General features: G+C 65.0%; 47 protein-coding genes, 1 tRNA gene, 1 other RNA gene and 1 pseudogene (1 of these 50 only partly in view). 19 read left to right on the top strand and 31 right to left on the bottom strand.

Annotation, left to right across the window (positions count from 1 at the left end; all coding sequences use genetic code 11):
• Nucleotides 1-18: 18 nt before the first annotated feature.
• The 8 genes and pseudogenes from ABMA46_RS17365 to ABMA46_RS17330 form a co-directional block, all read right to left on the bottom strand.
• Nucleotides 19-788 (bottom strand): annotated as a pseudogene (locus ABMA46_RS17365) (IS5 family transposase).
• A gap of 181 nt (nucleotides 789-969) precedes the next feature.
• Nucleotides 970-1,518 carry a DUF1254 domain-containing protein gene (locus ABMA46_RS17360; protein ID WP_349001218.1) on the bottom strand — a complete coding sequence of 183 codons (549 nt, stop codon included), beginning with the start codon at nucleotides 1,516-1,518 and terminating at the stop codon, nucleotides 970-972.
• A complete protein-coding gene (locus ABMA46_RS17355) occupies nucleotides 1,511-2,095 on the bottom strand; it encodes a DUF1214 domain-containing protein (RefSeq protein ID WP_349001217.1) in 585 nt (194 codons plus the stop codon). Before ABMA46_RS17355 ends, ABMA46_RS17360 begins: the two co-directional genes overlap by 8 nt.
• A gap of 92 nt (nucleotides 2,096-2,187) precedes the next feature.
• Nucleotides 2,188-4,338: a transglycosylase domain-containing protein gene (locus ABMA46_RS17350; protein ID WP_349001215.1), complete on the bottom strand. Its 2,151-nt coding sequence runs from the start codon at nucleotides 4,336-4,338 to the stop codon at nucleotides 2,188-2,190.
• Nucleotides 4,339-4,548: 210 nt separating this feature from the next.
• Entirely contained in the window at nucleotides 4,549-5,733 is a 1,185-nt protein-coding gene (locus tag ABMA46_RS17345; RefSeq protein WP_349001214.1) for an arabinose transporter, read from the bottom strand.
• Between the two features lie 209 nt (nucleotides 5,734-5,942).
• Nucleotides 5,943-6,524: a DUF308 domain-containing protein gene (locus tag ABMA46_RS17340; RefSeq protein ID WP_349001212.1), complete on the bottom strand. Its 582-nt coding sequence runs from the start codon at nucleotides 6,522-6,524 to the stop codon at nucleotides 5,943-5,945.
• A gap of 89 nt (nucleotides 6,525-6,613) precedes the next feature.
• Entirely contained in the window at nucleotides 6,614-7,198 is a 585-nt protein-coding gene (locus tag ABMA46_RS17335; RefSeq protein ID WP_349001211.1) for a TetR/AcrR family transcriptional regulator, read from the bottom strand.
• Nucleotides 7,199-7,431: 233 nt separating this feature from the next.
• The gene (locus ABMA46_RS17330) at nucleotides 7,432-10,326 is read right to left on the bottom strand and encodes an ATP-dependent helicase (protein ID WP_349001209.1); all 2,895 of its coding nucleotides are present in this window, start codon (nucleotides 10,324-10,326) and stop codon (nucleotides 7,432-7,434) included.
• A gap of 164 nt (nucleotides 10,327-10,490) precedes the next feature.
• Between ABMA46_RS17330 and ABMA46_RS17325 the strand changes: the two genes are divergently transcribed.
• Nucleotides 10,491-11,003, top strand: coding sequence for a hypothetical protein (locus ABMA46_RS17325; RefSeq protein ID WP_349001207.1), 513 nt, complete (start codon nucleotides 10,491-10,493; stop codon nucleotides 11,001-11,003).
• A 143-nt stretch (nucleotides 11,004-11,146) separates the two neighbouring features.
• Entirely contained in the window at nucleotides 11,147-11,785 is a 639-nt protein-coding gene (locus ABMA46_RS17320; RefSeq protein ID WP_349001205.1) for a glutathione S-transferase family protein, read from the top strand.
• 95 nt (nucleotides 11,786-11,880) lie between these two features.
• Here the strand turns inward: ABMA46_RS17320 and ABMA46_RS17315 are convergent, their stop codons facing one another.
• Complete coding sequence (locus ABMA46_RS17315) at nucleotides 11,881-12,540, bottom strand: DsbA family protein (protein WP_349001203.1); 660 nt, start codon at nucleotides 12,538-12,540, stop codon at nucleotides 11,881-11,883.
• Nucleotides 12,541-12,622: 82 nt separating this feature from the next.
• The gene (locus ABMA46_RS17310; protein WP_349001201.1) at nucleotides 12,623-12,973 is read right to left on the bottom strand and encodes a hypothetical protein; all 351 of its coding nucleotides are present in this window, start codon (nucleotides 12,971-12,973) and stop codon (nucleotides 12,623-12,625) included.
• A gap of 309 nt (nucleotides 12,974-13,282) precedes the next feature.
• Between ABMA46_RS17310 and ABMA46_RS17305 the strand changes: the two genes are divergently transcribed.
• Nucleotides 13,283-15,595, top strand: coding sequence for a glucose/quinate/shikimate family membrane-bound PQQ-dependent dehydrogenase (locus tag ABMA46_RS17305; RefSeq protein WP_349001199.1), 2,313 nt, complete (start codon nucleotides 13,283-13,285; stop codon nucleotides 15,593-15,595).
• 204 nt (nucleotides 15,596-15,799) lie between these two features.
• Here the strand turns inward: ABMA46_RS17305 and ABMA46_RS17300 are convergent, their stop codons facing one another.
• The 5 genes from ABMA46_RS17300 to ABMA46_RS17280 all read right to left on the bottom strand — a co-directional run bounded on the left by ABMA46_RS17300 (nucleotide 15,800) and on the right by ABMA46_RS17280 (nucleotide 18,625).
• Nucleotides 15,800-16,555 carry an SDR family oxidoreductase gene (locus ABMA46_RS17300; protein ID WP_349001197.1) on the bottom strand — a complete coding sequence of 252 codons (756 nt, stop codon included), beginning with the start codon at nucleotides 16,553-16,555 and terminating at the stop codon, nucleotides 15,800-15,802.
• Between the two features lie 367 nt (nucleotides 16,556-16,922).
• Complete coding sequence (locus tag ABMA46_RS17295; protein WP_349001195.1) at nucleotides 16,923-17,300, bottom strand: hypothetical protein; 378 nt, start codon at nucleotides 17,298-17,300, stop codon at nucleotides 16,923-16,925.
• Nucleotides 17,293-17,565: a hypothetical protein gene (locus ABMA46_RS17290; RefSeq protein ID WP_349001193.1), complete on the bottom strand. Its 273-nt coding sequence runs from the start codon at nucleotides 17,563-17,565 to the stop codon at nucleotides 17,293-17,295. The genes ABMA46_RS17295 and ABMA46_RS17290 overlap by 8 nt, the downstream gene beginning before the upstream one ends.
• A gap of 127 nt (nucleotides 17,566-17,692) precedes the next feature.
• Nucleotides 17,693-17,902, bottom strand: a complete 210-nt coding sequence (locus tag ABMA46_RS17285) for a cold-shock protein (RefSeq protein ID WP_349001192.1) — start codon at nucleotides 17,900-17,902, stop codon at nucleotides 17,693-17,695.
• A gap of 288 nt (nucleotides 17,903-18,190) precedes the next feature.
• Entirely contained in the window at nucleotides 18,191-18,625 is a 435-nt protein-coding gene (locus ABMA46_RS17280; RefSeq protein WP_349001190.1) for a hypothetical protein, read from the bottom strand.
• 162 nt (nucleotides 18,626-18,787) lie between these two features.
• On the opposite strand from ABMA46_RS17280, the gene ABMA46_RS17275 reads away from it, so the two are divergent.
• Together ABMA46_RS17275 and ABMA46_RS17270 are read left to right on the top strand one after the other, a co-directional pair.
• Nucleotides 18,788-19,666, top strand: coding sequence for a dienelactone hydrolase family protein (locus tag ABMA46_RS17275; RefSeq protein ID WP_349001189.1), 879 nt, complete (start codon nucleotides 18,788-18,790; stop codon nucleotides 19,664-19,666).
• Between the two features lie 227 nt (nucleotides 19,667-19,893).
• Nucleotides 19,894-20,142: a hypothetical protein gene (locus tag ABMA46_RS17270; RefSeq protein WP_349001187.1), complete on the top strand. Its 249-nt coding sequence runs from the start codon at nucleotides 19,894-19,896 to the stop codon at nucleotides 20,140-20,142.
• Nucleotides 20,143-20,287: 145 nt separating this feature from the next.
• On the opposite strand, the gene ABMA46_RS17265 is transcribed toward ABMA46_RS17270, so the two are convergent.
• Nucleotides 20,288-20,608: a hypothetical protein gene (locus ABMA46_RS17265; protein WP_349001186.1), complete on the bottom strand. Its 321-nt coding sequence runs from the start codon at nucleotides 20,606-20,608 to the stop codon at nucleotides 20,288-20,290.
• A gap of 64 nt (nucleotides 20,609-20,672) precedes the next feature.
• Nucleotides 20,673-21,161 (bottom strand): thioesterase family protein, encoded by a 489-nt coding sequence (locus ABMA46_RS17260; RefSeq protein ID WP_349001184.1) that lies wholly within the window; start codon nucleotides 21,159-21,161, stop codon nucleotides 20,673-20,675.
• A gap of 105 nt (nucleotides 21,162-21,266) precedes the next feature.
• Here ABMA46_RS17260 and ABMA46_RS17255 point away from each other — a divergent pair, with 105 nt between their 5' ends.
• Together ABMA46_RS17255 and ABMA46_RS17250 are read left to right on the top strand one after the other, a co-directional pair.
• The gene (locus ABMA46_RS17255) at nucleotides 21,267-22,682 is read left to right on the top strand and encodes an FAD-binding oxidoreductase (protein ID WP_349001183.1); all 1,416 of its coding nucleotides are present in this window, start codon (nucleotides 21,267-21,269) and stop codon (nucleotides 22,680-22,682) included.
• Nucleotides 22,683-22,979: 297 nt separating this feature from the next.
• Complete coding sequence (locus ABMA46_RS17250; RefSeq protein ID WP_349001182.1) at nucleotides 22,980-26,798, top strand: AsmA family protein; 3,819 nt, start codon at nucleotides 22,980-22,982, stop codon at nucleotides 26,796-26,798.
• Between the two features lie 7 nt (nucleotides 26,799-26,805).
• On the opposite strand, the gene ABMA46_RS17245 is transcribed toward ABMA46_RS17250, so the two are convergent.
• The 4 genes from ABMA46_RS17245 to ABMA46_RS17230 all read right to left on the bottom strand — a co-directional run bounded on the left by ABMA46_RS17245 (nucleotide 26,806) and on the right by ABMA46_RS17230 (nucleotide 28,599).
• The gene (locus ABMA46_RS17245) at nucleotides 26,806-27,039 is read right to left on the bottom strand and encodes a ribbon-helix-helix domain-containing protein (protein ID WP_349001181.1); all 234 of its coding nucleotides are present in this window, start codon (nucleotides 27,037-27,039) and stop codon (nucleotides 26,806-26,808) included.
• The gene (locus tag ABMA46_RS17240) at nucleotides 27,036-27,227 is read right to left on the bottom strand and encodes a DUF4169 family protein (RefSeq protein WP_349001180.1); all 192 of its coding nucleotides are present in this window, start codon (nucleotides 27,225-27,227) and stop codon (nucleotides 27,036-27,038) included. Before ABMA46_RS17240 ends, ABMA46_RS17245 begins: the two co-directional genes overlap by 4 nt.
• A gap of 10 nt (nucleotides 27,228-27,237) precedes the next feature.
• A complete protein-coding gene (locus tag ABMA46_RS17235; protein WP_349001179.1) occupies nucleotides 27,238-27,789 on the bottom strand; it encodes an SspB family protein in 552 nt (183 codons plus the stop codon).
• Nucleotides 27,790-27,918: 129 nt separating this feature from the next.
• Nucleotides 27,919-28,599 carry a TetR/AcrR family transcriptional regulator gene (locus tag ABMA46_RS17230; RefSeq protein WP_349001177.1) on the bottom strand — a complete coding sequence of 227 codons (681 nt, stop codon included), beginning with the start codon at nucleotides 28,597-28,599 and terminating at the stop codon, nucleotides 27,919-27,921.
• Between the two features lie 175 nt (nucleotides 28,600-28,774).
• Here ABMA46_RS17230 and ABMA46_RS17225 point away from each other — a divergent pair, with 175 nt between their 5' ends.
• Entirely contained in the window at nucleotides 28,775-29,980 is a 1,206-nt protein-coding gene (locus tag ABMA46_RS17225; RefSeq protein WP_349001176.1) for a multidrug effflux MFS transporter, read from the top strand.
• Nucleotides 29,981-30,030: 50 nt separating this feature from the next.
• On the opposite strand, the gene ABMA46_RS17220 is transcribed toward ABMA46_RS17225, so the two are convergent.
• A complete protein-coding gene (locus ABMA46_RS17220; RefSeq protein ID WP_349001175.1) occupies nucleotides 30,031-30,591 on the bottom strand; it encodes an AAA family ATPase in 561 nt (186 codons plus the stop codon).
• Between the two features lie 105 nt (nucleotides 30,592-30,696).
• Nucleotides 30,697-31,069: a transfer-messenger RNA gene (gene ssrA / locus ABMA46_RS17215) on the bottom strand.
• Between the two features lie 71 nt (nucleotides 31,070-31,140).
• Between ssrA and ABMA46_RS17210 the strand changes: the two genes are divergently transcribed.
• Nucleotides 31,141-31,464 carry a hypothetical protein gene (locus ABMA46_RS17210; RefSeq protein ID WP_349001174.1) on the top strand — a complete coding sequence of 108 codons (324 nt, stop codon included), beginning with the start codon at nucleotides 31,141-31,143 and terminating at the stop codon, nucleotides 31,462-31,464.
• A gap of 15 nt (nucleotides 31,465-31,479) precedes the next feature.
• Here the strand turns inward: ABMA46_RS17210 and ABMA46_RS17205 are convergent, their stop codons facing one another.
• Nucleotides 31,480-31,689, bottom strand: coding sequence for a hypothetical protein (locus ABMA46_RS17205; RefSeq protein ID WP_349001173.1), 210 nt, complete (start codon nucleotides 31,687-31,689; stop codon nucleotides 31,480-31,482).
• Nucleotides 31,690-31,840: 151 nt separating this feature from the next.
• Here ABMA46_RS17205 and ABMA46_RS17200 point away from each other — a divergent pair, with 151 nt between their 5' ends.
• The gene (locus ABMA46_RS17200; protein WP_349001172.1) at nucleotides 31,841-32,041 is read left to right on the top strand and encodes a KGG domain-containing protein; all 201 of its coding nucleotides are present in this window, start codon (nucleotides 31,841-31,843) and stop codon (nucleotides 32,039-32,041) included.
• 82 nt (nucleotides 32,042-32,123) lie between these two features.
• On the opposite strand, the gene ABMA46_RS17195 is transcribed toward ABMA46_RS17200, so the two are convergent.
• The 5 genes from ABMA46_RS17195 to ABMA46_RS17175 all read right to left on the bottom strand — a co-directional run bounded on the left by ABMA46_RS17195 (nucleotide 32,124) and on the right by ABMA46_RS17175 (nucleotide 37,414).
• The gene (locus ABMA46_RS17195) at nucleotides 32,124-32,822 is read right to left on the bottom strand and encodes an ABC transporter ATP-binding protein (protein ID WP_349001171.1); all 699 of its coding nucleotides are present in this window, start codon (nucleotides 32,820-32,822) and stop codon (nucleotides 32,124-32,126) included.
• On the bottom strand, nucleotides 32,819-34,657 hold the full coding sequence (locus ABMA46_RS17190) for a branched-chain amino acid ABC transporter ATP-binding protein/permease (protein WP_349001169.1): 1,839 nt from the start codon (nucleotides 34,655-34,657) through the stop codon (nucleotides 32,819-32,821). The genes ABMA46_RS17195 and ABMA46_RS17190 overlap by 4 nt, the downstream gene beginning before the upstream one ends.
• Before the next feature lie 12 nt (nucleotides 34,658-34,669).
• A complete protein-coding gene (locus ABMA46_RS17185; protein WP_349001229.1) occupies nucleotides 34,670-35,545 on the bottom strand; it encodes a branched-chain amino acid ABC transporter permease in 876 nt (291 codons plus the stop codon).
• A 170-nt stretch (nucleotides 35,546-35,715) separates the two neighbouring features.
• Nucleotides 35,716-37,071 (bottom strand): substrate-binding protein, encoded by a 1,356-nt coding sequence (locus ABMA46_RS17180; protein WP_349001168.1) that lies wholly within the window; start codon nucleotides 37,069-37,071, stop codon nucleotides 35,716-35,718.
• 268 nt (nucleotides 37,072-37,339) lie between these two features.
• Nucleotides 37,340-37,414, bottom strand: a tRNA-Asn gene (locus tag ABMA46_RS17175).
• A 302-nt stretch (nucleotides 37,415-37,716) separates the two neighbouring features.
• On the opposite strand from ABMA46_RS17175, the gene ABMA46_RS17170 reads away from it, so the two are divergent.
• Complete coding sequence (locus ABMA46_RS17170) at nucleotides 37,717-37,989, top strand: PGPGW domain-containing protein (RefSeq protein ID WP_349001227.1); 273 nt, start codon at nucleotides 37,717-37,719, stop codon at nucleotides 37,987-37,989.
• Between the two features lie 11 nt (nucleotides 37,990-38,000).
• Here ABMA46_RS17170 and ABMA46_RS17165 read toward each other — a convergent pair whose 3' ends face one another.
• Nucleotides 38,001-38,819 carry an SDR family NAD(P)-dependent oxidoreductase gene (locus tag ABMA46_RS17165; RefSeq protein ID WP_349001166.1) on the bottom strand — a complete coding sequence of 273 codons (819 nt, stop codon included), beginning with the start codon at nucleotides 38,817-38,819 and terminating at the stop codon, nucleotides 38,001-38,003.
• A gap of 225 nt (nucleotides 38,820-39,044) precedes the next feature.
• On the opposite strand from ABMA46_RS17165, the gene ABMA46_RS17160 reads away from it, so the two are divergent.
• The 6 genes from ABMA46_RS17160 (at nucleotide 39,045) to ABMA46_RS17135 (ending at nucleotide 43,800) form a co-directional block, all read left to right on the top strand.
• On the top strand, nucleotides 39,045-40,079 hold the full coding sequence (locus ABMA46_RS17160) for a cysteine synthase A (RefSeq protein ID WP_349001164.1): 1,035 nt from the start codon (nucleotides 39,045-39,047) through the stop codon (nucleotides 40,077-40,079).
• On the top strand, nucleotides 40,079-40,822 hold the full coding sequence (locus ABMA46_RS17155; RefSeq protein WP_349001162.1) for an alanyl-tRNA editing protein: 744 nt from the start codon (nucleotides 40,079-40,081) through the stop codon (nucleotides 40,820-40,822). The genes ABMA46_RS17160 and ABMA46_RS17155 overlap by 1 nt, the downstream gene beginning before the upstream one ends.
• A gap of 24 nt (nucleotides 40,823-40,846) precedes the next feature.
• Nucleotides 40,847-41,710, top strand: coding sequence for a 3-mercaptopyruvate sulfurtransferase (sseA, locus tag ABMA46_RS17150; RefSeq protein ID WP_349001161.1), 864 nt, complete (start codon nucleotides 40,847-40,849; stop codon nucleotides 41,708-41,710).
• A gap of 5 nt (nucleotides 41,711-41,715) precedes the next feature.
• Complete coding sequence (locus ABMA46_RS17145) at nucleotides 41,716-42,276, top strand: GNAT family N-acetyltransferase (RefSeq protein WP_349001159.1); 561 nt, start codon at nucleotides 41,716-41,718, stop codon at nucleotides 42,274-42,276.
• Between the two features lie 143 nt (nucleotides 42,277-42,419).
• Entirely contained in the window at nucleotides 42,420-42,728 is a 309-nt protein-coding gene (locus ABMA46_RS17140; RefSeq protein WP_349001157.1) for a DUF2853 family protein, read from the top strand.
• A gap of 277 nt (nucleotides 42,729-43,005) precedes the next feature.
• Nucleotides 43,006-43,800: a thymidylate synthase gene (locus ABMA46_RS17135; protein WP_349001225.1), complete on the top strand. Its 795-nt coding sequence runs from the start codon at nucleotides 43,006-43,008 to the stop codon at nucleotides 43,798-43,800.
• Between the two features lie 36 nt (nucleotides 43,801-43,836).
• Here the strand turns inward: ABMA46_RS17135 and ABMA46_RS17130 are convergent, their stop codons facing one another.
• On the bottom strand, nucleotides 43,837-44,043 hold the full coding sequence (locus ABMA46_RS17130) for a TOBE domain-containing protein (protein ID WP_349001155.1): 207 nt from the start codon (nucleotides 44,041-44,043) through the stop codon (nucleotides 43,837-43,839).
• A gap of 199 nt (nucleotides 44,044-44,242) precedes the next feature.
• Here ABMA46_RS17130 and modA point away from each other — a divergent pair, with 199 nt between their 5' ends.
• Both modA and modB read left to right on the top strand, forming a co-directional pair.
• Nucleotides 44,243-45,046, top strand: a complete 804-nt coding sequence (modA, locus tag ABMA46_RS17125; protein ID WP_349001153.1) for a molybdate ABC transporter substrate-binding protein — start codon at nucleotides 44,243-44,245, stop codon at nucleotides 45,044-45,046.
• A 35-nt stretch (nucleotides 45,047-45,081) separates the two neighbouring features.
• Nucleotides 45,082-45,084 carry the 5' portion of a molybdate ABC transporter permease subunit gene (gene modB, locus ABMA46_RS17120; protein ID WP_349001152.1) on the top strand. 702 nt of this gene lie beyond the right edge of the window, so the window shows 3 of its 705 coding nt (coding positions 1-3); it begins with the start codon at nucleotides 45,082-45,084; the stop codon falls past the right edge of the window.

The raw sequence follows: 45,084 nt of genomic DNA, 5'->3' as shown, positions 1-45,084 counted from the left end.
TCTAGGCAGAATCGACATTCATCGCATCCACAGCATTGCGGCGGCGAGTTGCAGGAAGCTTAGGAAGTAGGCCGCGCGGCGGTCGAAGCGTGTGGCGATGCGTCTGAAGTGCTTGAGCTTGTTGAAACAGCGCTCGATCGTGTTACGGACCTTGTAGGCCTCGAAGTCGTAAGGGATCGGCGTCTTTCGGGTCGGGTTGCAGGGGATGACCGCTTCGGCTCCCATGTGGGTGATGAGGTCACGCAGGGCATTGGAATCATAGGCCTTGTCGGCCAGCACGCGACGTGGCGAGAGACCTTCGAGCAAGGCCGGAGCCAGAGGCGCGTCGCCGCGCTGGCCGGGTGTGAGGATCAGCTTCAGTGGCCGGCCGAGCGCATCCACGGCCATGTGAATCTTGGTCGTCAGGCCTCCTCGGGAACGCCCCAGAGCCTGATCCCCCCTTTTTGGCCGCCGCCCTTTCCGGTGGCTGCCTGTTGATGGGCGCGCACAAGGCTCGAGTCGAGACTGACATAATCGTTCTTGGGATCGTCGATGAGGTCGGCGAAGACGCGCTCCCACACACCGGCCTTCGCCCATCGCGTGAAGCGCTTGTGGGCGGTCTTCCACTTGCCATAGCGCTCGGGAAGATCATGCCAATGCGCGCCCGAGCGCAGCACCCAAAGCACGCCGTTGACGAAAGCAAGGTTATCACCCCCAGAACGGCCCGGATCGCTGGGCTTGCCGGGCAGCAAATCCCCGATCCGCCGCCATTGCTCAGGTGTCAGTTCGTACCGCTTGGGCTTCGACATCATGGGCCTCCAGATCAATCAACCTGGAAACCCATGAATCACATTCCTCAACAGAACTGAATCCTGAATGTCGATTGAACCTAGGCCCGTTTCCCGGCCGGCTTGCGCATGAATTCGGCAAACAAACGAAAGGCTGAGTCTTTTCGGAAAATAATCGCCGGGCTTGCCGCCGAGTGACGTCTCAAGGAACATCCGGCTCGCATGAGGCCTGGCTGAAGAAGGTCTTGACCGCCGGTCGCCAGCTTTCGTCGGGAACGAAGGCGCGCACCACCGCAATGCCTTCGTCGGTGGCCGTTTCGACGAAGACCGAACCGGCGAGGTTCTCCGGCAGGTCCTTGCGCACGGCAGCCATCTGGGCGGGCGTCAACACCACCGCGTCGAGCGAGGGTTTCCCCGCATTGCGGTCGTTGAAGGAATAGATGTTGTGCCCGTTTCGATCATAGACGGACACCGACCAGAAAGGCACACGTCCCTGCGCCTTGATGCGCACCATGCCGTCGCCGAGATCGAACCGGCAGGCCACGGCTTCGAACAGGGGATCGACCGATTTCACCACCGGCGGTCCGCCCTTTTCCGCGGCGAGCGGCGTCATGACATAGAGGTCGGTCGCCATCGCCAGCCGCGACCAGGCGTCGCGCGCCGAAAATTCGGGAATGAGCAGCAGCACGACGATGTGGACGATGCCGGCGCCGATCAGCCCGAGCAGCAGCGCCTGTGCGAGCCTACGCATGGCAGCCCACCTTGCGGATCGCCGGCATCTCGATGTCCGACAGGCCGGTGCTGGTGGCGATAGGCGTGTCGTAGAAAGTGAGCACGAAGTAGAGCGGCCCCTTGCCGGTCACGGCCAGCCAGTTGCCGGGCAGGGGATGGCTTCCGGTCGAGATCACCGCCGTGTCGTCCGGCCGGCGCAGGATCTGCATCGACTGGAGCGCGGCGCGACGCCGCTTGCCGGTGTCGATCGCGTCCAGCGAGCCGTCCGCTGCGTAGAGCGTGAAGAAGCGCGCGATCGGAAAGCCGCCTTCCAGCCTGTAGACGCATTCGCGCCTGAGCGGCGCGCCGCCGGAATCGCTCCCGGCCACGAAAGCCAGCCCCTCGGCGCGCCCCAGCGTCAGCACGCCCTCGCGCGCGGTGCGGGCCTGTGTGTAGGGATCGGCGGCCGCCGTGCCGATATCCGGGAACGCCGTCCACGGCCCGGCGCGGATGGCGCCGACGCCGGCCTGTGCGTCGAGTGCGTACCAGACGCTGCCGCCGCCCAGGCCGATGGCGACGGCGACGGCGAGAAACGTGAGCAGGGCGGTCTTGAGCATCGCAGGCCGTTACCGGGGTCGGATGACCCGCATATCGCGGGGCGGGCCGGCAAGGCAAGCACGCGCCGTCCCGGCAATGTGACGGTCGGGCCTCAAAGCGACGACAGCGTTTCTGTGGACGGCGGCGTCAGGGCAGGTGCGGCCCGCAACGCCTGCGAAAGCTCGCGCAGCAACTGCGTGGTGTGTGCCGACAGGACCGGCGGGCGCTCGGCGGCCGCCTTCTCGGCGTCGGCCTCGGCCTGCTTCTTCTGCGCGTCGGCCGCCGCGGCAGCCACCTTGTGGTCGACGAAGGGATGCTCGATGCCGGGGATGGGCTTCAGGTCGATGCCCTGGTGAGCGTAGACCATCAGCCGCTGCCATACCATCGCCGGCAGCGAGCCGCCGGTCATCTTGTTGGTCGGCGTGAAGTCGTCGTTGCCGAGCCACACCGCGGCGGTGAAATTGCCGGTGAAGCCGCAGAACCAGGCGTCGCGGTAGGACTGCGTGGTGCCCGTCTTGCCGGCGACGACGATGCCGGGCAGGGCGGCGCGGCGCCCGGTGCCGATGACGGGCACCTGCGACAGCATCGTGTTCATGTAGCCCAGCGCCTTCTCGGAGAGCACGCGATGCGGCGGCGGCTGGTCCTTGGCGAAATCCCACACCACCTTGCCGGTGTGGGTGACCAGCTGGGTGATGCCGTGCCGGCTGCCGGCGAAGCCGTTCTGCGCGAACACGCTGAAGCCGGTCGCCTGGTCCATCACCGTCTCGCCCGAGGTGCCCAGCACCGAGGTCTTGAAGCGCTCGATCGGCGATTCCACCCCCATCGCCTTGGCCATGTCGACGACGGCGTCGATGCCGAGATAGTCCTTGGTGATGCGCACCGGCACCGTGTTGATCGACTTCGTCAGCGCGGTCATGATCGTCACGTTGCCGGCGAAGCCGCCGCCGTAGTTGTGCGGCTGCCAGCCCCCCCAGTTGACCGGGCCGCCCGAGATCACCGTGCTCGGCGTCAGGCCGTGCTCCATGGCGGTGGCGTAGACATAGGGCTTGAAAGACGATCCGGTCTGGCGCAGCGCCCTGGTGGCGCGGTTGAACTGGCTGGTGCCGTAGTCGCGCCCGCCGACGATGGCGCGCACCGCCCCGTTGGTCTCGATGACGACGATGGCGCCTTCGCTGACGCGGTACTGCTTGCCGTATTGGCGCAGGTGGAATTCTAGCGATTCTTCTGCTGCTTTCTGAATGCCGGCGTCGAAGGTGGTGTGCGCCACCAGCGAATGCGCCCCCTTGGGCGCCAGCCGCTTGACCTCGTCGAAGGCCCAGTCGAGGAAATAGTCAGGACTCTTCTGCTCGCCCCGGTCGACCACGTCGGCGGGATGGAGCCGTGCCTGCAGTACCTGGCCCTCGCTCATGAAACCGGCGTCGACCAGATTGTCCAGCACCACGTTGGCGCGCGCCCGCGCCGCCGGCAGGTTGATGTGCGGCGCATATTTCGTCGGCGCCTTGAACAGGCCGGCCAGCATCGCCGACTCGGCCAGCGTCAGGTCCTTCACGCTCTTGCCGAAGTAGAAATCCGCCGCCGCCTCGATGCCGAACGTGCCGCCGCCCATGTAGGACCGGTCGAGATAGAGCTGCAGGATCTGCTTCTTGGAGAGGTTCGCCTCCAGCCACAGCGCCAGGAAAGCCTCCTTGATCTTGCGCTGCAGCGTCCGTTCGTTGGTCAGGAACAGGTTCTTCGCGAGCTGCTGGGTGATGGAGGAACCCCCCTGCACGACCGAGTTCGCCCGCATGTTTTCGCTCAGCGCCCTGAGCAGGCCGAAGACGTCGATGCCGTAATGTTCGAAGAAGCGGCGGTCCTCGGTGGCCAGCACCGCCTTGATGAGATGGTCGGGCATCTCGTCTACCGGCACGGAATCGCGCTGGATGATGCCGCGCTGGCCGATCTCGTTGCCGTAGCGGTCGAGGAAGGTGACGGCGAAATCGCCCTGCGCGCGCCAGTCGCCGGTCGTCTCCTGGAAGGCGGGCATGGCCAGCGCCAGCATCACCACCGCGCCACCGGCGCCCAGGGTAAAGGCCTCCGACAGCACCTCGATCAAACCTCGCCGCCAGCCGCGCAGCCGGAAACGCCGGGAGACGATGGTGGCCGCCTCCCAGAACCGGCCGAGCCCGAAGCTAAGCGCGTAGGCCGAGGAATCGATCCAGGCGTCGAGCGCCAGGAAGAAGGCGGCGATGCGTCCTCTTTTCCTGACTTTTCCGGGTTCGACCATGGTTACGGACCGATTGACACAACACAAGCGGATGCCGGTGCGCTGTGTCCGGCGGCGCGACTATGTGCCGTTTTCGGACAGTTTAACAAGGACATGGAAGCCACAACCGCCGAAAGCTTGCGCACAGGGTAAAGAACCAGCGGCTTCTTCTTCGCGCGAGAGACGAGCATGACAAATGATATGGGCGCCGTTGGTTCGGTCGGGGCGCCTTCATTGCCGCGCCAGCATCCTCTGCCGAAGGGCAAGGGCTATGCCGAAACCGGATGCGGCGGCGACGCCGCCGACAAGGAAGACATTGCCGTAGCCGGTGCGGTCTGCGAGCAGGCCCGCAAGCGGGCCGGTCATGCCGTATGCCAGGTCCTGGAAAGCGGAAAAGCCGCCGAGTGCCGTCGCGCGCAAATGCGGCGGCACGAGATGGACGACCTCCCTGCCCATGGCAGGGAAGATCATCGAACACCCGAGTCCCGTCAAGAAGGCGCCGGCAAGGGCAAGCGCCGGATCATTCGCGCTCCAGATCAGCAATTGACCAACGGTCTCTATCGCCAACGAGACAATTGCCACAGGCAACCCGCCGAAACGATCCGGGAAGTTTCCGAAGCAAAGGCGCATCAGCACAAAGCCGCCGCCGAATGCCGTGAAACCCAGCCCGGCCAGCGGCCAGTTCTCGTGCAGGAAATAAAGGACAAAAAATGCGCCGATCGCGGCAAAACCAATGCCTTGAAGGCACACGATCAGCCCATACCACCATATTGTCCCGATGACGCTCCAGTAGGATGGGCGTTCCGCCTCCGGATGCGGCTCGATACCGGTCAGCATGCCGATCGCAAGCAGTCCGATGCAAGGCAGCAAGGCGCTGACCGCCATTGTCCACGCAAAGCCGACTTGCTGATAGAGCACCAGGCCGACAGGTCCACCGATTGCCAGCGCGCCATATATCGACGCGCCGACCCAGGCGAGGACCTTTCCTGAACGCGACGGTCCGACCAGCCCGATGCCCCATCCTATGACGCTGACGCCGACAAGGCTTTCCCCGACGCCAACAAGCAGCCTCCCCACAAGCAGGACGACGAATGCCGCCAGAGGGGAAAGGATCGAGAAGCCCGCCGCGAGACAGAGGAAGGCACCGCCCGCATAGAGGGAGAGGCCACACATGGCGGCTCCCTTGGCGCCCCTCCTGTCGGTCAGTCTGCCGGCCCACCCGCGCGATACGATCGTCGAGAGAAATGCCGCGCCGACGGCAAGTCCTGCCCATGCGTTCGCGAAGCCAAGCCGCTGCGTCACATGGACGGGCACGACCGCCAGCGGGATAGCTACGCAGAGATAGGAAATGAACAGGATGGCAATCAGCAGCAGAAAGCGTGGCTGTGCCGCATCGCGTGTGAAGGGGGAAGTCAAGGTGTTTCTCCTGGGTCTTCCCTGCCGATCGCGCAACAAAAAACGCACTCCGCCCGACAGGATCGTTGAGTGCGTTGATTGACGTTTAACGCTTACGGCTGCATTTGCGCGATGGCCGGATAGTCCCTGTCGGGCGGAAAGTCAACGCCAAGGAAGGGCCGGCGACGCGTCGGAGAACCGGCAGGGGCCATGTCCAGATTTGCGCATTTTCAGGGCATTTGCGTGGACGCCCAGCGGCGGCTGACGGAGAGCCATAGCGCCGAGACGAAGAAATAGAGAGCGCCGAACAGGGCGTAGCCGGCCACGGTGGAAACGGTCGGCGGCATCTGCATTCTCGCCTGGGCGATGAAGAAGCTTCCGGCCAGGGCCGATTGGGCGCCGCTCAGGATCATGGCCCACTGCGCGCCGAAGCTTTTCCATCGCTTTATCGCCGTGCCGAGTTGCAGCAATCCGGAGAATATGGCCCAGGCGCCGAAGACGCCGAGCACCCAGTTCATTCCCATCCTCAAGGCCAGGACGACTGCAACGGCAGTCGCCAGGCTGACCGCCACGTTGATCGCCTGCGTGCGGTTTGCGGCCAGCCCGCCGCTGCGCGCCGCGTCGACATAGTTGGCCAGCGCATCCCAGAGGGGATAGACGACAAGCAGGATCGACGCCGCGGCAGGGGAATGCCGGCCGGCGGAAAAGGCGGCGCCTACCCAGAGCACGGAAAACGCCGTGCGCGTATAATAATAGAGCTGCAGCCAACGCTCCTGGCGGATGCGGTCGGTCATGGTGGGCGTGTCGGTCATCAGGTTATCTTTCTACTAGTTGGTAGGTAAAAATCCGAGCCAAACCTCGGCGGGATTGCTTCTGATAGCGGGTCGATTGACGTGGGCGGTCAGTGCCTGGCGGCATACCGCTCGATCAAGGGTGTGGCGATCGTCGCGAACATTCTGGGATCGCCATAGGCGCGCGCGGATAACATCGCGCCGTGCACGGTTGCCATGAAGGTCTCGGCCTCCACGCGCGCAGGAGCGTTCAGGTGGATGCGGCCCTGTGCCACGCCGCGTTCGAGCACGGAGGTGAGCCAACCGGCCAGCGATCGGAAATGGGCCCTGACCTGCATGGAAACCTGATCCGGCAGAAGAGGAAGCTCGCCGGCCAGAAGAGCACATATGCAGAAGGGCGCGCTCGCATCCATGATGCATTTTTCCCAGTAGCCGATGTAGCTGCGAAGCTGTTCAACTGGGTCGGAAATCTCGCGCTCAAGTGCGACGATCCCTGCTTCCGCTTCCTCGCGATAGCGGGAAACAAGCGTACGGACCAGGTCCACCTTACTCGGGAAATGATGATGTATGCTGGCCTTGCGAATGCCGACCACGTCGGCGATGTCCGCGTAGCTGAAGCCGTTGTAACCCCCGGCGACAATGAGGGTCTGCGCGCAGTCGAGGATGTTATCGGCAGTTGAGGAGGGGTTTGACATGCGTCTCTATCTATCTACCGATAGGTAGGTAGTCAACGTTTAAAACGAGGTTTCGCCTTTCGTTATCCTGATCAAACGAGCTTGCGAACGCAGAGCCGGGATCCAGTCCGCCACCTTGCCGGAGTTCCGGACTGGATCCCGGATAGCCGTTTCTTCGCTGCGCTCGGCAAGGCTTCCAGGATGACGAAGGATAAGGTCAACGACCAATCGAAAGAGAGGAAGTAGTCGTTTTCTCACACCGCGCTCACGAACCCGTCCAGCACCTTCTTCTGTCCGGCGCGGTCGAAGTCGATGGTCAGCTTGTTCCCCTCGATGCTGGCAATATTCCCGTTGCCGAATTTCTGGTGGAAGACGCGGTCGCCGACGGCGAAGGCAGAGGGAGAGTCGGCTACCGATTTCGCCACCAGCTCGCCCTCGATGGTGCGGCCCTTGACCGAGCCGCGGCCGGCGCCGTAGCCGGAATCCACCTCGCCGTAGCCGATCCGCTCCACCGCGTGGCCGCTGCGCGTGCCCCAGTTGCGGCTCGTGGCCTCGGTGCGGTTGGCCTGCGCGCGCTGCCAGCCGGGCGTGGCGTAGGTGTTGGAGAACGCGCCGCCGCCGGATTGGTCGCCGCTCTGATCGCCTCTGGCTGCGCGGCCGCCGGACGGAGCGCCAACGCTATCGAAGCGCGAGGCGCCGTAGGGGTTCTGGCGGCCGGCGGAGAAACCGCCGCGCCCGCCCGCGAAATTGCCGCCGCCATAGGGGTTGCCGTAGCCGCCGTAGCTGTTGCCGCCCTCGGCCACCTCGACATGCGCCTCCGGCAGTTCGTCGAGGAAGCGCGACGGGATGGTGGATTGCCACAGGCCGTGGATGCGGCGGTTGGAGACGAACCAGAGATGCAGGTTCCTCTTGGCGCGGGTGAGGCCGACATAGGCCAGCCGCCGCTCCTCCTCCAGTCCCGAGCGACCGCCTTCGTCGAGCGCGCGCTGGTGGGGAAACAGGCCTTCCTCCCAGCCGGGCAGGAACACTGTCTCGAATTCGAGGCCCTTGGCCGAATGCAGCGTCATGATCGAGACGGCGTCCATGCCCTCGTTCTGCTCGGCGTCCATCACCAGCGCAACATGTTCCAGGAAGGCGCGCAGGCTCTCGTATTCCTCCATGGAGCGGATCAGTTCCTTGAGGTTCTCCAGCCGCCCGGGCGCCTCGGCGCTGCGGTCGTTCTTCCACATGTCGGTGTAGCCGGACTCCTCCAGGATGGTCTCTGCGAGTTCGGTATGCGGGGTGGTGTCGATCAGGCTTTGCCAGCGGGCGAAGTTGGCGGCGACCTCACGCAGCGCCGCGCGCGGCTTCGGCTTCAACTCGTCGCTTTCCGCGAGGTTGGCGGACGCTTCCAGCATCGGTGCGCCGAGCGCCCGCGCCGTGGCGTGGATCTGGCTGATGGTGGCTTCGCCGAGCCCACGCTTCGGCACGTTGACGATGCGCTCGAAGGCGAGGTCGTCGCCCGCATTGGCGACGACGCGCAGATAGGCCAGCGCGTCGCGGATTTCCTGCCGCTCGTAGAAGCGCGGGCCGCCGATGACGCGGTAGTTCAGGCCGATCTCGATGAAGCGATCCTCGAAGGAGCGCATCTGGAAGGACGCGCGCACCAGGATCGCCATGTCGTTGAGCAGATGGCCCTTGCGCTGGAGGCTCTCGATCTCCTCGCCGACGGCGCGCGCCTCCTCGTCGGAATCCCAGGCGGCGTGGACGTTGACCTTGGCGTCGTCGGGATCGGGCCGGTCGGTGAACAGCGTCTTGCCCAGCCGCCCCTCGTTGTGGGCGATAAGGTGGGAGGCGGCGCCGAGGATATGCGCGGTGGAGCGATAGTTGCGTTCAAGCCGGATGACGGTTGCGCCCGGAAAATCCTTCTCGAAGCGCAGGATGTTGTCCACTTCCGCCCCACGCCAGCCATAGATCGACTGGTCGTCGTCGCCGACGCAGCAGATGTTGACCTTGTTTTCGCTCACGCGCTGTTCCGCGCCTGCCGGCGCGGGCGCTCCGCGGGGGCCTCGCAACGGCTCGGGCGGCCCGTCGGCCGCTCGGCCTTCGGCCGTTGAGCGCCAGTCCCCCTCCCCCTTGAGGGGAGGGTGGCCGGACGAAGTCCGGTCGGGAGGGGTTGCCGCGGCAGTCCTCGACAGTCTGGAGGTGCCTTCTGCGGCAACCCCCTCCGCCCGCGGAGCCTGTCCTCGGGCCGGCCGGAGGCCGGACCCGGGGGCGGGCACCTCCCCCTCAAGGGGGGAGGATCTAGGCCTTTGCGCCAAGAGCCGCAGCCACATGTACTGCGCCGTATTCGTGTCCTGGTACTCGTCCACCAGTATGTATTTGAATTTCTTGTGATACTCGGCCAACACGTCGTGATGCTGGCGGAAGATGCGGATGGGGTGCAGCAGGAGGTCGCCGAAGTCGCAGGCGTTGAGCGTCTTCAGCCGCTCCTGATAGGCGGCGTAGAGTTCGCGGCCCTTGCCGTTGGCGAAGGCGCGCGCGTCGCCCTCCGGGATCTGGTCCGGCCCGAGCCCCTTGTTCTTCCAGCCGTCGATCATCTGCGCGAACTGTTTCGGCGGCCAGCGCTTGTCGTCGATGCCATCGGCCTGGATGAGCTGGCGGATCAGGCGCACGACGTCGTCGGTGTCGAGGATGGTGAAATCGGATTTCAGACCGGCCAGTTCGGCATGCCGGCGCAGCAGCTTCACGCCGATCGAGTGGAAGGTGCCGAGCCACGGCATGCCCTCCACCGCCTCGCCGACCAGATGGCCGATGCGCTGCTTCATCTCGCGCGCGGCCTTGTTGGTGAAGGTCACGGCGAGGATCTGGCTCGGCCACGCCCGGCCGGTGGCAAGGATGTGGGCGATGCGGGTGGTGAGCACGCGCGTCTTGCCGGTGCCGGCGCCGGCCAGCACCAGCACCGGCCCTTCGGTCGTCTCCACCGCCAGCCGCTGCTCGGGATTCAGGCCCTTGAGATAATCGGGCGGCCCGCTCTGGCCCTGCCTCGCGGCCATCGCGCGGGCGGCGATGCCGGACCCGCCGCCGGCATGCGCGGCCGGTCGCGCGCCAGCGCCGCGCGGCGCGTCGTCCTCGTCAAAGAAGGGCATATCGTCTGGAAAGCCGGACATCGCCTGCGAATGTAGTGATTCGGCGACGAAAGGCCAGCGTTGTCGCCGTTTTGTTCCACTGCTGCCGAAGCCTGTCAGGAGCGATCGGCGTGTCCGGTTCACACGAGATCGGTCGAAACCATATCTTGCCGGACTGCAAGACCATTCAACTGCAAGGACTATGAATGATGACGATTTCCCCGTTTCTCACCGCACTCGGGTCCGACGGGCCGCCAGCCGATCAAGCAAAGGATATGGCGCTCTACGGACAGTTCATCGGAAGCTGGGAGATGGACACGGTCCATCATCTCGATGACGGCACGATCGAGACAGCGACCGGGGAAATCCATTTCGGCTGGGTGCTGGAGGGGCGCGCCGTTCAGGACATCTGGATCCGGCCGAAGCGGCCGGCGCCGTCCACCATGTACGGCACGACCTTGCGCGTCTTCGATCCGGCGATCGACGGCTGGCACATCATCTGGAGCGATCCGCTCAACCAGGACTATTCGCGCCAGATCGGCAGGGCCGAGGGCAGGGACATCGTCCAGGTCGGTGAGGATTCGCGCGGCCTGAAAGCACGCTGGCGCTTCACCGAAATCACCACCGACAGTTTCCACTGGATCGGCGAGGAGCGGGTGGCCGACAGCGAACCCTGGCGGATCACCTATGAACATTTCGCCCGCCGGGCGGGTTCCTGACCATCGCCGGTCGTCACCGGCTATTTGACGCCGGCGTCGATCGTCGGCGCTGAAAATAATCCTCGCCATTGTCGGGTTCCCTGCCGGCTCGTTCGTCATCATCTTGAGAAGCCCAGACAGTATCCAGGAAGGGACCCGATCCGATGACGATCACCATCACGGCATTCGAGCGATCGCCTGACGGCGGCAAGGGCTTGGCGCGCGACACGCGCGTTCGCTGGGCGCTGGAGGAGGTGGGGCAACCCTACGAGGTCCGCCTTGTCTCCTTCGCGGATTTGAAGGCGCCCGCCCATCTGGCGATCAATCCCTTCGGCCAGATTCCCACTTATGAGGAAGGGCCGCTCTCGCTGTTCGAGACCGGTTCGATCGTCTTCCATCTTGCCGAAACGCATGACGGCCTGCTGCCGCAGGATCACGACGCCCGCGCCCGCGCCATCACCTGGATGTTCGCCGCGCTCAACACCGTCGAGCCGCCGATCCTCGAACTGGCGGCGGCAAGGATCCAGGAAGGCGACAGGCCCTGGACCGAGCAGCGCCTGCCATTGGTGAAGGACCGCATCCGCGCCCGGCTGGATCGGCTTTCGGCCTGCCTCGGCGCCGCCGTCTGGCTCGACGGCGCCTTCAGCGCGGGCGATCTGATGATGGTTTCGGTGCTGCTGCGACTGAGGATGTCGGGCATTCTGGACGAATACGAGAACTTGTCCGCCTATGTGGCGCGCGGAGAAGCCCGGCCCGCTTATATCCGGGCGTTCGCCGCGCAACTGGCGGTCAATGCGAGGTAATCGATCCGTCCGGCATCCGTCAGGCATGACGACGCAAGCCGATTGTCGTCGCGGGCTCGAGCGAGGCTTCCCGGCGGCAGCTTCGCTTCGCGTCATCACTTGCCCTTGGCGGCGTCTTTCTTGCGGCGGCGCGCTTCCGCCACCGCTTCCTTCATGTCGTTGTAGGTAAGGCCGCCGAACACGACGAAGGATTCGACCAGCCAGGAGGGCGTGCCCTGGAAGCCGATCGTCTCGGCCTGCTGGCCGTTGCGGGCGATCAGCCGGTCGATGTCGGCCTTGTGGACTGTCGCGTCCCTGTCGAGGCGCGCCATGTCGATGCCCGCCTTTGTCAGAACGGCCCTGACCTCCTCGTTGCGCTGGTAGCGCTTGGGCGCCGACATCAGCGCGTCATGCGCCGCCGCGTATCTGTCCTGGTATTTCGCTGCGATGGCCATCCTGGCCGCATATTCGGACACGGGGCCGAACACCGGCCAATCCTTGTAGACGACGCGGACCTTGCCGTCGCTCTTCAGGAGTTTCAGCAGCTCCGGATGGCTCTTGCGGCAGTACGGGCAGTTGTAGTCCATGAACTCGGCGATGGTGATGTCGGGGCTCTTCGCGCCGACCGCGGGCGCATCCGGGTCGTTCAGGACCTGTTCGGGCGTCAGGCCCTCCTCCGCGCCGGAGGGCGCAACACCCAACAGGGCGACGGTTGCCGCCAGCGTGGCCGCGCCGAGCAGGAACCGCCTGCGCTCGCTCGATTGTACGTTTTGCATCTCATGATCTCCAGGGCGGCGTCGGCCGCCTGCTGCCTGTGGGAAACGGGCGCACGGATGGAAATGTCCGCGCGCAATGACGTTACCGGTCGGCAAAAGGCCTGGGCGGCCTGAGTTCCGCCTCCGGCACAGTCGAGGTCATCGCCTGCGCTTCATTGGCCGATGCGCAATGCCGCAACACACGGAGCGGGGTGCCGACATGGCCGTCCGGCAGGCCAAGCTGCGGAAAGCACGACGCGGCGGCCGTTCTCACCGTCGAATAGCAGGGCCGGAAGGCCGAGGATCCGAGCGTCGGTGAAGCCTGCTCCGCGAGAACCGGCTCCTTTTTGTCCCAGGTCGCAGACGCCGAGGCCAGCGCCCATGACGGCCACATGCCGGCGGCGATCGCCACCAGCAGGAACGTCAAAGCAATAACGGATGAAGCAAGCCGCATGGCGGCCAGTCTAGAGCATTTTGCAGCCAGACGGAATCGTCTGGCGCCCGCAAAAATGCGGCTAGGAAAAACGAGCTGGAGCAGCGGAACCGCGTTCGTCAGAACGCCCGCTGCTACGGCGGGTGCCGGCGTCCGGTCAAAGACGGTGACGGCATTTTGATCCCGCCGTTTGGATGGGCAATGGGGTCCGCCGTCCTTGACAGTGCCCTCCCGCCGCGAAAAGCTGGTCGAGCAGGAACGGAATCGCCGACCGGGGCATTGAAAGCCATTGCCCGCTCACGCAGCATCCGCAGCCACAGGAGGTTCGCCTTGGCCATCCTCGTCACCGCCGTCGTCCTCGTCCTCATCGGCCTTTATCTCGGCATAGGCGGCGGCTGGCTGATCGCGCTCGGCGGAAGCTGGTATTACCTGATCGCCGGGTTGGCCTTCCTGGCGACGGCGTGGCTGATATGGCGCCGCCGCACCGCCGCGCTGTGGCTCTATGCGGCCGTCGTCATCGCCACGCTGATCTGGGCGGTGTGGGAGGCGGGCTTCGACTGGTGGTCGCTCGGCCCGCGCGGCGGCGTCATCGTTCTTGTCGCGCTGTGGCTTTTGACACCCTGGGTGCGCAGGAAGCTGGTGGGCCGCGACGGCCGCGCGCCGTTGATCTTCGCCGTGCTCGCGTCGCTGGCTGTGGCCGGCTATTCGATGTCGGCCGATCCCTATGACATCGCCGGCGCGTTGCCGACCGAAAAGGTCGCCGCGACGCCCGATCTCGGCGGCGATTTCCCGGCCGGCGAATGGCATTTCTACGGCCGCACGCAGTTCGGCCAGCGTTATTCGCCGCTCGACCAGATCACGGTCGACAACGTCGCCAAGCTCAAGCCTGCCTGGACCTACCGCACCGGTGACATCCGCGGCCCGAACGACGTGACCGAGACCACCTATCAGGTGACTCCGCTGAAGGTGGGCGACACGCTTTACCTGTGCACCCCGCACAATTGGGCAATCGCCGTGGACGCCGCTACCGGCAAGGAGAAATGGCGCTTCGACCCGAAGGTCGGCGAGCAAAACCAGCGCCAGCACCAGACCTGCCGCGGCGTCGCCTATTACCATGACGCCACGGCTGCCGCCGGAAGCGCCTGCGCCGAGCGCGTCTACCTGCCGACCTCGGATGCACGCCTCATAGCGCTGGACGCCGCGACCGGGCAGGTGTGCCCTGGCTTCGCCGGAAACGGCACGTTGAACCTGATGGCGAACATGCCTTATCCGAAGGCCGGCTACTACTATTCCACCTCGGCGCCGCTGATCGCCGGCGGCAAAATCATCGTCGGCGGCGCGGTCAACGACAATTATTCGACCGAGGAGCCGTCCGGCGTCATCCGCGCCTTCGACGTGAACAGCGGCCAACTGGTCTGGAACTGGGATTCGGGCAATCCCGACGAGACCGCGCCGTTGCCCGCCGGCCAGGAATACACGCACAACTCGCCCAACATGTGGTCGACCGCCAGCGCCGACGAGAAGCTCGGCCTCGTCTACATTCCGCTCGGCAACAAGACGCCCGACCAGCTCGGCATGGGCCGCAGCGCGAACGTGGAGAAATTCTCGTCGTCCATCGTCGCCCTGGACCTGGCCACGGGCAAGCTACGCTGGGTGCGCCAGACCGTTCATCACGACCTCTGGGACATGGACGTGCCGGCGCAGCCCTCGCTTGTCGATATCACCACCGAGATCGGCGTCGTACCGGCGCTGGTCGGCCCGACCAAGCAGGGCGACATTTATGTGCTCAATCGCGAGACCGGCAAGCCGATCGTCCCGGTGAAGGAAGTGCCGGCGCCGGGCGGAACGATTCCCGAGGACAAGGCCGCGCCAACGCAGCCGGAATCGGCGCTTTCCTTCAATCCGAAGCCGCTGACGGGCAAGAGCATGTGGGGCATCACCATGTTCGACCAACTCGCCTGTCGCATCGAGTTCCACGGCCTGCGCTACGAGGGTCGCTATACGCCGCCGTCGCTGCAGGGCACACTGGTCTATCCCGGCAATTTCGGCACCTTCAACTGGGGCGGCGTGGCGGTCGATCCGGTCCGCCAGGTGCTGTTCGCCATGCCGACCTATCTCGCCTTCAAGTCGCAGCTGATCCCGCGCGACCAGGTGCCGCCGCCGGACAACGGGCGTGGCTCGGAGCAGGGGCTGAATCGCAACGAGGGCGCCCCCTACGCCGTTGTCATGGGGCCGTTCCTGTCGCCGCTCGGCATTCCCTGCCAAACGCCACCCTGGGGCTATGTCGCGGGTGCGGACCTCAGGACCGGCAAGATCGCCTACAAGCACCGCAACGGCACGGTGATGGACATGACGCCGCTGCCGCTGCCCTTCAAGGTCGGCGTGCCCGGCATCGGCGGGCCGATGATCACCGCCGGCGGCGTCGCGTTCCTGGGCGCGGCCGTGGACGACTACCTGCGCGCCTACGACCTCACCAGCGGAAAACAGCTCTGGCGCGCGCGACTGCCCGCCGGCGGCCAGTCGACGCCGATGACCTACACGACCTCGGACGGCAAGCAGTTCGTCCTCATCGTCGCCGGCGGCCACGGCTCCATCGGCACCAAGGCCGGCGACTACGTCATGGCGTGGACGCTGGGGAAGTGAGCCGCTTCGATAGCAGGATCACAACTGCCCGTCGTTCCGGGTTCCGCTCTGCGGCCCCGGAATGACGAGGATGACCATGGATCAGCTCGACCTATGTGAACTCGGCTGCCACAGGAGTGAAGCGGCCGTAGCCGGCCAGATTCCGTACTCATATTTGTTTTGGTTCAGCCATGTCTTGCCGGCCGCCTTGCCGCACCAAGACCGTCAGCCGGGATTCAACATTGCGAATACGGCCTCGTAGGTGCCGTCGCGCTCTGCCCAGCGGCGGGCGTTGTCGCGCTCCAGCAGCAGTTCGCCGCGGGGATGGTCTTTAGCCTCCAGCATCCGCATCACCTCTGCGACATAGGTGTCGAGCGGCATGGCGCGCGGATCGGCCAATTGACCCGCGCCTGTCAGCTTCGTCTGCACATAGGGCGGCGAGAGTTCGAGCACCTCGACGGGAATGCTGCGAAGCTGATGACGCAACGACTGCAGCCATGAATGCAGAAACGCCTTGCTGGCGCAATAAGCCGGGAAGTCGGCGCGCGGCACGAAGGCGAGGGCGGAGCTGGTCGCCATGATCGTTGCGTCCGCCTGCCGCTTGAGGAGCGGCAGCAGCGCGGCCGTGAGGCGCAGGACGCCGAGGATATTCGTCTGGACGACCGCCTCGGCATCCGAGGCGTCCCAGCCGTCGGACGTCATGTCTTCCGTGCGGGAGATACCGGCGTTGGCGATCAGCACGTTGAGATCGGGAAAGCGGCTGCGCGCCTCTTCCACCAGCCGCGTTACCGAGGCGGGATCGTCGACATCGAGCAAAATCCCGCCCATGCTGGGAAATTCCGCCGTGACGGTATCGATGAGCGCCTGTTGTCGCCCGGTGATGACCACGCGGTTGCCGCGTGCATGAAAGGCTTCGGCGAGCGCACGGCCGATGCCGCTGGTGCCGCCGGTGATGAGGATGGTGTTGCCGGTTGTTTTCATGGCTCATGCCTTTCCGTTCGGTTGAGTTGGGAAAGGCCACGGCAGCCGCGCGAGGCACGACCGGAGATATGTGAAGGGCAGGGCCAAACGCAAAGCGCCGGCGCGACGACGCAAGCAACCGTTTGATGTGGAAGTTCGGGCATACCGTGGCACCTTTCTGACCGGGGTCTCCCCGCAGGGACCTCCCCGACGAAGGTGCGTTGGATGACGGTAACGCCTACGGCAGCGCCGGACCGGCGGCTGCGAACGGATGGCTATCGTTTGGGATCTCGATCGTCAAGGCCTCCGTCTCCCGTCCGGCATGCCGCCATGACGGTGTTTCGCGCAGCCAGCGGTGCGCCGCGAATAAGAGGGACGGAGCCGGCGGTCAGTGCAAGTGGTGCCGGTTCTTGAGTTCGTTTGCCCGCCGTCTGGTTCCGTCCGTGTCGTTGTCGATGCGCCGCTGCGCTTCGTCGACGCCGTCGTCGGGTTCCACGACGGCTTTCCCGTCGCGATGCGCTGACAGAAGCCGATAGAGTTTCGACAGCATTCCAGGTTCAGGCAGAAGACTGGCATCGGCAATTGTCAAACGGTCCTGCAATGCCCGTTTCAGATCGTCTTCTTCTGTCATTCCCTCTTCGAAACATTCGACAAGGAACCGCGCTCTTGTCTTTTCCCGCTCGTCGTCGAGCGGCAATTCACGAGACACAGCCAGCAGGCGCTCGATCAAATCCATGTCTGTGGACGTCAGATAGGAATTAGGCATGGCCAGCCTCTTCATTTTGGAGAGGCACGGCACCTTTCGACGACGCTCGCTTGCGCTGTGCGACGATCCTGCTGGCGGGGACGCTCTTTGCGCGCTTGGCATCGCGAGCCAGCCTTGCCGCCTTGAGGCGCTCGGTCTTGGCCTCTCGCGCCGACGCTTCGCTGCCGATGATCTGCCGCGCCGCCCTGTTGGTGGCATCGTGGCGGGTCTCGATCGCGGTTGGCTTCGGCTTGAAGACGCCTTCAGCTAGGGGGGACTTCCGCAATTTGGTTCTCCCTTGGAAAGAAAAGTCGGCTTGAAATAAAAAAGGCCGGAGCAGACCCCGACCTTCTCTTGAGCGCCCTGGCGCCGCTGCCAGTACATCCGTGGTCAACGGCAGAGCGCGTCTCTCGTTACGCCGCCTGTAGGTTTTCCGCGGCGCTCTTTCCGCTCCGGCTGTCGTTCACGACGTCGAAGCTGACCTTCTGACCCTCGATGAGGCTGCGCATGCCGGCGCGCTCGACCGCAGAGATATGGACGAATACGTCCGGCTGGCCGCCACCCTGTTCGATGAAGCCGAAACCCTTGGCGGCGTTGAAGAACTTTACCGTTCCAGTATTCATGGCGATTTCCTTTCAAATATGTATAGAAATTGGTCGTCTGACCGAATGCCAAACGCCGTCATAATTCGACTTTGAGAAAGAAAATCGTCGAGGCGCCGCAGCGCAAAACAAAGTTCGTCAACAAGATCGACTTTGTGAACATAGGTCATAATTACGTTTATTACAAGGCGAGCGCCTCGAATTCGGAGGGGCACTTCGCGCATAGCCTTGCGCGTCGGCCCGGAACCGACGTTGTAAGCGACGATGGTCTTCTAGGGCGGGGTGTGCCCTTCTGAAACGCGGTAGCGGTTAAAGCTCCAGATGGCTTTTCAGGCTCGGAACGTCGGCCAGCACCTGGTCGACGACAGCGGGGCCGGCGGCCGCTTTCGCCTGCTCCACCAGAACCGTGCCGGCCTGTCGAATCTGGTCCAGCGTCAGGCCCGATGCTTCCAGCACCGAGATGCCGTTGACCAGCGCGCCGGTCTTTTCGCCGAGAGCGCCGCCAAGCGCCGAGGTGAGCGAGCCGAGCAGCCCGCCGTCGGACGAGGCCGCGCCGGCCGCCATCACATCGTATTTCTGCGCCAGTTCGAGCGAACCGGGCAGCTTGGCGAACAGGTCTTCGGCGCTGGTGCCCTGCGCCTCGTGTTGCAGCACCGAGAAGAGGGTGCCGACGACCTTTTCCATCGTCGCCGGGTCGATATCGACCTTGTTGGAGACGGTGTAGATGATATCCTGCACGTTCATGGCGTTCCTCTTGATGCCCCTTTTGGCGCCTCTCTGGCGCTTGGGCGATCCTGTCCGTTTCATCCATAGGATGGAACCTGGCCGGCGCCATTCACTTCGTCGTGACTCGACGGGCCGGAACGCCACCCTATCTTGATCGACGAGCGCGAAGGAGAGACCGGGATGGAAAAGCCGCTGATCACCCAGGCGATGATCGACGCCTATGACGAATACACCCACCTGATGCTCGACCGGCGCGGTTTCATGGACAGGTTGACGAAGCTGGCGGGTTCGGGGGCTGCGGCAGCGGCCATCGCGCCGATGCTGGCCGCCAATTCGGCGCTTGCCGCGCAGGTCGCGGCCGACGACAGCCGCATCAAGGCCGAGGACATCACCTATCCGGGCGGAAAAGGCGATATCAAAGGCTACCTCGTGCGGCCGGCGCACGCCAGCGGCAAGCTGGGCGCCGTCATCGTTATTCACGAGAACCGGGGATTGAACGAGCATATCCGCGACGTCGCCCGTCGCGTCGCCCTCGAAGGCTTCATCGCACTGGCGCCCGATCTGCTTTCGGGCGAGGGCGGCACGCCTTCCGACGAGGACAAGGCGCGCGACATGATCTCCAAGTTCGACCCCGCCCAGCCGATCGCTGACGACGTCGCCGCCGTCGCCTATCTCAAGACGATCGACGGCGGCAACGGCAAGGTCGGCGCCGTCGGCTTCTGCTGGGGCGGCGGGCAGGTGAACATGCTGGCCGTCAACGCGCCGGACCTCGATGCGGGGGTGGCTTATTACGGCGCGCAACCGAAAGACCCGGCCGCCGTGGCGAAGATCCACGCGCCGCTCCTGCTCCATTACGCCGGGCTCGACACGCGCATCAACGCAGGCATCGACGCTTACAAGAAAGCGCTGGACGACAATCACAAGCAGTACACGGTCTATGTCTACGAGGGCGCGAACCATGCCTTCAACAACGACACCTCCGCCGCCCGCTACGACAAGAAGGCGGCCGACCTCGCCTGGAAGCGCACGATCGATTTCCTCAAGGAGAAACTAGGCTAACCCCTGTCGCGGCCTGCGAGCCTTGCCCTGTTGCCGGCCGCCACGCACGTTCAGGGCGCCGGGGCGCGGCCGGATCCTCCAAAAGCGTCTCCGGAAATCCACACCGGCCACGCCATCGCTGGCCTGTTGTCATTTTCATCTTGCCCGGCCCGTATGGTCAGGTAAGTCTGTCTGGTCGGCATCCGTCCGGCTCGCCGCAGGCGCCGGACGATCGCAGGGAAGGACGCATGAACGACAATTTCGACAAGGCGGCCATCGCCGTGATCATCGTTTTCGGGGCATTGATCCTCGGTGGACTGATGGCGGCCAATCTGGTCTACGCTCACCGCAGCGGTTTCCTGTGGGCGCTCGGCGGTTCGACGGCGGCATGGATCGCGGGACACGCCATCCTGTTCGATCTTCCGCGCATCTACGCCGCGCTCATCGCCATTGCCGTGCTGATGGCGATCGCCTCCACCGCCGCCTTCGCATTCTGACCGATTAGCGTTCCGATCCGCCGGAGCCGGAGCTTGGAGCAATTCCGACAAAGTATGCAGCGGTTTTGCGTCCGGAACTGTAAAAAAACAAAGAGATGGAGCATTGAAGGCGATTCTGTTTTCGCCGGAAATGCCCTAGGCGTGCTCAGGCTAAGCCACGCCGGGAGCGCGCCTGCTTGAGGATCGCCCGCCAGCGGATCATCTCCATCGGAATGGGATCGTTCCTGTTGGCGATTTGGAATATCTCGTTGTCGACATTCTTGAGGGATCGCCAGAAATCGTAGTCCGTGATGCGCGAATCGGCTGCGAGCCGTTCCGAAGCTTCATTGATATCGGTCTTCATGGTTAGGTCTTCAGGCTGCCTTTTTTCCGGCTTTCGGTACCCGCCGCCCGTGCTTGTGCACCCGACATGACCGGTGTCGGACGATCGGCCGATTCGTTCAATGCGCAAGGCGGACTTGTTCACGTTCAAGATCGGTTAAGGTTAACGGCCCGCATCGGCGCCAGCGCGGGATTGCGCTACGACGATTTCATGTCGTCTTGCGGCGGATGCCGATGGAGCGGCCGGCCCGCTCGGGCATCGGCAGCGCGGCATGGGCGGCGCGCATCGCCTCCACCTTCGCCATGATGTCGGCGGGGAAGGGCGCCACTTTCGGACCGGCCATGTCGACATGCAGCGACAGTTGCTCGGACGTGGCCGCCAGCCAGCCTTCGGTCGCGTGGCGGATCTCCTGGTAGAAGCGGAGCCGCTTCTCGTCATGGTCGAGAAGCTGGAAGGAGACGACGACCGGGTGGTCGAGGTGGATTTCCTGCACGTAGCAGACATGCACTTCGGCCGTGTAGATGGTCAGGCGCCGCTCCTTCGCGTAGGCGGGGCCCAGCCCCATCGCCTCGAAGGCATCGTCGGAGCAGCGGTCGAACAGGACGTTGTAGTAGGCCATGTTGAGATGGCCGTTGTAGTCGATCCAGTCCTTCTCGATGGTCATGACGCGGGAGACGAAGGGGGCGGCGATCGTCATGGGCAAATCCTTTGCAAGTCCGGCTGGACAAGGCCGGCGGCTGGTGAGACTACGCATTGGTAGTTTGAGAACAAGGGCCGCGCTGGCCCATTCGCGGAGGAATTCATGGCTCTGAGCGACCTGCAGCCCGTCCGGCGCAACGAGGAAGGCATCGCGGCCGTGCTCGGCGTGCTCAAGCAGCGCTTCGGCGAGCGTTTCCAGACCGGCCAGTCGGTGCGCGAGCAGCACGCCCATACCACCACTTACATCCCCAACCAGCCGCCGGACGGCGTGGTGTGGCCCGAATCGACCGAGGAAGTGCAGGAGGTGGTGCGCGCCTGCGCCGCCCACCGTGTGCCGGTCATTGCCTTCGGCACCGGCTCGTCGCTGGAAGGGCACGTCAACGCGCCGGGCGGCGGCATCTCGCTCGACACCGGCCGCATGGCCCGCGTCGTCGAGGTCAATGCCGACGACCTCGATTGCACGGTGGAACCGGGCGTCACGCGCGAGGACCTGAACCGCTATCTGCGCGACACCGGCCTGTTCTTCCCGATCGATCCAGGCGCCAACGCCTCTCTGGGCGGTATGGCCGCCACGCGCGCCTCCGGCACCAACGCCGTGCGCTACGGCACCATGCGCGAGAACGTTCTGTCGCTGACCGCCGTGATGGCCAATGGCGAGACCGTCGTCACCGGCCGGCGTGCGAAGAAGAGTTCGGCCGGCTACGACCTGACGCGCCTCATCGTCGGCTCGGAAGGCACGCTCGGCATCATCACCGCGCTGACGCTGCGCCTGCAAGGCATCCCGCAGGCGATCTCGGGCGGCGTCTGCCCGTTTCCGACCCTGGAAGCGGCGTCGCGGGCGGTGATCCAGACCATCCAGATGGGCATCCCGGTCGCCCGCATCGAACTGGTCAACGCGTTGCAGATGCGCGCCATGAAGAATTATTCGAAGCTCGACTATCCCGAGAGCCCATGCCTGTTCGTGGAATTCCACGGCTCCGACGCGGGCGTCGCCGAGCAGGCGGAGATGTTCGGCATGATCGCGGAGGAGAACGGCGGCGGGCCGTTCCTGTGGACGACCGTCGCCGAGGAGCGCGCGAAACTGTGGAAGGCCCGTCACGACGCCTACTGGGCCTCGCTGACGTTGAGGCCGGGCGCCAAGGGGCTGTCCACCGATGTCTGCGTGCCGATCTCGCGGCTCGCCGAATGCGTCGCCGAGACCGAGGCCGACATCGCCGAAATGGGCCTGATCGCGCCGATCGTCGGTCACGCCGGCGACGGCAATTTCCACACGCTGGCGCTGATGGACCCGGATGACCCTGCCGAAATCGCGCTGGTCGAGACCTTCGTCGCGCGGCTGAACGAGCGCGCCGTCGCGATGGACGGCACCTGCACCGGCGAGCATGGCATTGGCCAGGGCAAGGCCGGTTTCCTGCCGCGCGAGATGGGCCACGGCGTCGACGTCATGCGCCAGATCAAGACGGCGCTCGATCCCGACAATATCCTCAATCCGGGCAAGATATGGCCGATGGTGGAGTGATGGCGATATCGGCGAAACTGCGTTCTTCGCTTTCACGATTGGGCAATCGCCCATGCCGGTATACCCCACCCCACAAGGGGGAGGGGAACTTTGCTGCCGCGCTACGGCCTGTCCCCATCGGCGATTTGCCGGATCGGCGGTGTCAGCGTCCCCCTCCCCCTTGTGGGGAGGTGCACCGCCTATGCGATCGCCAATTGTGATCGGAGCAAAGCAAAGGGGTTCGGTTGAATTGCCACTTTATCGACATGCGGATCGCGCTACAGTGCAGCCGAGATTTCAATCAGTTAAGTCGGGGTGATGCTTACACGCCTGTTCGTGATCGTCGGCGGATTGCTGGTGCTGGTGCTGCTGGCGGCGCTGGTGGTGCCGCCGTTCGTCGACTGGACGAACTACAAGTCCGATTTCGAACGCGAGGCGAGCGCCGTTCTCGGGCGCAGGGTCACCGTGCACGGCACGGCCAAGGCGAGGCTGCTGCCGTTCCCCTCAGTGACCTTTTCCGACGTGTCGGTGGCGGGCGGGCCGGACGGCCAGCCGGCGATGACGGTCGATACCTTCTCCATGGACGCCGAGCTTGCGCCTTTCCTGCGCGGCGAGGCGCTGATCTTCGACATGCGGCTGGTCAAGCCGAAAGCCATGATCGACGTGGCCGCCGACGGCACCGTGGACTGGACGGTGCGGCCCTCGTCGCCTTTCGATCCCGGCCAGGTGACGATCGAGAAGCTGACCGTGACGGACGGCGAGGTGACGCTTCGCCACGCCGCCGGCGGGCGCACTCATCGGCTGTCGCATATCGACGCTGTGGTGTCGGCAAAGACGCTCGCCGGCCCCTGGCGCATGGACGGGGCGCTGGACCTCGACGGCCTGGCGACGAAGGTCTCCGCCTCTACGGGCCGCGCCGATGGATCGGGCAGCGTCGGGCTGAGATTGCATATCGATCCGCAAGCCTATCCGCTGGCCATCGAGACCGAAGGAAAGGCCGGTCTGGAGAACGGCGCGCTCGCCTATTCGGGTAAAGTCAGGATCACAGGTGAGGACAGGAACAAGGTCGAACTGCGGGGCACCAGTCCCGGCGAGACGGTCAAGGCAAGCGGCGCGGGCGCCCCTTCGTTTCGCCTGAGTGGCGATTTCAGGCTGAACCACCGCACATTCGCGATCGACCGGTTTCGTTTCGAGACCGGGCCGCTGGATGATCCCTACACGGCCGATGGCAAGGCCTCGGTCGATCTCGGCGCCAGGCCGCGCTTCGCAATCGAGGCGACTGGCGCGCAGGTCGAGTTCGACGAGGCGGTGGGCAAGACGGGCGAGGGCGCCTTCACGCTCGCCCAGCGGGTCGCGGCGTTGGAGCGGGCGTTGCGCGACCTGCCGCGCCCCACCATTCCCGGCTCCATCGATGTGACGCTACCCGCCGTGCTCGCTGGCGACACCACCATCCGCGACGTCAGGCTCGCTGCGGAGCCGGCGCCGGGCGGCTGGGGCATAAAATCGCTGGCCGCCATGCTGCCCGGCCGTACCCGGCTGGAAGCCAGCGGCCTTCTCAATGTCAACGAGACATTCGGCTTTTCCGGCTCGCTGCTGCTTGCCGTAGCCCAACCGTCCGGCTTCGCGGCATGGCTGTCCAAGGACGTGGACGAGGCGATCCGCCGCCTGCCGGCAGCGGGCTTCAATGCCAAGGTGGACCTCACCGACACGCGCCAGACCTTCTCCGATCTCGAACTCGTGCTCGGCAAGGCGAAGTTCAGGGGCCATGTCGATGCGACCGAGCCGGCCGATTCCAGACCCTCGGTCGAGATGCGGCTGGAAGGCGGGGAGATGGATGTCGAGGGGTTGACGGCCTTCGCCTCGCTCTTCGTTTCCGACAAGGGCGCCAACCGCTTCGCCGACAGCGACCTCGATTTCCAGGTCAAGGCCGGCCCGGTGGCCGTCGCCGGCCTGACCGCCGATACGGTGGACACCGCACTGAGGCTGCGCAGTGGCGTGCTGGAGATAGACCGGCTCTCGGTGGGCGGGCTTGCCGGCGCCGAGATCAGCGCCACCGGCCGCATCCGGGATTTCCCGTCGAAGCCGACCGGCAATCTCGATGCGTCGGTGATCGCCGTCGATCTCGCGCCGCTGGTCGACATGGCAGCCCATCGCTACGCCGGCAATGCGGCGATCGAGGGGCTCGCCCAGCGCATTCGGGCCTATCCCGACCTGCTGAAGGATGCGCGAATAGATCTCGTGGCGAGCGTTGCCGACAATGACGACGGCACGACGGGGCTGGCGCTTTCGGCAAAGGGCAATGCCGGCGGCTCGGCGCTTTCCGCCTCGCTTTCGGGGCAGGGCAAGCCGGACCGGCCGCTCGATGCGGCGCTGACGGCGACGTTCACCGCCAGTAACAACGATGCGACGGCGCTGCTGGCGCTCTACGGCCTGCCGGCGCTGCCGCTCGGTCTTGTGGGGCAGGCAACCACGGACCTGTCCGCCAAGGGCACCCTGGCCGGCGGCCTCGCCACCGCTTTCAGCGTTACAGGTCAGGATTTCAAGGCGCGGTTCGACGGCACCGTGTCCGAAACGGCGCAGGGACCGGCCGCGCGCGGCAAGGCCAGCCTCGACGCCGCCGACATCGAACCCTGGCTGATGACCACGGGTGTCGCGCTGCCGGGTATGGGCACCGGCACCTCGCTTTCGCTCTCCGCCGACGCCGACTATGCCAACGGCCTGCTGGTGCTGTCGCGCCTCGACGGCGCTGTCAACGAGGCGGCGGTGTCGGGCGACATCAACGCCGAGCTCAGGCAGGGCCAGCCGCATCTGACCGGCGCGCTGGCGCTGGACGAACTCGACCTCGGCCAGTTCGCCGCCATGCTCTATGGCGACGCCGCCTTTTCAGGCAACGGCAAGGACTGGCCGACCACGCCGTTCTCGCGGAAATCCGGAGCGCCGCTGAGTGCCGAACTCGACCTCACCGCCGGTTCGATGACCGCCGGTGCCGTTGCGACCGCCTATGATGCGGCCCTGCACCTGGCACTCGACGCACAGGGCGTGCATGTCTCCGACATGAAGGCGACGCTGTTCGGCGGCGCCTTCGCCGGCCTGTTCGACCTGAAGAACAACGACGGCACCGGCCTGTTCAACGGCCAGTTCTCCCTTACCGGCGCCGACATCGCGACGGCGCTGCCGGACGCCGGCCTGACCGGCTCCGTCACGGCGTCGGCCGCCCTGTCGAGCAGCGGCAAGTCGGTCGATTCCATGATGGCGTCGCTCTCCGGTTCCGGCACGGCCGCGACGAAGGGGCTGACCATCGCCGGCCTGAAGCCGGACGCGCTGCCGGCCATCATCGGCCAGGCCGACAGGATCGGCCGCGATATCGATGCCGCCAGGACGGCCGCCTTCGCGCCTTCTCTCGCCACGGCGGGCGCTTTCGCCGCCGCCGATGCCGATATCGCCTTCACGGTCGCCAACGGCGTCGTGCGCGCGCCGCCGCTGACCTTGCAGAATCCGGCCGCCGCCATCTCGACCAGCCTCAGCGCCGATCTCGCGACGGGCGATATTCGGGCCGAAGGCGCCATCACCTACCGGCCGGGCGACGAAGCGCTGGTCGGTTCCGAGCCTGCCGTCAGTTTCACCGTGTCGGGGCAACCGGGGGAGACGGTCCGCACCCTTGATACCGGTCCGCTGGCGCAATTCCTGACCCAGCGCGCGCTGGAGAAGGAGCAGCGGCGCGTTGAGGCGATGCAGGCCGCGCTCCTGGAGAAACAGCGGCTGAGGCGCGAGGCGCGCTACTACGCTTCCCTGCAGGACGCGCGCGACAAGGCGGAAGAGCACCGCCTGCTCGAGGAGATGCGCGTGAAGGCCGAGCAGGAGGCGCGCGAGCGGGCGCGGCAGGCTGCGGCCGACGCACAGGCGAAAACCCAGGCCGAGGCACAGGTGGAAGCCGACGCCAGGGCGAAGGCCGATGCCGAAGCGAAGGCCAAGGCGGACGCCGAAGCCAAGGCCGCGGCCGAAAAGGCAAGGCAGGCAACGCAGCCCGCTCCCGATATCCAGCGCGCGCCGCTGCCGCCATCGCGGCCGCCGGCGGTGCCGGAGGGAAAGACGCTCTTGCCTTTCTCGATGGACGGTGCCGTTTTCGACACGCAGTGAGCAGGACTCAGTCCGGCCTCTCCGCCCTACCGGTTTTCACCCGTTCCAGCACGTAAAGCCTGAGCGCCGAGGACAGATTGGCCTCGCGTGGGCGGTTTTCGTCAATCTCGGCGACGAGCGCGGCCAGCGTGACGGAGCGCGCCGCCGCGATCGCCTGCAACTCGTCGAGGAAGGCCTGTTCCAGCGAAAAGCTTGTGCGGTGGCCGCGGATGGTGACGGAGCGCTTGGCGACGAGGCTCACGTCTTCGCGTCGCCGGGTTCGCGGCGATGCCCGTCGAGGGTTCGTTCGGCTTGCTCGGCGAGCCGTTGCGCGCGCTCCCGCTCCTGCCTGCTGTGGCCGAAGGCGGCGCGGTTCTCGTCGGCGGCACGCGCTCTGTCGGCGCGGGCCTTCTGCTTGCGGGCGAGACGCAGGTTGACGATCTCGGCCACGGGGAACAGGCTATTTCTTGCGGAAAGCGTCGAGGGAGACCACATCGGCGCCCTTGTTGGGGGCTGCGTCGCCGTCCTCGGCCTTTCCCTGGTCGGGCTTGTCGGCTTCTGCCTGTTTCTTGCGCACCGGCGCCTTCTTCTCCGGCGCGATCGCGACCGGGCCTTGCGCGGCCGGCTCCTCCTCGTCTTCGCCATCGGCCTCCTCGGCCTTGACGTCGAATTCGAGCTCGAAATTCACCGACGGGTCGTAGAAGCCGCGCACGGCGGAGAACGGGATCTCCAGCTTCTCGGGTACGTCGGAGAAGGACAGCCCTACCTCGAAGCCGGTGTCGGTGACCTTGAGGTCCCAATACTGGAACTGGATGACGATGGTCATCTGCTCGGGATAGCGCTCGCGCAGGCGGCCGGAGATGCGCACGCCGGGCGCGCCGGTCAGGAAGGTGATGAAAAAGTGGTGGTTGCCGGGCAGGCCGGTGCGCGCCACCTCGGCCAAAACCTTGCGCATCACGCCGCGCAGGGCTTCCTGGGCCAGGATGTCGTAGCGGATTTGGTCGTCGGCCATGCGGCGTCCAGCACTTCCCTTGAATCGTCCGCATAGCTGTAATCAAGCTTCGCGGCTGCGTAAACCGCATATAGACGGGCGCATCGCCGCGGCGAGGGGCATTTTGCCGGCTGGACGAAAAAAATCCGGTCAGGAAGCGGCGGCTTCGGACCGGTGCGCGCCCGCCTCGCGTCCGCCGTAGGCGCGCAGGAAGGCACGGACGCCGTTGCGGGCCGATTGCAGCACTTCGTCTTCCGTCGGCGTGCCGCCCAGCATGAAGGTGGTCTGCAATTCCGCATTGACGAGCGCCATGAAATGGCGCGCGGCGATGTCGGGATCGTCCAGGGCCAGATGGCCGGCCAGCGCGAGCCGAGCGAAACGCGCCGCCAGCGCCGGCCAAGTGCGACCGGGACCCTGTTCGCGCCAGACGGCGAATAGTTCGGGATAGCGCTCGCCCTCGGCCTGGATGAGCTTGCGCAGCGCCTTGCCGTCGCGATTGCACAGGCAGTTGCGGTTCATGCACACGGCGAAGCGGACGAGGTCGGCCTCGATAGCGGCCGGCCGATCCGGGAAGCTGGCGAGCGTGGTGAAGATGCCGGCATTGCAGCGCTCGGTCAGGTCGCGCACTACGGCCACGAAGAGCTTTTCCTTGTCGCCGTGATGGTTGTAGACGGTCTGGCGCGAGACGCCGGCTTCGGCGGCGATCAGATCGATATTGGCGCCCGCGAACCCCTCCCGGCAGAACACCGAACAAGCCGCATCCATGATCGAGGCGCGCTTGGCCTCGTGGCCGCGTGGCGGGAAGCTGTCAGGAGCGTGGGGCGCATTCATGGGAATTCTGTATAGGCCTGATTGACGATTTGGACAAGCATGTCTAAAAATATGTATGAAGATGATCTCGACCTCTGTGTCGGAATTACCTCGGAAGAAGCGTCCTCGGGATTGAAGCCGCAGGCAGGGCGAGCTCTGCCGTAGACGCCATCCTAACTGCAAAGAAGCCAGCGCCATGAATACGAAACTGTTCCGCATCGCGGTCGTTCTCGGCCTTTTGTCCGCCGTCGGCCCATTTGCCATCGACATGTATCTTCCGGCGCTGCCTTCGATCGGCGGCGACCTTGCCGCCAGCCCCGGCGCGGTGCAGATGACGCTGCTGATCTTCTTCCTGACCATCGGTTTCGGCCAGCTTCTCGTCGGCCCGCTAGCGGACATGTTCGGCCGCAAGCCGCCGCTCTATGTCGGCCTGGCGATGTTTTTGGCCGGAAGCGTCGGCGCGGCGTTGTCGCCGACGGTCGAATGGCTGATCCTGTTCCGCTTCATCCAGGGGCTGGGCGCCTGCGCCGGCATGACGGTGCCGCGCGCCATCGTGCGCGACCTGCACACCGGCACGGAGGCCGCCAGGCTGATGTCGATGCTGATGCTGGTGTTCTCGATCTCGCCGATCCTGGCGCCGCTGACCGGCTCGCTCATCATCGACGCTTTCGGCTGGCGCGGCGTGTTCTGGGCGGTGACGATCGCCGGCGTCATCGGCATGGTCCTGCTCGCCACCTCGCTGAAGGAGACGCGCCCCGCGGAGGCGCGGGCGGGCTCGACGCTGGGCGGGGCCCTGCGCGGCTACTGGACGCTGATGGGCGACCGTTCCTTCCTCGGGCTGACCGCCATCTCCTCCTTCGCGATCTCCTCCTTCTTCGTCTACCTGTCGAACTCGTCCTTCGTCATCATCGATCACTACGGCATGTCCTCGCGGGCCTACAGCCTGTTCTTCTCGGTCAATGCCGTGTCGTTCTTCGCCATGTCGCAGCTCACCGGCTTCCTGTCGGAGCGGTTCGGGCTGATGCGCGTGGTCCGCGTCGCGGTCACCGGCTATGCGACGGTCATGGTGGCCCTGTTCGCGGTCATGGCGTCCGGCGTGGACTCGCTGCCCGTGATGGCAGCCTTCCTGTTCGTCGGCTACGGCTTCGTCGGTCTCGTCATTCCTTCTACCTCGGTGCTGGCGATGGAGGAGCAGGGCGAGATCGCCGGCACCGCCTCGGCGCTCATGGGAACACTGCAACTCGCCATCGGCGCGTTGGCGATGGGCGTGGCCGGCATCTTCTTCGACGGCACGCCGCTGCCTATGGTGGCCGGAATCGCGATCTGCGCCGTGATCTCCTTCACCATCGCGCACCTGTCGCTCGGCCGAGTCCGGCGGGTCGCGGACGTGCCGGCAGAGTAGCCGCTCGCGTCGACGGCGACCAGGGAAAGGCCGGACATTTCCGGCCTTTTCTATGAGCGGTGCTCCAGGCCTGTCTCTCCGAGAACGAACCGCAGCCTTTCCTCGACCGGCGCGCAGGGCAGCGCTATCGTCCGATAGCCGAGCCCGTGCCAGGTTTCGACCATCAGGTCGCGGGTGCGCACGGCTTCGTCCCACGTCTGCCGGCGTTCGCCGTCCTGGCGGTAGATCGCGCGCCAGGGCGGCGCGACGAAGACTGTCGGATTGTAGCGAAAGCGTTCGGCCGCCGTCCACATATGCGCCGGCACGGGTAGGCCGCACAAAAGCAGGTAGCCGATCACGTCCGGCACGCCGCGATCGAGGAACACGGGCCGCTCGCGGCCGGCCGCGGCATGATGGGAGCGCAGTTCCCACGACAGCATCATCTCGGCGAACAGCGCCGGATCCTTCCAGGGCAGGGCCGCGCCGTCCACCGTCATCTGGTCGCGGATGATGCCGCGGCCTGCCTCCGGGCAGGTGGCGTGTCCGGCATCGGCAAGCGCTTCGATCAGCGTGGTCTTGCCGGCGCCCGGCCCGCCGGTCAGCACGAAGAGGGTGTCCGTTCCGTTGGACATGGCGAACGTCCTTTGAAGAAGGAATTGCGACGGTGAGCGGTCGGGTGCGCGGGCGAATGCACCGTCACAACGAACCGCAAGGTCAGGATAGGAAAATGGGAGAGAAGTGGAGGCTTCTGTTGCCAGGTGCCTCCGAACCCCGCCTGAAGGTGCTAACCCACAGGACTTAATTCGAGACTATCGCACCGCATTAAGCAGCGAGACGTGCCTCAGCATAGTTGTCGTTGGCAACTATAGGTTTAGCCCGATAACGGTGGTACAATGCCGGGTACAGCGAACTGTCTTTCAACGACCGTCGATCCCATTTCACCCCCAATGACAGGCCATTTCCGGCGTCACGCCCTTGGCCCTGGACTGTCAGTGGAGGTGGCGGTTTCGAAACCGCGTCCGGAACGCCTATTGCACAGCCGGTTTAGCACCATAGCCGTCTTGCGACGGCATCCGGAACATAGGACGTGACGGCACAAAGTTCAAGCCGTTGCATGGCCCTCCGAGCAGCGTTCCCGGAGATCGGAAACGTGATTGGACATGCGGCCGGGAAGGTCTACTTTGTTCGAACCGCCGGCCAATGATACGGGCGCCGGCGGCTGTGAGCGACGATCGTGCTCCCGCCCCGATTTGGAGGTTGGGATGCTTGCCAAAAGCTTCGATTTTCTTTCGCCAAGCGACATGACGATGCTTGAGCGGGTCCTTGCGGCAACAATGCCGCCGGGCGCGAACAAGGGTGACCTGGAAGGGCGGGCCGCAACTTTGGTGCGGCTGTTCCAGAGCGGTCTCGTCAAGGAAGAGGAACTGGTTCGCGAAATGCGGCACCCGCCTCGGATCCGATCGTCGCGGCCGACTGCCGATCCGCTTTTCCCGACGCGCCCGTAGGGGCAGTCCCGCCGATCATCTTTTCTTTTGCCGCTTCTCGATCTCGTAGGAAAGCCAGCGGCAGAACATGCCGATGATCGAAGTGGCCGCGCCGCCGAGCAACAGGCCGGTAAGGAGCGTGCTCTTCTGCGCGCTCGACCAACTGACCGCCGCGAGAAGGAACACGCTCGCCGTCGAGGTCAGGTAGCCGAGGCTTTTGAGCTTGTGCAGGGCAGAAGGTGTCATTGCGCTTCGACCAGATGGCGGTCGGGACCAACGTCACGATCTGGACAACGTTCCGCGGCAGCCGGCGCTTCTCACGTTATATTACGTGAAGGAACGGCTCGGCTTCTCATTCGTCACCTTGTCGCGGGGCGCGACAGACAGGAGAAGAGACATGCCCAACCAAGGCGGAACCCACGAACAGCACGTGAAGGCCGGCCAGCAGAGCCACAAGAACGACGAGAACCGTTCCCGTCAGCAACAGGCCGAACAGGGTGAGAACCGACAGCAGGGCGGCCATCGCGGCGGCAGCGGCAATTTCGCCGAGGACCGCGAACGGGCTTCCGAAGCCGGCCGCAAGGGTGGCCAGCACTGACCGGGCCGTTCCGGAAATGGAAAGATTGTCGACAAGAGGCCGGCCCGCGGGGTCGGCCCTTCTTAAATGTCCCTGAAAATCGTCAGACGCCGAGATAGCGCTGCAGCAGTTCCGGCTGTTTCTTCAGTTCTTCCGCCGGTCCCTCATGCGCGATATGGCCATTGTTGATGATATAGACACGGCTGGCCAGCGCCAGCGTCGCGGCGAGATTCTGCTCCACCAGAACGATCGTCTGGCCGGCCTGCGCCAGTTCCCGGCAGGCCCGCACCAGGTCATGCACGATGACCGGCGCAAGACCTTCGAAGGGCTCGTCGAGCAGCACGATCTTGGGATCGCGCACCAGCGCGCGCGCAATCGCCAGCATCTGCTGTTCGCCGCCCGAGAGATCCGTGCCGCGACTGGTGCGGCGCTCCTTCAGGCGCGGGAACATGGCGTAGATGCGCTCCAGCGGCCATTTGTTCTCTGCCGTCAACCCGGCGAGGATGATGTTCTCCTCGACGTTCAGGCTGCCGAAGATGCGGCGGTTCTCGTGCACGAGCTGCATGCCGCGCCGGGCGATCGAGTGCGCCTTCTTGCCGGCGAGTTCCTCACCGTCGAGCTTGACGGAGCCTGTTTTCGGCGTGACGACGCCCATCAGGCTCTTCAGCGTGGTGCTCTTGCCCGCGCCGTTGCGGCCGAGCAGGGCGACCACTTCGTTCTTCTCGACCCTGAGGCCGACATCGAACAGGATGTGGCTGTCGCCATAGTAGCTGTTCAGTCCGCTGACTTCGAGCAGGCTCATGCCACTTCTCCATGCACGCCGCCGAGATAGGCTTCCTGTACCTTAGCGTTGTTCTTGATCTCGGTCGGAGTGCCTTCCACCAGCACCTTGCCTTCCTGCAGCACGGTCACCTTCTCGACCAGTTCGAACAGCGAATCCATATCGTGGTCGATGATGATCATGGTGCGTCCGCGTGCGATCGACTTCAGCAGCGCCACCGTCTCGACGCGCTCGCGCGGGCTCATGCCGGCCAGCGGCTCGTCGAGCAGCAGCAGGCTGGGCGAGGTGGCGAGCGCCAGGCCGATCTCGAGGCGCCGCTTCTCGCCATAGGCCAGTTCGGAGACGGGCGTGTCGAGCCGGCGGGTCAGGTTGACCAGGACGGCCGTGCGCGCGACCTGCTCGGTCAGCCCCGGCACCGAGCGCATCGCGCGGAACAGGTCGAGTCGGAACTTGCCGCGGGTCTCGCCCAGCGCTGCGATGGTCAGGTTCTGGCGCACCGTCAGCCGGTCGAAAAGCTGGTTGATCTGATAGCTCTTGGTGAGGCCTAGCTGGCACACGTCGGTGACGCTTTTGCCGGTGATATCCTGACCCTCGAACATGATCTTGCCCGAGGTCGGCTTCACCTCGCAGGTGAGCATCTTGAAGAAGGTGCTCTTGCCCGCGCCGTTCGGCCCGATGATGCCGCGCATCTCTCCGTGATCGACCTGGAAGTCGATGTCGCTGTTGGCGAAAAGGCCGCCATAGCGCTTGCTAAGCCCCGTCGCCTTCAGGATGGGGCCGCTTGCGCTTGCTTCGGTGCGCCTGCGCGTCGGCATTGGCTCGATGGTCGACGGATCGACATCCGGGGTTTCCGTTTCGTCGGCAGGATCGCCGACCTTTTTCCTGGCGCCGACCGCGAGCGTGTAGAGATCGACGATGCCGCCGACGATGCCGCGCCTGAGGAAGCACACCAGCAACACGAAGACGATGCCGAGCACCAGCTTCCAGGTGGCGCCGAGATGCAGCGTGTTCTGGAAGAAGTCGCTGAGATAGAGCCAGACGGTGGCGCCCACCAGCGGTCCGAACAGGGTGCCCGCGCCGCCGATCGCCGTCTGCATGACGAGCTGGCCAGAGGTGTCGAACATGAAGGCGTCGGGCGGCATGAAGCCCTGCATGACTCCGAGCAGCCCGCCGGCGAAGCCCGCATAGATCGCCGCTACCACGAAGGCAGTCAGCTTGTAGCCGTGGATGTTGTGGCCGAGCGCCGTGGCGCGCAGCGGGTTGTCGCGGATGGCCGACAGGATCGCCCCGACCGGCGAGCGCACGATGCGCAGTGCCACGACCAGTCCGATGAAATACCAGAACGCCAGGAACGTATACATCGACCAGTCGGTGTCGAACTTCAACACCGTGAAGCCGAGGTTGAATTTCGGCGTCGGTACGCCCGGCAGGCCGTTTTCGCCGCCGGTGAAGGCCGCCAGCGGATTGAATTCGACGAAGAAGAAGACCTCGGCGATGGCCACGGTGATCATGGCGAAATAGATGCCGGTCCGTTTCAGCGCGATCAGGCCGACCAGATAACCGACGACGCCGGCCACGATGGCGCCGAGAACGACCGCCGTGGTGACGTGGGGAAAGTCCATCTCGGTCATCAGGTAGGCCGCGAACATGCCGCCCGTGCCATAGAAGGCGGACTGGCCGAACGACAGCAGGCCCGTATAGCCGAACAGGAGATCGAAGCCGAGGCCGAACAGGCCCCAGATCAGGATGCGGTTGATGGTGCTGGGCGAGAAGCCGAGATGGGGCAGCACGAAAGGTACGAGGATCAGGGCGAGCGCCGTGATCAGTTCCACGAGGTAGGGACGCTTCATTCTCATTGTCGGTCGCCTCTATTCGCGACCCGCGGTGCCGAGCAGCCCATGGGGGCGCAGCACCAGCACGAGAGTCATCGCCACAAACAGCATGATGTAGGCATAGCCAGGATTGAACATCGACGTGATGGAGATGATCTCCCCGGCGATCAGGCCGCCGATGATGGCCCCGGGGAAGGAGCCGACGCCGCCGATGACCACCACCACGAAGGTCTGCACCAGGATCGCCTCGCCCACGTCGGGAGCGATCGAGACCACGGGCGCGTTGACGATGCCGGCGAAGCCGGCCGCCATCGCGCCGATGCCGAACACCAGCATGAAGACCTTGTAGACGTCGATCCCCAGCGAATCGACCATTCCCGAGTCCTCGATGCCGGCGCGCACGATCATGCCGATGCGGGTGCGGTAGAGTACGAAGTAGAGCACCAGCAGCGCCACCGCCACGATGCCGAGCAGGGCCAGCCGGTAGGTCGGATAGACCATGAAGCCGAGATGCGTGATGCCGACCAGCGGGCCGGGCGGCGGGACGGTCTGCGACAGGCTGCCGAAGAAAAAGCGCACCGCCTCGACGAAGACGATGCCGAGGCCGAAGGTGACGAGGAGCTGGTCCTCATGCGGCCTTGTATAGAAATGGCGTATGACGAGCCGTTCCATCACCACGCCCACGACCATGACGAACAGCGAGCCGACCACGACCGCTGCGAGGAAGGACCCGGTATAGGTATAGGCCACCCAGCCGGCATAGCCGCCGAGCATGAACATGGCGCCATGCGCCAGGTTCAGCACGCCGAGCGTGCCGTAGATGATCGTCAGGCCGGACGAGATCAGCGCCAGAAGCGCGCCGGTTACCAGCCCGTTGAAACATTGCGATATGAAGTTTGCCCAGTTGACCACGCTGCCGCCCGCATTGAGGTTGAACAAGATCGGCCGGTCGCCGCATATCGCAGACCGGCCCGGTAACGCCCGTCACTTCGCGCAGGTCGGCCCCAGGGCGCGACCGGTTGCGCAGACCGGCGTGAATTGCCTTCCCTGCCCGATCGGGCAGGGAAGGGGAGTGCGAAGGCTCAGGTGTAGTCGCCGAGCTGGCAGCCGAACTCGTCGGGCTTCTGCATCAGCCCTTCGCCGGGCACTTCTTCGACGATTTCCCAGAAGTCCTCGTCGTTCTTCATGTCCTTCTTGGCCTTGCCGCGGACGATGGTGACGGAACGGACGCACTGGTGGTCTTCGGGCCGGTAATGGACGTCGCCCTGCAGGGACGGAATGGTCTCGCCCTTCTCGTATTGCTTGATGACGTCCGGCGGGTAGAAGCTGCCCGCTTCCGAAACCATGCGCGCCCAGTGTGCGAAGCTGACATAGCTGTTCTCGGCGCCCCATTCGGGCCGGTAGCCGTACTTCTCCTGGAAGGCGTCGACGAACATCTTGGCCAGCGGATACTGGTCTTCCTGCGTCCACCAGAATTCGGTCGCCGCGAAGACGCCCTCGGTGATGTCCGGTCCCACTTCCTTGGCGAGGAACGGAATCTGGTAGGGGATGACCAGCGTCATCTGGGGCAGGAGGCCGAACTGCTTGGCCTGCTGGGTCGACAGCACCGCATCGCGGCCCCAGTTGACGTTGATGAGGAACTCGGCGCCGGAATTGGCGATGTTGGTCAGATACTGGCTGAAGTCCTGGGTGCCGAGCGGCGACACCTGGTTGGTGACCATCTCCCAGCCGCCGTTGGCGGTCAGGTAGTCGTTCACCGACTTCGTCACGGTGTGGCCGTAGGTGTAGTCCGGCGTCATGAACGCCGCCTTCCTGTTCTTGCCGAACTGCTTCAAGAGCACCGGGCCGATCGCGGCAGCGGCGGTCTGGCCGAAGAAGTTCTGGCGGAAGCCATAGCGCACGCAATCCTTGCCGGTGGTGTCGTTGGAGCCGGAAATGCCGGCCACGTAGAGGATCTTCTCGCGCTGTGCGAACTTGTTGAGCGCGACGGCCACGGCGGACGAGGTCGAGCCGGTCATCAGGATGATCTTGTTGTCGTTGATGAAGGTCTGCACGGACTGCACCGCGTTGTTCGGCTTGGCGGCCGAGTCGGCCGAGAGCAGCTTGACCTTCTTGCCGAGCAGGCCGTTGTCGACCTTCGGCGCGAGCTTCTTCATCAGCTCGTGGCCGGTGTTGATGTGCTCAACGGCGAGCTCCCATCCCTTGAGCTCGTCCGCGCCCTGCACCGCATAGCTGCCCGTGAGCGGCACGGCGGCGGCAACGCTGACGGTGTCTCCCTCGGAGCCGGCCGGCCAGGTGCCGATCGCCGGCTTGTCGTCGGCGGCGTAGGCCCAGCCGATATTGCCGAAGCCCGGTATCAGGGTCGCGCCCGCCAGCGTGCCGAGTTGCAGCACGTTGCGGCGCGACAGGCCGGCCTTGTCATTGTTGAACTGTGCCATCTATTCCTCCCAATGGCTTTTCCGTTCTGGCTGCAGGGAAAAGACAGTACCCGCTTTTTCCGAAGCCCCCGCCCGTGCGCCGTCGTGCGGCCAAGAGCGGCTACTTCGGCAATAGGCCAACAGAAGGCTGGGGCGTCAATGCAACTTTGGTTGCGATCGAGGTTCGAGCGGCCAGTTCGCTTACCGGCCGCGCGACGCGACGGCCATGCGTGCGACGCGCATAACGCGCGGGCAGGGCGGTGAACATGGGCAAAACAGCGAAATTGAATGGCTCCCCGGGCCGGATTCGAACCAGCGACCAACCGGTTAACAGCCGGTTGCTCTACCACTGAGCTACCGGGGAACAGAGGCTCTCGTGTCAGTGGCGCTGCCTATAGCAAACCGATTCCGGCTTTGCAAAGCTGCAATCGCGATTTTTTCGGGAAAACCGGCGGGCTGATTGCTGGCATTGCGCGTTGCATCTCCTCATATAGAGAAATTCCAGCAAAGATGCGCAGCGGTTTTGCGTCCGCAGTTGCGTAAAAACAATGAGATAGAGCATTGACGACGTTCTGTTTTCGCCGGAAATGCTCTAGCCTCTTCCGGGCCGATTGCAGATATGTCGACCCCGAACGAGGGACCATGAGCCCCGACCACAGAGCCGAGATGAGCCCCGAAATCGACGATCAGCAGAAATCTCCCAGGATAACCGTTTTCGGCCGCGATTTCGCCATGCCGCGCTCGCGCGCCGCGCGCGTCGCCATCGGTGTCGCCCTAATCCTCGGGGGCATATTGGGGTTCCTGCCCATCCTCGGCTTCTGGATGATCCCCGCCGGGTTGCTGGTCCTGTCCTACGAGTTCGCCTTCGTGCGCCGCTGGCGCCGTCGCGTCGTGGTCTGGTGGGGGCATCGCCGCGCCCGCGGCCGTTCCGCTCGCTGAGGGCGGGGCCGCTATCGGGGCGGTCGGCGACCGAAGCTCAGCGGCCGCTTTGCCCAGCCGGTCAGCCGCGTCAGCAGCCACAGGCACCAGGCCCGCGGCAGCAGGCCGAGAAGCTTCAGCGGCCAGGCCAGCCTGCGCGGAAAGCTGATCTCGAAGCCGCCGTGCCCGATGCCGCGCATCAGCCGCCGTGCCGCCGTATCGGCCGGCAGCAGCGCCGGCATGCGGAACTCGTTGTATTTCACCAGCGGGGTGTCGACGAAGCCGGGATTGGCCACCTGGATGCGGATGTTGATCTTGTCGAAATCGAACTTCAGCGATTCCGCCATCCGGTTGAGCGCCGCCTTGCTGGCGCCGTAGGCGGCCGTGGTCGGCCAGCCGAAATAGGCGCTGATGGACCCGACCAGCACGACATGGCCATGCCCGCGCTCGCGCATGTGGCGCACCACCGGCACGAGGCCGTGCACGACCCCCATCACGTTGACGTCGAAGATGCGCCGGAACTTGCGCACCGACATGTTCTCGCCCGCGATCGGCACATAAGCGCCGGCGTTGAAGACGGCCAGCGCGATCGGCCCCACCTTGCGTTCGATTTCCGTGACGGTGGCGGCCATGCGCTGCTCGTCCGTCACGTCGCAGGGATAGGCGAGGATGCGGCCGCGAAGCGGACCGGCCGCGGCGATCAGCGCATCGATCGGATCCTCGTCGCGCGCGGTGACGCAGACGGTGAAGCCGGCCGCGGCCAGTTCCTTGGCGAGGGCGCGACCGATGCCGGAACTGCCGCCGGTGATCCAGGCGATGCCATCGCTCGGGTTGGCCCTGTAGAGTGTCATACCCTGTCCTGGAAAAAGCGCGCCCCGGGGCGGGGTCTAGCCGTGCGGCCACGCAAAGAAAAGAGGTTTCGCGCCTGACGCGACGGCACACCGCCGCGGAAAACTTTTCTCTGGCGGGCCGCCGGGCAGGCGCGTCACGACAAAATGCGGCTGGTCCAGGCGATTTCGTGCCTTGAAAGCCGGGGCCGGCGTTTCTACGGTCGCAGCACAAGGGAAAGGATCGTCATGGACCGTTCGGTAATCGAAGCGATCGGCAACACGCCGCTCATCCGTCTCAACAAGGCTTCGGAGGCGACCGGCTGCGAAATCCTCGGCAAGGCCGAATTCATGAATCCCGGCCAGTCGGTGAAGGACAGGGCGGGCCTGTTCATCATCCGCGATGCCGAAAAGCGCGGGCTCCTGAATCCCGGAGGGGTCATCGTCGAGGGCACAGCCGGCAACACCGGCATCGGCCTCACCCTGGTCGCCAAGGCGCTCGGCTACAGAACCGTCATCGTCATCCCGGAGACCCAGAGCCAGGAGAAGAAGGACGCGCTGCGCCTGCTCGGGGCCGAGCTGATCGAGATTCCGGCCGTGCCCTACAGGAACCCGAACAACTATGTGAAGCTCTCGGGGCGCCTGGCCGCGCAGATGGCTCGAAGCGAACCGGAAGGCGCGATCTGGGCCAACCAGTTCGACAATGTCGCCAACCGGGACGGCCATGTCGTGACCACCGCGCGCGAGATCTGGGAGCAGACGGGCGGCAGGATCGACGGCTTCGTCTCGGCCGTCGGCTCCGGCGGCACGCTGGCCGGCGTCGCGGCGGGCCTGCGCGGCCACAGCAAGGACGTCAAGATCGCGCTGGCCGATCCCCTCGGTGCAGCGCTCTATTCCTTCTATACCGATGGCGAGTTGAAGTCCGAAGGCTCCTCGATCACCGAGGGCATCGGGCAGGGACGCATCACCGCCAATCTCGAAGGGTTCCAGCCGGACTTCGCCTACCAGATACCGGACGACGAGGCGCTGCCGATCATCTTCGACCTCGTCCAGGAAGAGGGGCTGTGCCTCGGCGGCTCGACCGGCATCAACATCGCAGGCGCCATAAGGCTGGCGCGCGATCTCGGTCCCGGCCACACCATCGTGACCGTCCTGTGCGACTACGGCACGCGCTATCAGTCCAAATTGTTCAATCCCGAGTTCCTGCGCGGCAAGGGATTGCCCGTTCCCGAATGGATGGAAGCGAAACCCGAGATCGACGTGCCGTTCGAGCAGGTCGATTGATGGGCCATCGCACGCAGGCGCTGTTTCGCGACGATTCCTATCTGCGCGAGACGGAGGCGGCAGTCGTTGCCGTCAACGAGCGGGGCGGCATCATCCTCGATCGGACGATCTTCTACGCCACCTCGGGCGGCCAGCCGGGGGATACGGGCGCGATCACGCTGGGCGACGGCCGCCGCATCGCCGTCGCCGCCACGGTGACGGGCGAGACGAAGGACGAGATCATCCATGTGCCCGGGCAGGACCAGCCGGCGCCGCAGGCCGGGGATGTGGTGAAGCTTGCGATCGACTCGGAGCGGCGGCACCGTCTCATGCGCATGCATACGGCCTGCCATCTGCTCAGCGTCGTCTGTCCTTATCCGATCACGGGTGCTGCGGTGGCGGAGGACGATTCGCGCGTCGATTTCGACCTGCCGGACTCAGGGTTTACGAAAGAGGACGTGACGGCGAAGCTGATGGATCTGGTGCGGGCGGATCATCCCGTTTTCACCCGCTGGATCACCGACGCGGAATTCGCGGCGAATCCCGGCATCGTCAAATCCAAAAACGTGCGCCCGCCGAGCGGGCTGGGCGGCATCCGGCTGGTCTGCATCGGCGACGACGAATCGGTGGACAGTCAGCCCTGCGGCGGCACGCATGTTGCGCGCACCGGCGAGATCGGCGACATCCATATCGGCAAGATCGAGAAGAAGGGCCGCGAGAACCGGCGCTTCCGCATCCGCTTCGGTCCGCCGCCGCAGGCGTGAGGCGATGAGCCGTGAGGAGGACAGATGGCCGAGGACAGCCCCTTTACCGTAGACGCGGACTGGCTTGAACGGCGGCTGGGCAAGCCGGGCGTCTCCGTCGTGGACGCTTCTTGGTATCTGCCGGCCCAGCAGCGCAACGCGCAGGACGAATACAGGGCCGCCCATATTCCGGGCGCCGTCTTCCTCGACCAGGACGCCGTTTCCGATCCGGACTCGCCCCTGCCGCACACGCTGGCCACGCCGCAGCATTTCGCGAAGTTCGTTGGCGCGCTCGGCATATCGGCCGAAGACACCGTCGTCGTCTATGACGGCCCCGGTTTCTTCTCCGCGCCGCGTGCCTGGTGGATGTTCCGTGTCATGGGCGCATCCGAGGTCTATGTGCTGGAAAGCGGTCTCGATCGCTGGAAGGCGTCCGGGCGGCCGGTGACGGCCGAGCCGACGAAGGTGGCGCCCTGCGTCTTCAACGCCGTTTTCGACGAAGGGCGGGTGGTCGGCCTCGCCGCCATGCGCGCGACCGTCGACGCCGGCGTCCAGATCGCCGATGCGAGGCCAGCCGGCCGCTTCGCCGGTACTGATCCGGAACCCCGCGCCGGCGTGCGCTCCGGCCATATGCCGGGGGCGCGCAACGTGCCGGCGACGGCGCTGTCGGAAAACGGCGAACTTCTCTCCGCAAGCCGCCTGAGGGATGTGATCGAAGGCGCCGGCATCGACCTGTCGAAACCGGTGGTCACCTCCTGCGGCTCCGGCATCACGGCGGCTGTCGTGACGCTCGCGCTGGAGACGCTCGGCCATTCCGACAACCGGCTCTATGACGGGTCGTGGACGGAATGGGGCAGCCAGGCGGACACGCCTGTGGAGACCAGTCCGGCGGGCGCAGGCAGGGCGTGACGAGCATGGACAAGGCCCGCCCCGCGCCGATCGAGGTGACGGTGACTTTCCTGGAGATGCAGGCGCCGCCGGCGCACTACCCGCCGCTGCCCTACAACCGGCAGATCGCGCTGCTCAGGACGAAGGATATGCCATTGCATTTCTATCGCTACCTGACGGACCGGGTCGGCCGCAAATGGCATTGGGTCAACACGCTGAAGCTCTCCGACGAGGAACTGGAAGCGACCATTCATCGCGAGGATCGTGATATCCGCGTCCTCTATCTGGACGGCGCACCGGCCGGCTTCTTCGACGTCAAGCCGCATCTGCCGCAGGAGGCGGAACTCGCTTATTTCGGCATGATGGAACATGCGCAGGGGCAGGGGATCGGCCGCTGGTTCCTCGGCGCGGCGATCGAGGCATGCTGGTCGCACGATCCGCGCAAGGTCACGGTGCAGACCTGCACGCTCGATCATCCGGCCGCCCTGCCGCTCTACCAGAAGCTGGGCTTCCGGCCGGTGGCGCAGAAGAAGGAAGTCGTCCAGCCGATCACGCCCGCCGAGCGGTCCGCGAGCGTGATGCGCTGACGGCCGCGAAGCGCCGGAAAGGGTTGACATGCCGGCCTTCGCAATCGAAGTTCGTCCACGGTGAGGAGAGAGTCTGCCTAGCGTATAGGTTGTGGCCGGGCCTCGCCGTTGAAATCGTGACTCCGACGAGGGGAATATTTTCCATGGCCGACTATCTCGCAGACGTGAAGAAGTACGACGCAGGCGCCGACGCCGCCGTGGTCGATAAGATCGTGAAGCATCTCGGCATCGCGCTGAGGAACCGCGACTCCTCGCTGGTTTCGGCGACCGACCAGAAGGAACTGGACCGCGTGCGCGACAATTGGGGCGTCAAGAAGCTCGGCGTCGACGCCGCCGCCGCCGAAGCCGCCACGGCCAAGGTCGCCAAGCTGATGGCTGGCGACAATTCCAAGGGCCGGGTGACCTTCTACTATCTGGTCGCCAAGGAACTGGGCAAGCTCAAGAGCCTCTGAGGGCTCGATCGTCAAGAGAGACGGACGTCATCCCGGAAGCCGAACGTAGCGAAGCGAAGTTGGCTATCCGGGATCCATTCCGGAACGTTGGCAAAGTCACGGAATGGATCCCGGCTCTCGCCTTGCGTCCCTTGGCCGCGCGGCAGCGGCCGGGATGACGGCAGGTAGTTTCTGCCGGCGCTGTGGATAGCGTGCATTGTCCGGTCTCTCGCCGGCTTTCATGGGCAGCAAGGCGCGCCCGCGCTATGATGGTCCGGTCCCGAATCGGAGCCCGCCGTTGCGCCAGTATCTCGATCTTCTCCAGCATGTGCTCGACTACGGCGCCGACCGCGGCGACCGCACCGGCACCGGCACGCGCTCGGTGTTCGGCTATCAGATGCGCTTCGACCTCGGGCGGGGCTTTCCGGTCCTGACGACCAAGAAGCTGCACCTGAAGTCGATCATCCACGAATTGCTGTGGTTCCTGGCCGGCGACACCAACATCAAATACCTCAACGACCACGGCGTCACCATCTGGGACGAGTGGGCGGACGAGCGTGGCGAGCTCGGCCCTGTCTACGGCAAGCAATGGCGAAGCTGGCCAGACGGCCACGGCGGGACGATCGACCAGATCGCAAATGTTTTGAACGAGATAAGGCAGAATCCTCAGTCACGCCGGCTCATCGTGTCCGCCTGGAACCCGGCCGAGGTGGACGAGATGGCGCTGCCGCCCTGCCACTGCCTGTTCCAGTTCTACGTCGCCGACGGGCGTCTGTCCTGCCAGCTCTACCAGCGCTCGGCCGACATCTTCCTCGGCGTGCCGTTCAACATTGCTTCCTACGCGCTGCTGACGATGATGATGGCGCAGGTGACCGGCCTCAGACCGGGCGATTTCGTCCATACGCTCGGCGACGCGCATCTCTATTCGAACCATTTCGAGCAGGCGCGCGAACAGTTGCAGCGGACGCCGAAGCCGTTGCCGACGATGTGGATCAACCCTGAGGTGAAAGACCTGTTCGCCTTCCGCTTCGAGGATTTCCGCCTGGAGAACTACGTGGCGGATGCCAGCATCAAGGCACCCATCGCGGTATGACATCTGTGCTCCCCGGAGAGACGGAGAGCCAGACGATCAATCCACGCCCACCATCACGTCGGATGCCTTGACCACAGCGTAGGCCTGCTTTCCGACGGTCAGCTTCAATTCGTCCACCGCTTCGTTGGTGATCGAGGCGGTCACGACGGCGCCGCCTATGTCGATCCTGACATGCGAGGTCGTCGCGCCCTTGACGATGTCCGTGATGGTGCCCTTGAGCGTGTTGCGCGCGCTGATCTTCATGGTGCGTCCTCCTCGAATGTCTGGCGGCGTTGGCGAGCGCCATCGTATCCGTGCGGATACAGCCGCAGCAATGGCATCTTACAGAAAAAATCGCGAGACGCTTCCATTTGTTATATTCATATGAATATATCGCCTGCCGGCTTCGAGCCGAACGCATCTGGAACGACCGACATATCAAGACGGACAAGGGAGAGATTTGATGACCAAGCACGGGTTCTGGGGATTGAAGGGGTTGGCGGCTGCGGGCGCTCTCGGTCTCGCATTGACGGCGGGCCTGTCCGCCGCCCGCGCCGACGACGGAAAGGTGACCGTTTTCGCCGCCGCCAGCATGAAGAACGCGCTGGACGCCGTGAACAAGGCCTGCGCGGCGGAGGTCGGCGAGGAAGCCTCGATTTCCTACGCATCGAGCTCGGCGCTGGCCAAGCAGATCGAGGGCGGTGCGCCCGCCGACGTCTTCATCTCCGCCGATCTCGACTGGATGAAGTACCTGCATGACAAGAACCTCGTGAAGGCCGACACGGAAAAGCAGCTGCTCGGCAACGCCATCGTGCTCGTGGCGCCGAAGGGTTCGACGGCGACCGCCGACCTCAAGAAGGGCTTCGATCTAGCCGGCCTGCTCGGCGGCGGCAGGCTCGCCATGGGCGAGGTGAGTTCGGTTCCGGCCGGCAAGTACGGCAAGTCGGCGTTGGAATCGCTCGACATGTGGTCATCGGTCGAGAACAAGCTCGCGCAGGCCGATAACGTGCGCGCCGCGCTCAAGCTGGTCGCCACCGGCGAGGCGGCTGCCGGCATCGTTTACGCGACCGATGCCGTTGCCGAGCCGGGCGTCAAGGTGATCGGCACCTTCCCGGAGGACTCGCACAAGCCGATCGTCTATCCGATCGCCGAAACCGCCGATTCCAAGGATGCCGACGCCGGCGCATGGCTGAAATGCGCGGAATCCGACAAGGCCAAGCCGCTTTACGAGGCGCAGGGCTTTACGGTTCTCGGCGGAGCACAGTAAGCCTTGCCTGAAGGCTTGGGCGACTTCGAGACGGCATG

The organism is Mesorhizobium hunchu, assembly GCF_040081975.1.
Taxonomy (GTDB): domain Bacteria; phylum Pseudomonadota; class Alphaproteobacteria; order Rhizobiales; family Rhizobiaceae; genus Mesorhizobium; species Mesorhizobium hunchu.
The sequence above is the reverse complement of the archived record's forward strand: the minus strand, read 5'-3'. Positions and strand labels throughout refer to the sequence as shown.

Coding starts and splice junctions, on each gene's coding strand:
- ABMA46_RS17260 (WP_349001184.1), bottom strand. CDS start 21,161: ATGACGATCGCCGCCCCCTTCGTCTCCCGCGTCATGACCATCGAGAAG.
- ABMA46_RS17320 (WP_349001205.1), top strand. CDS start 11,147: ATGACGATCACCATCACGGCATTCGAGCGATCGCCTGACGGCGGCAAG.
- ABMA46_RS17255 (WP_349001183.1), top strand. CDS start 21,267: ATGGCTCTGAGCGACCTGCAGCCCGTCCGGCGCAACGAGGAAGGCATC.
- ABMA46_RS17165 (WP_349001166.1), bottom strand. CDS start 38,819: ATGACACTCTACAGGGCCAACCCGAGCGATGGCATCGCCTGGATCACC.
- ABMA46_RS17280 (WP_349001190.1), bottom strand. CDS start 18,625: ATGAACGTGCAGGATATCATCTACACCGTCTCCAACAAGGTCGATATC.
- ABMA46_RS17180 (WP_349001168.1), bottom strand. CDS start 37,071: ATGGCACAGTTCAACAATGACAAGGCCGGCCTGTCGCGCCGCAACGTG.
- ABMA46_RS17130 (WP_349001155.1), bottom strand. CDS start 44,043: ATGAAGATCAGCGCGCGCAACACGCTCAAGGGCACCATCACGGACATC.
- ABMA46_RS17325 (WP_349001207.1), top strand. CDS start 10,491: ATGATGACGATTTCCCCGTTTCTCACCGCACTCGGGTCCGACGGGCCG.
- ABMA46_RS17170 (WP_349001227.1), top strand. CDS start 37,717: ATGAGCCCCGAAATCGACGATCAGCAGAAATCTCCCAGGATAACCGTT.
- ABMA46_RS17220 (WP_349001175.1), bottom strand. CDS start 30,591: ATGTCCAACGGAACGGACACCCTCTTCGTGCTGACCGGCGGGCCGGGC.
- ABMA46_RS17285 (WP_349001192.1), bottom strand. CDS start 17,902: ATGAATACTGGAACGGTAAAGTTCTTCAACGCCGCCAAGGGTTTCGGC.
- ABMA46_RS17235 (WP_349001179.1), bottom strand. CDS start 27,789: ATGGCCGACGACCAAATCCGCTACGACATCCTGGCCCAGGAAGCCCTG.
- ABMA46_RS17275 (WP_349001189.1), top strand. CDS start 18,788: ATGGAAAAGCCGCTGATCACCCAGGCGATGATCGACGCCTATGACGAA.
- ABMA46_RS17330 (WP_349001209.1), bottom strand. CDS start 10,326: ATGTCCGGCTTTCCAGACGATATGCCCTTCTTTGACGAGGACGACGCG.
- ABMA46_RS17350 (WP_349001215.1), bottom strand. CDS start 4,338: ATGGTCGAACCCGGAAAAGTCAGGAAAAGAGGACGCATCGCCGCCTTC.
- ABMA46_RS17230 (WP_349001177.1), bottom strand. CDS start 28,599: ATGAATGCGCCCCACGCTCCTGACAGCTTCCCGCCACGCGGCCACGAG.
- ABMA46_RS17205 (WP_349001173.1), bottom strand. CDS start 31,689: ATGACACCTTCTGCCCTGCACAAGCTCAAAAGCCTCGGCTACCTGACC.
- ABMA46_RS17270 (WP_349001187.1), top strand. CDS start 19,894: ATGAACGACAATTTCGACAAGGCGGCCATCGCCGTGATCATCGTTTTC.
- ABMA46_RS17160 (WP_349001164.1), top strand. CDS start 39,045: ATGGACCGTTCGGTAATCGAAGCGATCGGCAACACGCCGCTCATCCGT.
- ABMA46_RS17295 (WP_349001195.1), bottom strand. CDS start 17,300: ATGCCTAATTCCTATCTGACGTCCACAGACATGGATTTGATCGAGCGC.
- ABMA46_RS17145 (WP_349001159.1), top strand. CDS start 41,716: ATGGACAAGGCCCGCCCCGCGCCGATCGAGGTGACGGTGACTTTCCTG.
- ABMA46_RS17190 (WP_349001169.1), bottom strand. CDS start 34,657: ATGAGAATGAAGCGTCCCTACCTCGTGGAACTGATCACGGCGCTCGCC.
- ABMA46_RS17200 (WP_349001172.1), top strand. CDS start 31,841: ATGCCCAACCAAGGCGGAACCCACGAACAGCACGTGAAGGCCGGCCAG.
- ABMA46_RS17140 (WP_349001157.1), top strand. CDS start 42,420: ATGGCCGACTATCTCGCAGACGTGAAGAAGTACGACGCAGGCGCCGAC.
- ABMA46_RS17300 (WP_349001197.1), bottom strand. CDS start 16,555: ATGAAAACAACCGGCAACACCATCCTCATCACCGGCGGCACCAGCGGC.
- sseA (WP_349001161.1), top strand. CDS start 40,847: ATGGCCGAGGACAGCCCCTTTACCGTAGACGCGGACTGGCTTGAACGG.
- ABMA46_RS17310 (WP_349001201.1), bottom strand. CDS start 12,973: ATGCGGCTTGCTTCATCCGTTATTGCTTTGACGTTCCTGCTGGTGGCG.
- ABMA46_RS17250 (WP_349001182.1), top strand. CDS start 22,980: ATGCTTACACGCCTGTTCGTGATCGTCGGCGGATTGCTGGTGCTGGTG.
- ABMA46_RS17155 (WP_349001162.1), top strand. CDS start 40,079: ATGGGCCATCGCACGCAGGCGCTGTTTCGCGACGATTCCTATCTGCGC.
- ABMA46_RS17340 (WP_349001212.1), bottom strand. CDS start 6,524: ATGACCGACACGCCCACCATGACCGACCGCATCCGCCAGGAGCGTTGG.
- modA (WP_349001153.1), top strand. CDS start 44,243: ATGACCAAGCACGGGTTCTGGGGATTGAAGGGGTTGGCGGCTGCGGGC.
- ABMA46_RS17360 (WP_349001218.1), bottom strand. CDS start 1,518: ATGCGTAGGCTCGCACAGGCGCTGCTGCTCGGGCTGATCGGCGCCGGC.
- ABMA46_RS17335 (WP_349001211.1), bottom strand. CDS start 7,198: ATGTCAAACCCCTCCTCAACTGCCGATAACATCCTCGACTGCGCGCAG.
- ABMA46_RS17355 (WP_349001217.1), bottom strand. CDS start 2,095: ATGCTCAAGACCGCCCTGCTCACGTTTCTCGCCGTCGCCGTCGCCATC.
- ABMA46_RS17225 (WP_349001176.1), top strand. CDS start 28,775: ATGAATACGAAACTGTTCCGCATCGCGGTCGTTCTCGGCCTTTTGTCC.
- ABMA46_RS17195 (WP_349001171.1), bottom strand. CDS start 32,822: ATGAGCCTGCTCGAAGTCAGCGGACTGAACAGCTACTATGGCGACAGC.
- ABMA46_RS17315 (WP_349001203.1), bottom strand. CDS start 12,540: ATGCAAAACGTACAATCGAGCGAGCGCAGGCGGTTCCTGCTCGGCGCG.